The organism is Allomuricauda sp. ARW1Y1, from assembly GCF_013407935.1.
Taxonomy (GTDB): Bacteria; Bacteroidota; Bacteroidia; order Flavobacteriales; family Flavobacteriaceae; genus Flagellimonas.
In genome coordinates, this window is record NZ_JACBZU010000006.1 from 1 (window position 1) to 57,671 (window position 57,671).

At 42.8% G+C, this 57,671-nt stretch carries 50 protein-coding genes (1 of these 50 running past the window's edge); 28 read left to right on the forward strand and 22 right to left on the reverse strand.

The window, feature by feature from the left end; all coding sequences use genetic code 11:
* Nucleotides 1-128 precede the first annotated feature (128 nt).
* On the reverse strand, nucleotides 129-1,301 hold the full coding sequence (locus GGE08_RS14005) for a proline dehydrogenase family protein (RefSeq protein WP_179385516.1): 1,173 nt from the start codon (nucleotides 1,299-1,301) through the stop codon (nucleotides 129-131).
* A gap of 91 nt (nucleotides 1,302-1,392) precedes the next feature.
* On the opposite strand from GGE08_RS14005, the gene aroB reads away from it, so the two are divergent.
* Nucleotides 1,393-2,448: a 3-dehydroquinate synthase gene (gene aroB / locus GGE08_RS14010; RefSeq protein ID WP_179385517.1), complete on the forward strand. Its 1,056-nt coding sequence runs from the start codon at nucleotides 1,393-1,395 to the stop codon at nucleotides 2,446-2,448.
* Between the two features lie 93 nt (nucleotides 2,449-2,541).
* A complete protein-coding gene (locus tag GGE08_RS14015; RefSeq protein WP_179385518.1) occupies nucleotides 2,542-2,868 on the forward strand; it encodes a hypothetical protein in 327 nt (108 codons plus the stop codon).
* Between the two features lies 1 nt (nucleotide 2,869).
* Here the strand turns inward: GGE08_RS14015 and GGE08_RS14020 are convergent, their stop codons facing one another.
* The 3 genes from GGE08_RS14020 to GGE08_RS14030 all read right to left on the reverse strand — a co-directional run bounded on the left by GGE08_RS14020 (nucleotide 2,870) and on the right by GGE08_RS14030 (nucleotide 5,082).
* Nucleotides 2,870-3,385, reverse strand: coding sequence for a DinB family protein (locus tag GGE08_RS14020; protein ID WP_179385519.1), 516 nt, complete (start codon nucleotides 3,383-3,385; stop codon nucleotides 2,870-2,872).
* Between the two features lie 14 nt (nucleotides 3,386-3,399).
* Nucleotides 3,400-3,879, reverse strand: a complete 480-nt coding sequence (locus GGE08_RS14025) for an Lrp/AsnC family transcriptional regulator (protein ID WP_127141951.1) — start codon at nucleotides 3,877-3,879, stop codon at nucleotides 3,400-3,402.
* Between the two features lie 93 nt (nucleotides 3,880-3,972).
* The gene (locus tag GGE08_RS14030) at nucleotides 3,973-5,082 is read right to left on the reverse strand and encodes a M14 metallopeptidase family protein (protein ID WP_179385520.1); all 1,110 of its coding nucleotides are present in this window, start codon (nucleotides 5,080-5,082) and stop codon (nucleotides 3,973-3,975) included.
* A gap of 285 nt (nucleotides 5,083-5,367) precedes the next feature.
* Here GGE08_RS14030 and GGE08_RS14035 point away from each other — a divergent pair, with 285 nt between their 5' ends.
* Together GGE08_RS14035 and GGE08_RS14040 are read left to right on the forward strand one after the other, a co-directional pair.
* Complete coding sequence (locus tag GGE08_RS14035) at nucleotides 5,368-5,778, forward strand: helix-turn-helix transcriptional regulator (RefSeq protein WP_179385521.1); 411 nt, start codon at nucleotides 5,368-5,370, stop codon at nucleotides 5,776-5,778.
* Between the two features lie 32 nt (nucleotides 5,779-5,810).
* A complete protein-coding gene (locus GGE08_RS14040) occupies nucleotides 5,811-6,191 on the forward strand; it encodes a DNA topoisomerase IV (protein ID WP_179385522.1) in 381 nt (126 codons plus the stop codon).
* A gap of 36 nt (nucleotides 6,192-6,227) precedes the next feature.
* On the opposite strand, the gene GGE08_RS14045 is transcribed toward GGE08_RS14040, so the two are convergent.
* From GGE08_RS14045 to GGE08_RS14075, 7 genes are all read right to left on the reverse strand, one after another.
* Nucleotides 6,228-7,184, reverse strand: a complete 957-nt coding sequence (locus GGE08_RS14045) for a sterol desaturase family protein (RefSeq protein ID WP_179385523.1) — start codon at nucleotides 7,182-7,184, stop codon at nucleotides 6,228-6,230.
* A gap of 70 nt (nucleotides 7,185-7,254) precedes the next feature.
* The gene (locus GGE08_RS14050) at nucleotides 7,255-9,882 is read right to left on the reverse strand and encodes a DNA gyrase/topoisomerase IV subunit A (protein WP_179385524.1); all 2,628 of its coding nucleotides are present in this window, start codon (nucleotides 9,880-9,882) and stop codon (nucleotides 7,255-7,257) included.
* A 15-nt stretch (nucleotides 9,883-9,897) separates the two neighbouring features.
* Nucleotides 9,898-11,766 (reverse strand): DNA topoisomerase IV subunit B, encoded by a 1,869-nt coding sequence (locus GGE08_RS14055; protein ID WP_179385525.1) that lies wholly within the window; start codon nucleotides 11,764-11,766, stop codon nucleotides 9,898-9,900.
* A 99-nt stretch (nucleotides 11,767-11,865) separates the two neighbouring features.
* Nucleotides 11,866-13,422: a fibronectin type III domain-containing protein gene (locus GGE08_RS14060; protein ID WP_179385526.1), complete on the reverse strand. Its 1,557-nt coding sequence runs from the start codon at nucleotides 13,420-13,422 to the stop codon at nucleotides 11,866-11,868.
* An 80-nt stretch (nucleotides 13,423-13,502) separates the two neighbouring features.
* Complete coding sequence (locus GGE08_RS14065; protein ID WP_179385527.1) at nucleotides 13,503-14,420, reverse strand: DMT family transporter; 918 nt, start codon at nucleotides 14,418-14,420, stop codon at nucleotides 13,503-13,505.
* 68 nt (nucleotides 14,421-14,488) lie between these two features.
* Nucleotides 14,489-15,583, reverse strand: coding sequence for a redox-regulated ATPase YchF (ychF, locus tag GGE08_RS14070; RefSeq protein ID WP_179385528.1), 1,095 nt, complete (start codon nucleotides 15,581-15,583; stop codon nucleotides 14,489-14,491).
* Nucleotides 15,584-15,817: 234 nt separating this feature from the next.
* Entirely contained in the window at nucleotides 15,818-16,171 is a 354-nt protein-coding gene (locus GGE08_RS14075; protein WP_127141959.1) for a 4Fe-4S dicluster domain-containing protein, read from the reverse strand.
* Nucleotides 16,172-16,256: 85 nt separating this feature from the next.
* On the opposite strand from GGE08_RS14075, the gene GGE08_RS14080 reads away from it, so the two are divergent.
* The 9 genes from GGE08_RS14080 to GGE08_RS14120 all read left to right on the forward strand — a co-directional run bounded on the left by GGE08_RS14080 (nucleotide 16,257) and on the right by GGE08_RS14120 (nucleotide 24,626).
* Complete coding sequence (locus GGE08_RS14080) at nucleotides 16,257-17,303, forward strand: acyl-CoA reductase (protein WP_179385529.1); 1,047 nt, start codon at nucleotides 16,257-16,259, stop codon at nucleotides 17,301-17,303.
* A 71-nt stretch (nucleotides 17,304-17,374) separates the two neighbouring features.
* Nucleotides 17,375-18,439, forward strand: coding sequence for a 3-phosphoserine/phosphohydroxythreonine transaminase (gene serC, locus GGE08_RS14085; protein WP_179385530.1), 1,065 nt, complete (start codon nucleotides 17,375-17,377; stop codon nucleotides 18,437-18,439).
* Between the two features lie 8 nt (nucleotides 18,440-18,447).
* Nucleotides 18,448-19,398, forward strand: a complete 951-nt coding sequence (locus tag GGE08_RS14090; protein ID WP_179385531.1) for a D-2-hydroxyacid dehydrogenase — start codon at nucleotides 18,448-18,450, stop codon at nucleotides 19,396-19,398.
* 75 nt (nucleotides 19,399-19,473) lie between these two features.
* Entirely contained in the window at nucleotides 19,474-20,115 is a 642-nt protein-coding gene (locus GGE08_RS14095) for a DUF937 domain-containing protein (protein WP_179385532.1), read from the forward strand.
* 70 nt (nucleotides 20,116-20,185) lie between these two features.
* Nucleotides 20,186-20,644: a DUF6146 family protein gene (locus tag GGE08_RS14100; protein WP_179385533.1), complete on the forward strand. Its 459-nt coding sequence runs from the start codon at nucleotides 20,186-20,188 to the stop codon at nucleotides 20,642-20,644.
* Nucleotides 20,645-20,673: 29 nt separating this feature from the next.
* Nucleotides 20,674-21,192 carry a DUF6787 family protein gene (locus tag GGE08_RS14105; RefSeq protein WP_257024043.1) on the forward strand — a complete coding sequence of 173 codons (519 nt, stop codon included), beginning with the start codon at nucleotides 20,674-20,676 and terminating at the stop codon, nucleotides 21,190-21,192.
* 60 nt (nucleotides 21,193-21,252) lie between these two features.
* Nucleotides 21,253-21,585: a hypothetical protein gene (locus GGE08_RS14110; RefSeq protein WP_179385534.1), complete on the forward strand. Its 333-nt coding sequence runs from the start codon at nucleotides 21,253-21,255 to the stop codon at nucleotides 21,583-21,585.
* A gap of 79 nt (nucleotides 21,586-21,664) precedes the next feature.
* A complete protein-coding gene (locus tag GGE08_RS14115) occupies nucleotides 21,665-24,055 on the forward strand; it encodes a TonB-dependent receptor domain-containing protein (protein ID WP_179385535.1) in 2,391 nt (796 codons plus the stop codon).
* A gap of 16 nt (nucleotides 24,056-24,071) precedes the next feature.
* Nucleotides 24,072-24,626: a type 1 periplasmic binding fold superfamily protein gene (locus GGE08_RS14120; RefSeq protein ID WP_179385536.1), complete on the forward strand. Its 555-nt coding sequence runs from the start codon at nucleotides 24,072-24,074 to the stop codon at nucleotides 24,624-24,626.
* Nucleotides 24,627-24,664: 38 nt separating this feature from the next.
* Here GGE08_RS14120 and GGE08_RS14125 read toward each other — a convergent pair whose 3' ends face one another.
* The 3 genes from GGE08_RS14125 to msrA are packed head-to-tail and all read right to left on the reverse strand — an operon-like array spanning nucleotide 24,665 to nucleotide 26,145.
* Complete coding sequence (locus GGE08_RS14125) at nucleotides 24,665-24,955, reverse strand: hypothetical protein (RefSeq protein WP_179385537.1); 291 nt, start codon at nucleotides 24,953-24,955, stop codon at nucleotides 24,665-24,667.
* A gap of 40 nt (nucleotides 24,956-24,995) precedes the next feature.
* On the reverse strand, nucleotides 24,996-25,595 hold the full coding sequence (gene folE, locus GGE08_RS14130) for a GTP cyclohydrolase I FolE (RefSeq protein WP_179385538.1): 600 nt from the start codon (nucleotides 25,593-25,595) through the stop codon (nucleotides 24,996-24,998).
* Nucleotides 25,582-26,145 (reverse strand): peptide-methionine (S)-S-oxide reductase MsrA, encoded by a 564-nt coding sequence (gene msrA, locus GGE08_RS14135; protein ID WP_179385539.1) that lies wholly within the window; start codon nucleotides 26,143-26,145, stop codon nucleotides 25,582-25,584. Before msrA ends, folE begins: the two co-directional genes overlap by 14 nt.
* A gap of 268 nt (nucleotides 26,146-26,413) precedes the next feature.
* Here msrA and GGE08_RS14140 point away from each other — a divergent pair, with 268 nt between their 5' ends.
* Nucleotides 26,414-27,082 (forward strand): ABC transporter ATP-binding protein, encoded by a 669-nt coding sequence (locus tag GGE08_RS14140; RefSeq protein ID WP_179385540.1) that lies wholly within the window; start codon nucleotides 26,414-26,416, stop codon nucleotides 27,080-27,082.
* Between the two features lies 1 nt (nucleotide 27,083).
* A complete protein-coding gene (locus GGE08_RS14145) occupies nucleotides 27,084-27,848 on the forward strand; it encodes a TIGR02757 family protein (RefSeq protein ID WP_179385541.1) in 765 nt (254 codons plus the stop codon).
* Nucleotides 27,849-27,933: 85 nt separating this feature from the next.
* On the opposite strand, the gene GGE08_RS14150 is transcribed toward GGE08_RS14145, so the two are convergent.
* The 4 genes from GGE08_RS14150 to GGE08_RS14165 all read right to left on the reverse strand — a co-directional run bounded on the left by GGE08_RS14150 (nucleotide 27,934) and on the right by GGE08_RS14165 (nucleotide 33,646).
* Nucleotides 27,934-28,749 carry a hypothetical protein gene (locus tag GGE08_RS14150; protein ID WP_179385542.1) on the reverse strand — a complete coding sequence of 272 codons (816 nt, stop codon included), beginning with the start codon at nucleotides 28,747-28,749 and terminating at the stop codon, nucleotides 27,934-27,936.
* Between the two features lie 143 nt (nucleotides 28,750-28,892).
* Complete coding sequence (locus GGE08_RS14155) at nucleotides 28,893-30,035, reverse strand: Gfo/Idh/MocA family protein (RefSeq protein ID WP_179385543.1); 1,143 nt, start codon at nucleotides 30,033-30,035, stop codon at nucleotides 28,893-28,895.
* Nucleotides 30,036-30,140: 105 nt separating this feature from the next.
* A complete protein-coding gene (locus tag GGE08_RS14160) occupies nucleotides 30,141-31,973 on the reverse strand; it encodes a cytochrome-c peroxidase (protein WP_179385544.1) in 1,833 nt (610 codons plus the stop codon).
* 77 nt (nucleotides 31,974-32,050) lie between these two features.
* Entirely contained in the window at nucleotides 32,051-33,646 is a 1,596-nt protein-coding gene (locus tag GGE08_RS14165; RefSeq protein ID WP_179385545.1) for a phosphatase, read from the reverse strand.
* Nucleotides 33,647-33,898: 252 nt separating this feature from the next.
* On the opposite strand from GGE08_RS14165, the gene GGE08_RS14170 reads away from it, so the two are divergent.
* The 7 genes from GGE08_RS14170 to GGE08_RS14200 all read left to right on the forward strand — a co-directional run bounded on the left by GGE08_RS14170 (nucleotide 33,899) and on the right by GGE08_RS14200 (nucleotide 41,956).
* A complete protein-coding gene (locus GGE08_RS14170) occupies nucleotides 33,899-35,383 on the forward strand; it encodes a S10 family peptidase (RefSeq protein ID WP_179385546.1) in 1,485 nt (494 codons plus the stop codon).
* A 467-nt stretch (nucleotides 35,384-35,850) separates the two neighbouring features.
* Nucleotides 35,851-36,519, forward strand: a complete 669-nt coding sequence (locus tag GGE08_RS14175; RefSeq protein WP_179385656.1) for an SGNH/GDSL hydrolase family protein — start codon at nucleotides 35,851-35,853, stop codon at nucleotides 36,517-36,519.
* Nucleotides 36,520-36,568: 49 nt separating this feature from the next.
* Complete coding sequence (locus GGE08_RS14180; protein ID WP_179385547.1) at nucleotides 36,569-37,576, forward strand: glycosyltransferase family 2 protein; 1,008 nt, start codon at nucleotides 36,569-36,571, stop codon at nucleotides 37,574-37,576.
* 215 nt (nucleotides 37,577-37,791) lie between these two features.
* Nucleotides 37,792-39,714, forward strand: coding sequence for a BatA domain-containing protein (locus GGE08_RS14185; protein WP_257024044.1), 1,923 nt, complete (start codon nucleotides 37,792-37,794; stop codon nucleotides 39,712-39,714).
* Nucleotides 39,711-40,964 carry a dihydroorotase gene (locus tag GGE08_RS14190; RefSeq protein ID WP_179385549.1) on the forward strand — a complete coding sequence of 418 codons (1,254 nt, stop codon included), beginning with the start codon at nucleotides 39,711-39,713 and terminating at the stop codon, nucleotides 40,962-40,964. The genes GGE08_RS14185 and GGE08_RS14190 overlap by 4 nt, the downstream gene beginning before the upstream one ends.
* Entirely contained in the window at nucleotides 40,964-41,287 is a 324-nt protein-coding gene (locus GGE08_RS14195; protein ID WP_179385550.1) for a hypothetical protein, read from the forward strand. Before GGE08_RS14190 ends, GGE08_RS14195 begins: the two co-directional genes overlap by 1 nt.
* A gap of 9 nt (nucleotides 41,288-41,296) precedes the next feature.
* Nucleotides 41,297-41,956: an alpha/beta hydrolase gene (locus GGE08_RS14200; RefSeq protein ID WP_179385551.1), complete on the forward strand. Its 660-nt coding sequence runs from the start codon at nucleotides 41,297-41,299 to the stop codon at nucleotides 41,954-41,956.
* 49 nt (nucleotides 41,957-42,005) lie between these two features.
* Here the strand turns inward: GGE08_RS14200 and GGE08_RS14205 are convergent, their stop codons facing one another.
* Together GGE08_RS14205 and GGE08_RS14210 are read right to left on the reverse strand one after the other, a co-directional pair.
* Nucleotides 42,006-42,503 (reverse strand): hydrolase, encoded by a 498-nt coding sequence (locus GGE08_RS14205; protein WP_179385552.1) that lies wholly within the window; start codon nucleotides 42,501-42,503, stop codon nucleotides 42,006-42,008.
* Between the two features lie 4 nt (nucleotides 42,504-42,507).
* On the reverse strand, nucleotides 42,508-43,272 hold the full coding sequence (locus GGE08_RS14210) for an MBL fold metallo-hydrolase (protein WP_179385657.1): 765 nt from the start codon (nucleotides 43,270-43,272) through the stop codon (nucleotides 42,508-42,510).
* Between the two features lie 90 nt (nucleotides 43,273-43,362).
* On the opposite strand from GGE08_RS14210, the gene GGE08_RS14215 reads away from it, so the two are divergent.
* On the forward strand, nucleotides 43,363-44,814 hold the full coding sequence (locus GGE08_RS14215; RefSeq protein WP_179385553.1) for a TonB-dependent receptor: 1,452 nt from the start codon (nucleotides 43,363-43,365) through the stop codon (nucleotides 44,812-44,814).
* 164 nt (nucleotides 44,815-44,978) lie between these two features.
* Here GGE08_RS14215 and bcp read toward each other — a convergent pair whose 3' ends face one another.
* A complete protein-coding gene (gene bcp, locus GGE08_RS14220; RefSeq protein WP_179385554.1) occupies nucleotides 44,979-45,431 on the reverse strand; it encodes a thioredoxin-dependent thiol peroxidase in 453 nt (150 codons plus the stop codon).
* Nucleotides 45,432-45,486: 55 nt separating this feature from the next.
* Between bcp and nth the strand changes: the two genes are divergently transcribed.
* A complete protein-coding gene (gene nth / locus GGE08_RS14225) occupies nucleotides 45,487-46,149 on the forward strand; it encodes an endonuclease III (RefSeq protein WP_179385555.1) in 663 nt (220 codons plus the stop codon).
* A 253-nt stretch (nucleotides 46,150-46,402) separates the two neighbouring features.
* Here nth and GGE08_RS14230 read toward each other — a convergent pair whose 3' ends face one another.
* On the reverse strand, nucleotides 46,403-46,987 hold the full coding sequence (locus GGE08_RS14230; RefSeq protein WP_014034330.1) for an RNA polymerase sigma factor: 585 nt from the start codon (nucleotides 46,985-46,987) through the stop codon (nucleotides 46,403-46,405).
* Between the two features lie 253 nt (nucleotides 46,988-47,240).
* Here GGE08_RS14230 and uvrA point away from each other — a divergent pair, with 253 nt between their 5' ends.
* The 4 genes from uvrA to GGE08_RS14250 form a co-directional block, all read left to right on the forward strand.
* Complete coding sequence (gene uvrA, locus GGE08_RS14235; protein WP_179385556.1) at nucleotides 47,241-50,018, forward strand: excinuclease ABC subunit UvrA; 2,778 nt, start codon at nucleotides 47,241-47,243, stop codon at nucleotides 50,016-50,018.
* A 343-nt stretch (nucleotides 50,019-50,361) separates the two neighbouring features.
* Nucleotides 50,362-54,861: a gliding motility-associated C-terminal domain-containing protein gene (locus tag GGE08_RS14240; RefSeq protein WP_179385557.1), complete on the forward strand. Its 4,500-nt coding sequence runs from the start codon at nucleotides 50,362-50,364 to the stop codon at nucleotides 54,859-54,861.
* A gap of 44 nt (nucleotides 54,862-54,905) precedes the next feature.
* Nucleotides 54,906-55,862 carry a type IX secretion system membrane protein PorP/SprF gene (locus GGE08_RS14245; protein ID WP_179385558.1) on the forward strand — a complete coding sequence of 319 codons (957 nt, stop codon included), beginning with the start codon at nucleotides 54,906-54,908 and terminating at the stop codon, nucleotides 55,860-55,862.
* Between the two features lie 10 nt (nucleotides 55,863-55,872).
* On the forward strand, nucleotides 55,873-57,671 hold the 5' portion of the coding sequence (locus tag GGE08_RS14250) for an OmpA family protein (RefSeq protein ID WP_179385559.1). The gene runs 118 nt beyond the window's last position; the window shows 1,799 of its 1,917 coding nt (coding positions 1-1,799); the start codon lies at nucleotides 55,873-55,875; the stop codon falls past the right edge of the window.

Below are 57,671 nucleotides of genomic sequence, written 5' to 3' on the forward strand. Positions count from 1 at the left end.
AGAACCGTTTCGGGGAAGAATTCTTCCCCGAAACAGACGACATTAATGATAATTTTATGAATTTAGCGATGTCCTAAAAAAGGGAAGGCTACAAAAAGCTAAGATTATCAGTCAAATTATTTACAAAACTAATCCTCTAACTTCCGCCGCTTCCGTTCCTTTTCAATCAAGGCCAGTTCCCTGGAGGTTTGTCCAGCTACAGAGGTATTTTCTTCCGCCCTGCGAATCAAATAGGGCATTACATCCCTCACGGGTCCGTAAGGCACATACTTAACGGCATTGTACCCCTGCGCAGCCAAATTGTAGGTGATATGGTCGCTCATCCCGAACAACTGTCCGAACCAAATACGGCCATCGTTGGATTCGATGCCGCGTTTTTCCATTAAATCTACCAGTTTCAAGGTACTTTTCTCGTTATGTGTGCCAGAAAAGATGGAAAAATCTTCCAAATGCTCCATCATATAATCAATGGCAGCATCAAAATTTTCATCGGTCAGGCGTTTGTTTTTACAGATGGGGCTTTCATATCCTTTTTCCTCTGCCCTATCGTTTTCTTTCTCCATGTAAGCACCGCGCACTACCTTGGCACCAATCTTAAATCCTTCTTCCTTGGCCATTTCGTGCAACTTCACGATATAGCCCATACGGTCCCAGCGGTACATTTGAAAGGTATTGTAAACAATCGCTTTTTCCTTGTTGTATTTTCGCATCATGTCGAGGACCAAATTGTCCGCGGCATCCTGCATCCAGCTTTCCTCGGCATCAATCAGCAGGGCCACATCCAGTTGGTGTGCCTTTTGGCAGACTCTGTCAAAACGGTTCACCAAACGGCCCCACTCTGCTTGTTCGTCTTCCGATAGCTCACTTCCTTGGGATACTTTTTCAAATAACTTAAAACGACCAAAACCGGTGGGTTTGAACACCGCAAAGGGCATGGCATCCTTTTCCTTTACAAAATCGAGAATCTCCAAAGTCTTTTCCATGGCAAAGTCAAACTGATTGTCCACCGACTTGCCTTCCGCGGAGTAATCCAAAATGGAGTACACCCCGTTACCATACATATTGTCAATAATGGGCAAACAGTCCTTTTCGTTGACCCCTCCGCAGAAATGGTCAAAAACGGTCGCCCTGATCAATCCCTCTACGGGCAAATGGGCCTTTATGGCAAAATTGGTCACCGCGGTACCGATACGCACCAGGGGTTCCTTTGAAATCAATTTGAATAAGAAATAGGCTCGCTCCAACTGGGAGTCCGACTTTAGCTCAAAGGCTATTGCAGTATTCTCAAAATTTGGTCGCATTAATTATCATCCATTAAAGATTCAAAGATAAGTACGCAAACTAGAACCGTATATATAAAAATAGTCTTTATTTAGTGGTGTAATTAAAATTATGGAGTCGGTTAAATCACAGTCCTACGAGGTACACATCAACGAATTGGCCAAAGCTGCTCTGAACCAGCATGTTGGTCAAAAGAAGTATTCCAAAATCTTTCTTTTGGTGGATGAGAACACCAAACTGCATTGCAAGCCTTTGTTTTTGGATATGTTCGAGCATGAGGTCGATTCCATTTTAGAGATTCCTTCGGGGGAAGAACATAAGCACATCCACACGTGTTTGAAGCTTTGGGAAGAACTTTCCCATTTGGATGGTGACCGGAAAAGCTTGCTGATCAACCTTGGTGGCGGTGTGCTTACGGATATGGGCGGTTTTGTAGCATCTACCTTTAAGCGAGGCATCGATTTCGTAAATATCCCCACTACCCTGCTCTCTATGGTCGATGCTTCCATTGGAGGAAAAACGGGCGTGGATCTGGGGTCATTAAAAAACCAGATAGGGGTCATTAACCAGCCACAAATGGTCCTTATTTTTCCAGAGTTTCTACAAACCCTTGACGAACGACAGACCAAAAGCGGCTTTGCGGAAATGCTAAAGCATGGTCTCATTCAGGATAAAGACTACTGGAACGAACTGACGAACAATGGCAACTTTACCGACCCTGCCTGTATCCAAAAATCCATTGCCATTAAAAATGAAGTGGTGCTGCAGGATCCTACGGAACAAGGTCTGCGCAAAATCCTGAATTTTGGCCATACCCTTGGGCACGCCATCGAATCCTACAGTTTGGACAATCCGAACAAACGTACTTTGCTGCACGGTGAGGCCATTGCTGCCGGGATGATTTTGGAAGGCTACCTGTCCCACGAGCTCCGTGGGCTCTCCCGATTGGACGTGGACGATATCAAAAATGGTTTTTTGGCTCATTTTAACCGTGTGGAATTCACCTCGGAGGATATCGATGCCATTCTACAATTGTTGAAGTACGACAAGAAAAATTCCCATGGCAATGTGAATTTTGTGCTGTTGCAAGCCATTGGAGACGCCGTTACCGACATTAAGGTTCCGGAGGAATTGTTCCCAAAAGCTTTTGCTTACTACAGGGAATAGCCCTTTTATATACTCTTTTTTTGCGTTCGCAACTCTTTGGTCAAATCAAATTCGAAAATTCCTAGCTTAGGATTAACGTAATAACTGACCATTATGAAACGAATTTTGATTGACTACAAAAAACTGGATCACGCCGTAGCCGCCAGATTAATCGATGCCTATCCCTATGGTTATGGCGATGACGACATCATCACCATTAAAAAACCGAATGGCGAAGTGCTGGAAGTAGTGGAAGTACGTACTGAGGATACCATCTATCTGGTAAAAATCAGCAAGAGTCTTTCCAACTTTATCGCCAATTTTGAAGAAACCATTGAAAAAGAGTTGGATAAGGAGTTGGTGGCTTCGGAATTTGAGGAGGATTCTTTCGAGGCTTACGAGCCCACTTCCGACGAGTTGGAAAGTGAGGACAGTTATTAGGCTATAAATATCTTTCCCTCAAAATGCGAACATGGTGCGCTTGGTGACCACTGGTGATAAAACCCAATGCGCGAACACTCATTTTTGAGCCGCTGGCCACTCCCACCCTTTTGAGCGCTTCCTCGTCCAAAGAAGCAAAAAGCGTGATGGAGGAATCCCGTACGGCCACATATTCATCGATCAAATCCTTTTTACTGCGATTATTGGCGTTCGAAACAGGAACATAGGCATCCTGGTCAAAGCCGGGGAATTCACTTTTATCGTTTCTGGCAATACAGAGGGCCCGATATTGAAAAATCCGTTCCGTATCCAACATATGTACCAATGCCTCTGCCAAGGTCCATTTGCCCTCGGCATAGGCATAGGTTAGTTTTTCTTCGGGGATTTCTTCCAATAAGGATAGCAGAACCTGCTTTCCGTTCCGTAATTCATCCAACAAATCAACGTCCCCCAATGCCATCACGTAGGTATGGTAAAAGGGATTGTATTCCGAAGTGGGAAGTTCCGAAAGTAACATAGGTGTAAAAAGGATTACAGCTCGTTGAAGATGGTATGCATCAACCGTCGCTTGTCGTTGATACTCTCCTCCAAGGATATCATGGTCTCGGTTCTACTGATACCATCGATATCATCAATCTTGAAGATGATGTTTTTCGCATGCGTGGTATCCCTAGCCCGGATCTTGCAGAAAATATTGAACTTGCCCGTGGTGATGTGGGCCACGGTAACGTAGGGTATTTGGCTCAATCGCTCCAAAACGAACTTGGTCTGGTGCGTTTTCTCCAAAAATATCCCGACATAAGCTATAAAGGAATAGCCCAATTTAACATAATCAAGTGTTAGGGAAGAACCTTTGATGATTCCTGACTCTTCCATTTTTTTGACGCGGACATGAACCGTACCTGCGGAAATCAGCAACTTTTTTGCGATGTCCGTAAAAGGGGTACGGGTGTTATCGATCAGCATGTCCAAAATTTGGTGATCTATTTCGTCGAGTTTAACTTTGTTCATTACATTAAATTTTGCAGCAAAATTAGTTAAAAAAGGAAATTTACGTAATAAAATTGGTTATTTTTTAAATAAAACGCAAGAACCTCGCCCAAACTACTTTAGATTCTTGAATTCACGAAGTAAATCCAGTATTTCGTGCTGTTCCGGGGAAAAGCCAAAATCCTTGGAATCAATACATTCTATGGTCTGGTGGCCATAATAGCGATTCAAATCACCTATTTCCGCTATCTCGGGGCGGAAAATAATCTTTTTGTCTTGCAGCACTTCTTTAAACCGAATCCCAACGGACTGTCCGGTTTCAAATGCACCATTCACCAAATCTGGATCTTTCACCAATACATCAAAAAACAATTTGTGGTTATTGGGAATGGAAAAATAGTCTCCCGTATTAAAAGCTTCGATGGTATCGTTCGCTATAGTATGCAAAGCTTCAATCAAGGCCACAAAAATCAGTTCACGTGTTTTCTCCCTTTCATAGTCATTGGGATAATGGCCAGATTCGAACAATACGGTGGGAATGCCGAGCATTTGGAACGTATCCCCTACGCAGTTATCGTTAAAGCCATCATCATACCTGCCAATCTGCCCGGGAATCAATGTTTGTAAACGATGGTTCATGGCGGCAATCAACTTCATGGCCACTTCCCTATTGGGCGTAATGTCCCGCTCCGGACTGCTCGCTGGGGACAAAAAGGAAACCGTAGCTGGTTTATTATTCTCACCTGCACTAAATAAGGTACGTTGGTCATGAAGATTAAAACAATAATCGGGCTGAAACCGTTCGAACAAATCCCGCAGGGCAATGCTTTCTGGTTGGGATAGATTTTTAGCATCCCTGTTCAGGTCGATTTTGTTGCTATTTTCACGGGTATAATCGTCCGCTCCATCCGGATTTAGCATTGGAACCACCATAAGGGTGCATTCCTTTAAAATGTGCTTTGCATCTTCCAAATCGGACTGTAGGTAATTCACCATATCCCAGACCGCTTTGGTAGTGGTGGATTCATTCCCGTGCATTTGCGACCACATGAGGATTTTTTTACCGCCGCCACCCATGGTAAAGGCATGTAGGGGAATCCCCCTGACCGAATCGCCTATATGGGTTAATGGAGAGGGTACTTTTTCAAAACAGCCTTGAATGGAGTCCTTATTGATATATCGGCCTTTTATGGACTGTTCTTTAAACCGTGAATAATCTAGCATGGATCGGTGGAATTAAAGTTTACAAAAGTAACCATACACATCTTTACAAGTGTAAACAATCGTAAGAATCAGATGGATACATTTGTGTCATCCATTTAAGCTCATTTAAGGGTGAGTCTATACATTTGTAAACCTTACGTTAGTTAAATTAATTATATATTTCTATATCAATATTATATATATCGTAATCTATACTTTTACTTTACATATTCGTACACTCTTTAGCGACTTTAATAGTGAATTTCGCATGAATAGATTATCTTTGAGATACATTAATTTACATTTGTGAACAAAGATATTGTCAAACGTATAGAGCAGGTTATTGAGTATTTGGAATTGTCCGTTTCAGCCTTCGCGGATGAGATTGGTGTACAGCGTTCCAGTATCTCCCATTTATTGAATGGAAGAAATAAACCTAGCTTGGATTTTATTATGAAGTTGGTGAACACCTACCCCGAAGTGGATCTCTATTGGCTATTGAAGGGAGAAGGAAATTTTCCTAAAGAGGAGTTTCTACCTGAGAAATCTAAAATTGAACCGCAGGAGGATATTTTCCAAGAAAAATTGATTTCTGACAATCCCAAACTTGAATTTCCTGCCCCTTCCCAAAAAAACATTTCAACTGGGCAACCTGATAAAATTGTGTTTTTCTACCCCGACGGAACTTTTAAAACGTATCACACAAAAAAGGATTGATGCTTTCACGTTCTTTCCGTTACTTTGTATTTATGATAAAACGTTTATTTCCTACCCTGTCGATTTTTTTGATGTTTGCCTGTGGTCAACCTCCTGAGCGTAATTGTGAAGATTTTAAAACGGGTTCTTTCTCCTTTAAAGCAACCATTAACGGTGAAGAAAAGGAGACCGTCTTCCACAGAACCTTGGAAATGGAGATTGACGAATTTGAAGGTAAAGTGGATTCTTCTTCTGTTCGTTGGATCAACGATTGTGAGTACATCTTAAAAAATCTGAACCCTAAGAATAAGGCGGAGGAAAGACCTATCCACATTAAAATACTTACCACTTCGGAATCATCCTATACGTTTGAGTACAACATTGTGGGCGAAAACAAAAAATTTAAAGGTACCGCGGAAAAAATCGAAGATTAGAACGTTGCCTTTCCCTACGATTGCTCTTAGCGCTTGCTAATTGGGTCGTTGGTATGCCAACTCAGGACTGGATTCCTTATGCTTTTCAAATAATCGTTGCTGCTGTTTTACGGTAAGTGTGCTACCGTCGTGGCTCCATCCAGGAGGTCCAAAGATATACATCAGCTTATGGGAAAGCTTTTTGGATTTTTTGACATCGTTCCAAATATCCTTGAACTCGTGGGTCAATATCACCACAGGGTTGTATGAATTCGGCGCATGAATCACTCCGTATTTTACATCGATATCATCATCGAGTTCTTTCCATGTACCGAACATCTTATCAAAAATATTCAGGAATCCTCCATGGTTTTTATCCAAATACTCTACATTCTGGGCATGGTGCACCTGGTGCATGGTGTGGGTGTTGAATATTTTTTCCAAAAACCCGAGCTTTGGAACGTAAACCGTGTGCAATTGAAACTGCCAAAGCGCTTCGATACCCAAACATACCAAAACCATTTCTGGAGGGAAACCGATAGCGGGCATCCATATATAGAAAAAGGGTTTGTACAAAATCGTAAACCAACCGTTGCGGATGGCCGTCCCTAAATTGAAATTATCTGAGGAGTGGTGCACAATATGTGCAGCCCATAAAATACGGACCTCGTGGTTGGCCCGATGGAACCAATAATACGTAAAATCGTCTGCCAGTTGGCACAGAATCCAAACATACCAAGCATAACCAAATGAGGCATAGCCCATAATATTGGTCCTTACCCCGTCAACTACTGGATTAAAAAGTTCGTAGGTTCCCTCAAATAGCAGTATGGCAAAAGCAACTTTGAACAACGGCCCCAAAATAGCGGAACCTATTCCCATAAAACCACTGGCGGCCAAATCTTTCCAATTGTAAAGCTCGTCGTGATCGTGGGTTTTGCTGTATGTTAATTCAAGTAAGATAAAGGCAATGAATACTGGCACGCCATAGACCAGGGGGTTTGTAAAGTCCATAAAGAAATTTTAAGCAATGTGTGCTTTTGACATGTGTTATTCTAAACGAGCAAATTAACTATAAAAAGGGTTAAAACAAAGTAGTTTGGTCGGAACCATCATTCTTTGTTTCAATATCAGTATCATCGTTGTCTATTTGTTCTTCGTCCACTACTTCGATATCCTCGGTCCTAGTTTCCTTCGGCTCTTCGTAAGGCAGTGGGCTTAAAACATTAATACTTTTTACTTTTTCCGGAGTCAGTTGGTTTCCAATGGCCTTTATGCCCTTAACCGCAATAAATTCCTCAACATTCACCTCCAAATTTGGTTTGGGGTCTTTGCCGCGCGGTTTTATGAACTCTACTTCCAACATGGGTCTCCAATCTGTGGATACCAGTTCCAAGTAGGATTTCGGGTCTTCGTCAATGACTACTTCCTCTTTGTTGGGATTTTCGATCAAGAATCGTTTCAAGTAAAAACGTTCTTTGTCCCCAACGTAATGCACCACAGAAATCGGTTTATCCGGATTCCATTTCTCCAGTACAATCATATCATCGCTAAATCGGGTGAGCAAATCAGGCGGAATGGTTTTAACAATCCCTTTTTGGTCGACCACCAAAAGCAGGTCATCCCCTTTAAATTCTCCCAGAAGCTCACCTCTTCCATCTACATTCAATCGGTTGACCACATCATCGAACCAAATTTTTCTAGGCTTAAGGGTGGATACGCCCTTTTCTTTGAGTTCGATGCGCTTTACGGCGTATTTGGTGACCAAATTTCCTTTTGAACTTCGGCCTTTGATCAATACATCAGAAAAGTCAAGGTCCCACTTCAATTTTTTGATGCTACCGGACTGACGTAGCATTATGGTAACCACTTCTGCCTCACCATTGGGATTGGCAGAAAAGTACAAGACTTCCGAGGAGGCCTTGTCGCCTGCAAGGTCGTATATCTTGTCTCTCGTCATGCTGGTAACGTTGAATCGCTTCACATAACTGGGCCCACCTTTCATGCTTTTGTAAATCATATTGTAGGTGGTGCGCTTGTCCTTCTTTTTGAATACGGCCACGTGAATGATGTTTTTCCCAACAAACACCTTGGAGTCCACTTTGGTGACCATCATCTCCCCTTTTTGGGTGAATACAATTATATCATCGATATCGCTGCAGTCGGTTACATATTCGTCCCTTTTCAAGGAGGTTCCTATGAAACCCTCCTCCCTGTTGACGTATAACTTGGTATTTCTGATTACCACTTTAGTGGCCTCGATATCATCAAATATTTTGATTTCGGATTTGCGCTCCCGGCCTTCGCCATATTTCTTTTTGAGTTCTTTGAAATAAGCAATCGCATACTCCACCAAATGCTCCAAGTGATGCTTTGTCTCGGCAATCCTTTCCTCCAAACTATCAATAAGTTGTTGGGCCTTTTCCAAATCAAATTTTGAAATCCGTTTGATGCGGATTTCGGTCAGCCGAACGATGTCGTCCTTAGTGACTTCCCTTTTTAAATGGGAAATATGGGGCTTCAATCCTTTATCGATGGCAGCGATAACACCTTCCCAGGTCTCTTCCTCCTCAATATCCCGATAGATCCTGTTTTCAATAAAAATACGCTCCAACGAAGCAAAGTGCCACTGCTCTTCGAGTTCGCCCAGCTGTATTTCAAGTTCTGCTTTAAGTAGTTCAACCGTATTGTCCGTTGAACGCTCCAACATTTCCTTGACCCCTATAAATAAAGGCTTGTTATCCTCTATGACACAGCCCAATGGCGATATGGAACTTTCGCAGGCCGTAAAGGCATAAAGTGCGTCAATGGTTTTATCCGGAGAGATTCCATTGGGCAAATGGACCAAAATTTCCACTTCTGCCGCAGTATTGTCCTCTATCCGTTTAATTTTGATTTTCCCCTTGTCATTAGCCTTTAAGATAGAATCAATTAAAGAGGATGTGTTGGTGCCATACGGGATTTCGTTGATGACCAAGGTGTTCTTGTCCAAGGTCGATATTTTTGCACGAACCCTAATTTTTCCGCCTCGCATGCCATCATTATAATTGGTCACATCAATAATCCCAGCGGTGGGAAAATCGGGAACCAAGGTAAATCGCTTGCCTTTCAGATGCTTGATGGATGCATCAATCAATTCATTAAAGTTGTGGGGCAATATTTTGGTGGACAGACCAACGGCAATCCCTTCTGCTCCTTGTGCGAGCAAGAGCGGAAATTTCACAGGGAGATGGACAGGTTCCTTTTTCCGGCCGTCATACGAAAGTTGCCACTCCGTAATCTTTGGGCTGTACACCACTTCAAGGGCAAATTTTGACAATCTGGCCTCGATGTATCGAGAGGCTGCGGCACCGTCGCCAGTTAAAATGTTCCCCCAGTTTCCTTGTGTGTCAATCAGCAGGTCCTTCTGCCCTAGCTGCACCATGGCATCGGCGATACTGGCATCACCGTGGGGGTGGTACTGCATGGTATGCCCCACTACGTTGGCCACTTTGTTGTAACGGCCATCGTCCAGCTCCTTGAGCGCATGCATGATCCGGCGTTGTACGGGCTTAAATCCATCTTCGATGGCAGGTACGGCGCGCTCCAAAATTACATAGGAAGCATAATCCAAAAACCAATCTTTGTACATCCCGGTGACCTTCACCAGGCTATCTTGGGACTCGTCTTGGTTTTCTAAACTTTCATCGTTCAGTTCTTCGTTCTCTTCCATTTAGAAAGGCAGCATTTATTTGGGTTGTAGTTGGTTTTCTTCAACAAGGTCAAGCTCCACTTTAAGGTTGTTGATGATAAAATCCTGTCTGTCCGGCGTATTCTTGCCCATGTAAAACTTCAGCAGGGCATCAATGCTCATGGCCTTGTCGAGCATTACAGGTTCCAGACGGATATCGTCACCAATAAAGTTTTTGAACTCGTCCGGGGAAATCTCGCCCAATCCCTTAAATCGGGTGATTTCAGGTTTTCCGGAGAGTTTCTCTATGGCTTGTCTTCTTTCCTCCTCACTGTAACAGTAAATGGTCTCTTTTTTGTTGCGCACCCGAAAAAGTGGGGTTTGGAGGATGTATAAGTGGTTTTCCTTGATCAATTCGGGGAAAAATTGCAAAAAGAAGGTAATCAACAGCAAACGGATATGCATTCCGTCCACATCGGCATCGGTGGCGATTACGATATTGTTGTACCGAAGGTCTTCCATGGAGTCCTCGATGTTCAACGCCGCTTGCAACAGATTGAATTCTTCGTTCTCGTACACGATTTTTTTGGACATTCCATAGGAATTCAAAGGCTTTCCGCGGAGACTGAACACGGCCTGGGTATTCACATCACGTGATTTGGTGATGGAACCGGATGCAGAATCACCCTCGGTAATGAAAAGGGTGGTTTCCAATCGCCTGTCCTTTTTCATGTCCTGCAAATGAATACGGCAGTCGCGTAATTTTTTATTGTGGAGACTGGCTTTTTTGGCACGTTCCCTGGCCAGTTTCCTTATGCCCGAAAGTTCCTTGCGTTCCTTTTCGGCCTGTACTATTTTTTTCTGTAGCGCTTCCGCCGTTTGCGGATTCTTATGCAGATAATTGTCCAGTTGTGTTCCGACAAAATCGTTGATAAAGGTCCTAACTGTGGGTAAATCCCCGCCCATATCGGTGGAACCCAATTTGGTTTTGGTCTGACTTTCAAAGACGGGCTCCATTACTTTGATAGAAACCGCGGAGATGATGGATTTCCTGACATCCGAAGCGTCATAATTTTTACCATAAAAATCACGGATGGTCTTAACCACAGCTTCCCTAAATGCAGATTGATGCGTTCCCCCTTGGGTGGTATGCTGACCGTTAACAAAGGAATGGTACTCCTCACTGTATTGGGTCTTGCTGTGGGTCATGGCCACTTCAATGTCATCTCCTTTCAAATGGATGATGGGATACAGGAAGTCGTCCTCATTATTATTGTCCTCCAATAAATCCTTAAGGCCATTTTCGGAATAGAACTTTTCACCATTGAAAACGATGGTGAGACCTGGATTAAGGTAGACGTAGTTTCTGAGCATGCGTTCCACATACTCGTTTCGGTATTTGTATTTTTTGAAGATGGTTTCGTCGGGTGTGAAACTCACCTTGGTTCCCTTTCGGCGTGAAGATTCTTCCAACAGCTCTTCATTGATCAGGTTTCCGGTTTCAAATTCGGCCGACTTGGATTTTCCGTCCCGGTTGGACTCAACGCGAAAATAGGTAGAAAGCGCATTTACGGCTTTGGTTCCCACTCCATTTAGTCCCACGGATTTTTTAAACGCACGGGTATCGTACTTACCACCGGTATTCATTTTGGAGACCACATCCACCACTTTGCCCAAAGGTATACCCCGGCCATAATCCCGAACATGGACGGTATTGTCCTTGATATTGATCTCGATGGTCTTTCCGGCTCCCATCACAAATTCATCGATACAGTTATCGATCACCTCTTTGAGTAGGATGTAAATACCGTCGTCCGCAGAAGAACCATCGCCCAATTTTCCAATGTACATCCCCGGGCGCATGCGAATATGCTCCTTCCAATCCAGCGAACGGATATTATCCTCAGTATATTGGGTATCTGCCATTAGTAAAGGGTTAATCCATGCAATATAAAATTTCGGAGCAAAAATAAAAGGGTGTGCGGTAGAAAGTAATCAACAATAAAAAAACTGTATTGTTGATAGCTATTGGAAACAATCGCCCTCAGCAATCTCTTGTTTTGTTGGGTTATAGGCGTTGTTTTCTATAGATGGCTCCAAGTCAATATCGTTCACAAAAAGAGCTTGCAATCCACAAAAATCAGTTAATACAGGGTTGGAGGCGATTTGGATGGAAGTACATTTTCGTAAAGAGGTCAGTCCATTGATCTTAGTTAATTTTGCATTTAAATCAATCTTTAATAGCCCTACCTCCTCAAGATTATTAAAACCATTTAGTTGGCTCATATTTTCATTGTTATCAATAGCAAGTGAGTTCACTTTGTGCAAATTTTCAAAACCACCCAGATTATAGGTCCCAAAGTTTGTTGAAAAATCTATTTCATCAGCTATTTCTAGACTATCGAAAGCATTCAAAGAATTTATACCATTTACAAACATTAAAAGCCATTTTAACTCTTTAATGACGTGGAATCCTGAGATGGAAGTCAGATTTCTATTCTCCACAAATTGAATTGCCTCGGGTGAAGTCACTAATTTTTCAAAACCTTTAAAGCTGGTCATTTCCCTATTGCGATTTACAAAAAGATATCCCTGCATTTCTTCAACCTCATGGAAAGAGTCAACTGAAAAAGAGCCACTATTAGATTTAATGGTTAAATATTCCAACTTTTTTAGCTTGGAAAATCCACCTATATAATCAACCCCTTCGTTCTGTTGAAATAAAAAACCTCTCGTTTCACTTACCTCATTAAATGTATCAACAATTTTTAAGGTTTCATTATCAAATACTTGTATATCCCCTACTGTTTTCAAGGCATCAAATCGATTTATTGAAGTAAGTTTATCATTTCGATAGATGCTTAATAAACCATCTATGTTAACCACGTTTCTTAAACCACTTAAATCATTTAAAGCACGATTGCTTTTAATATAAAGCACTCCATTGATATCGGTTATGTTTTCCAGACCATTTAAATTTTCCAAGTCATCCATGTAATTTATCCAAAGCGAACCAACTTCCTTAATGGATGAAAGTGCCTGTAGACTGGTTATTTTTGAAGACGTAATTTGATTACCTCCGCAAAACAACCTTCCAGTGATTTTTGTGTAACCGATTGCTCCAAAATCTTCCACTTCTTGTTGGGTACCCAGCACTACGTCACCTTCATATACAATTTCTTGCGGTTCGGAATTGAGTGTTGTGGCAGTCAATTGTTGACCGTAAGATGTTCCCTTGCTATTTGTAGCATAAGACCTAAAGTAATAGGTCGTATTGGGTTCTAAATTAGTTATTTGCGCAACAAAGTTTCCTGTACCAGAACCAGAAGATTTCTTGTTAGAGTTTAAGTCAGGATTCGAATTTAATCCCCAAACAATGCCTTTGTCGGCTATGTTAGCTCCACCATCATAGGATGCCGATCCACTGACGGTGACCGAAGTTTGGCCTATAGTCGTAACTTCCACTGTGGAAATAGTTGGAAGGCTAATTGGGTTTTCTGTTTGAATTTCATCCGAATCGTTGGAAGAACATGAAGCCAATAGTAAAAAAAGTAAAATAAAGGGGGTGAATAAAATTTTCATTCAAAACATATTTGAGAGCAAGAAACAAATTAATATGGTACTCTGGTAAGTTTTTTCGACGAAATTTGAAATAAAAGGACTTAACCTACGGTTGAACTATTATTTTCAGATTTTTTACTTTGAACGGAGAGGTAGGTCACCCCAAAAATCACAATGGACATTCCAGCCAATTGCCAATAGGTCAGTTTTTCATCCAAAAATACATAGGCCAACAAAATGGTGGAAACTGGACCCAAACTTCCTAAAATTGAAAAATTGGAGGCACCCAAGCGCTCAATGGCCGCGGATACCAGAAAAGAGGGAATCAACGTGGCAAAAATGGCCATGGCAACCCCGTAGGCATAGGCTTGCCAAGGATACCCCATAAGCCCCCAGTCACCCGCAAACAGATAGTGCACCAAAATGCAGAGGGTAGAGACAATCATGGCGTAGCACGTAAATCGAAGCACGCCAAATTTGGGAATCAACCAACCGCTGCCCACCAAATAAGAAGCATAGGTGATGGCGCTCAGCAGGACCAGAAAACCGCCCACCAAGACCTCATTTCCGCCTAGGTCGAGTTCGTCCCAAAAGGTAATGAGAACACCCAAATACGTAATCAAAATGGCAATGGTCTGGACCTTGGTTATTCTTTGTTTGAAGGCGAGCCAACTCAAAAACACGACAATGGTAGGATATACGAATAAGATGATGCGCTCCAGTCCCGCCTTGATGTAATTCAATCCCAAAAAATCAAAATAACTGGCCAGATAGTAGCCAACGAAGCCAAACACAAAGAGCCATGCATAATCTTTGGTTTTGATTGTTGTGTTGGTGGTCTTTCTTCGAATCAAAAAAAGAATGAAAATGTAAAACGGTAGGGAAAAAAGCATGCGAAACAGGAGCAAATCCAAGGTGTCCACTTGGTAGCCATAGGCCAACTTTACCATCACGGCCTTGGAAGAGAAGAGTACCACTCCCAAAACCCCGTACAAAACCCCTAAACCTTTACTGGACATAGCACAAAACTAGATTTTGTCCAAAAGGTAGAAAAACGGAACAATGGATGGATTACAACGCCCAAGGGCTACACATTAAACCTAAAGTGCATCACATCACCGTCTTTAACGATGTATTCCTTACCCTCTACCCTCATTCGGCCGGCTTCTTTTACTTTGGCCTCGCTACCGTATTTCACATAATCATCATAAGAAATGACCTCGGCACGGATAAAGCCTTTTTCAAAATCGGTATGAATGACCCCAGCGGCTTGCGGAGCTGTCGCCCCAACAGGTATGGTCCAAGCGCGGACTTCTTTGACACCTGCTGTAAAATAGGTCTCTAAGTCGAGCAGTTTATAGGCGCCTCGGATCAATTTGGCGGAACCTGGCTCCGAAAGTCCCAAATCCTCCAAGAACATTTGGCGCTCTTCGTACGTTTCCAATTCGGTGATATCGGCTTCCGTACCCACGGCAAGGAAGATAACTTCTGCATTTTCATCGGCTACCGCTGCCTTTACTTTCTCCACGTAGGCGTTGCCATTTGTTGCGGATTCTTCATCCACATTGCAAACGTACATCACAGGTTTGTCAGTAATCAACTGCATCGGCCTCACATATTCTTCTCGGTCATCCTCGCTTAAAGTAATGGCACGAACGGACTTTCCGGCTTCCAAACCTTCCTTAAGGGCAGTCAGGACAGCTTCCTCCTTTTGTGCTTCTTTGTTCCCTGTTTTGGCTGCGCGCTTTACCTTGTCCAATTTTTTCTCCACACTCTCCAAATCCTTCAATTGGAGTTCCATGTCGATGGTTTCCTTATCTCGAATAGGGTCTACGGACCCATCCACGTGCACCACATTATCATTGTCAAAGCACCGAAGCACGTGCAGAATCGCATCGGTTTCGCGAATATTTCCCAAAAACTGGTTGCCCAATCCTTCTCCTTTGCTCGCTCCTTTTACCAATCCGGCAATATCCACAATCTCCACGGTGGCAGGCACCACGCGTTCAGGATTAACCAATTCTTCCAATTTCTCCAATCGCTGGTCGGGAACGTTTACCACGCCAATATTAGGTTCTATGGTACAAAAAGGGAAGTTGGCACTCTGCGCCTTTGCGTTGGACAAACAGTTAAAAAGAGTCGATTTTCCTACGTTGGGCAATCCTACGATACCTGCTTTCATCTAATTACATTGTATTTTGAGGGTGCAAATATAGGGTGAAGTTTTGTGACTGCCCATCAATAATTTTGCAGGAAGAGGTAGAAAATGACAATGAACACAGCCATCATGCCCAATATGGCAATCAATGACAGTGCACAGCCCAAGTGTCTCCAAATACCGTTATATTCTTTTTCGTTTTCTTGCATAAAAAACCCCGAACTAAGGTTCGGGGCTAAATTAAATCATTTTTATTTTTTATCCATCGGGATGCATAAACTTTTGCTTGCCCAACAGTTCTTCCTCGGTTTCCACATGGTCTTCATCCGGAACGCAACAATCCACCGGACAAACCGCCGCACATTGCGGTTCTTCGTGAAAACCTTGACATTCCGTACATTTATCCGGAACTATATAGTAGATTTCATCGCTTACAGGCTCTTGGACTTCGTCGGCATTTACTTCTTTCCCGTTTGGAAGCACCACATCGCCCTTCAATGAAGTTCCTTCACTATATCTCCATTCATCTGCACCTTCGTAAATAGCGGTATTTGGGCATTCTGGCTCACACGCACCGCAATTGATGCACTCATCTGTTATAATAATTGCCATAATTTTCTTTTCCTTTTGGGCTGAATTTTATCAGCATGCTTACTTTTGACAAAAATAAACCCTACTAAATTAGTGTACAAATTTAATGGCACCAGATACAAATACCATAAAAGCTTTTGTTAAACTTGGAGAATTCCTAACGGATTTTTGTGATGTTTATTACGATAACCATCAGAACATCAATAAGGAATTGAAAGAGGTCGTTGTGGCGTCAGGTCATCAAAATGGTTGGTTTACGGAAGATAATGTGCTGTTCGCCCTGCAGCAATGGGGTAAACTGCTGACCGAGAAAAACATTTTGGATTGGATGTCGCACTACAAGTTCAATAGCGACACTCAGCCCAAAAACATCGGTATCGTGATGGCTGGAAATATACCTTTGGTCGGTTTTCATGACTTTTTGTGCGTCCTGCTTTCGGGCCACAACGTTTTGGCCAAACAATCTTCCAATGATAAGCTCCTCCTACCCTATCTTGTTCGTTTTTTGATAGCACAAGAGCCATCACTTTCCACTAAAATCAACTTCGTTGACAATAAACTCAAGGATTTTGATGCAGTGATTGCCACAGGAAGCAATAACACCAGTCGCTATTTTGAGTACTATTTTGGAAAAAAACCGAACATCATTCGAAAAAACAGAAATTCGGTGGCTATTTTGTCTGGAAACGAGAGCCCTGAGGAATTGAATGCCTTAGGAGAGGATATTTTTCGGTATTATGGTCTGGGTTGCCGCAATGTATCCAAAATTTTTGTGCCCAAAGACTACGATTTTGATGTGCTGTTCCAAGCACTGTACCCGTACAAGGATATCATCAACCAGCATAAATATGCCAACAATTACGATTACAACAAGGCTGTATATCTCATGAGCGAATTCAATATTTTGGACAACGGCTTTTTAATTCTGAAAGAGGATGAGGCCTTGGCATCCCCTATTTCGGCGTTGTTTTACTCTTATTTTGAGGAAGAATCCGAATTGTTGGCACAATTGGAAGAAATGGATGAACACATCCAATGTGTGGTTTCCAAAGGTATTCAAGGACACCATATCGGTTTTGGCGAGACCCAAAAGCCCAGTTTAAAGGACTATGCGGACGGAATCGACACCATGGAGTTCCTACTTCAACTTTAATGAAATCCTAAGCTTGGAAATCGTTCCTATATCCAACAATTTTTAAGACCTTTACTCCTTAAACCAAGGAAATGAAAAAGCATAATTTTAGCGCAGGTCCCTGCATTCTGCCCGCAGAGGTCATGCAAAAGGCATCTGAAGCCGTTTTGGAACTCGACGGTATCGGACTTTCACTCATAGAAATCTCACACCGCAGCAAAGAATTTGTCGCCATCATGGAAAATGCCCGTTCGTTGGCTTTGGAACTACTCGGCCTTGAAGGGAAAGGATATCAAGCCCTGTTTCTCCAAGGTGGGGCAAGCATGCAGTTTTTAATGGCCGCCTATAATCTTTTGGATACCAAAGCCGGTTATGTGAATACTGGAACTTGGAGCCAAAAAGCAATCAAGGAAGCTCGTCTGTTCGGCGAAGTTATAGAGGTGGCTTCTTCACAGGAGGATAATTTTAAGTATATCCCAAAGGGATATAATATCCCCACCGATCTTGATTATTTGCATTTGACCTCCAACAACACCATTTATGGAACACAGATCAAGGACTTCCCTAAAACCAATGTGCCTTTGGTGTGCGATATGAGCTCCGATATCTTTTCCAGACAATTGGATTTCTCCCATTTTGATTTGATTTATGCCGGCGCACAAAAAAACATGGGGCCCGCCGGAACCACACTAGTTGTGGTGAAAGAAGATATTTTGGGCAAAGTGTCCCGTAAAATCCCGTCCATGATGGATTATTCCGTGCATGTGTCCAAAGAAAGCATGTTCAACACCCCTCCCGTTTTTGCGGTGTATGTTTCCATGCTCACCATGCAATGGCTAAAGGATTTGGGCGGTATTGCCGCTATTGAAGAAATCAACGAACGTAAGGCCAATCTTATCTATTCCGAAATTGAGCTCAATCCCGTATTCTATGGAATTGCTGCCAAGGAAGACCGTTCCATCATGAACGCCACCTTTAATATTACCGATGATGAACTCAAGGATGTATTCGATGATATGTGCAAGGAAGCAGGAATAAGTGGAATCAATGGACACCGCTCCGTTGGAGGTTACAGAGCCTCCATGTACAATGCCTTGCCCATGGAAAGTGTTGGTGTTTTGGTAGACATTATGAGCGAATTGGAAAAGAAAGGATAATCTCGATGGTGAAAATTTTAGCAAACGACGGAATGGCCCAAGAGGGAATCGACCTTTTGGAAAAAGAAGGGTTTGAAGTAAAAACAACGCATGTGGCCCATGAACAGCTGGCCAATTATATCAACAAAAATAAAATTACCGGTCTTTTGGTGCGCAGTGCTACCAAGGTCGATAAAAAAATTATCGATGAGTGTCCAGACCTAAAGCTAATTGGACGTGGTGGCGTTGGTTTGGACAATATTGATGTGGCCCATGCCGAATCCAAAGGAATAATCGTTTTCAACACCCCAGAGGCCTCTTCCGAATCGGTTGCAGAACTAGTATTTGCTCATTTGCTCAACGGAGTCCGCTTTTTGCACGATGCCAACAGACATATGCCCCTGGAAGGCGACAGCCAGTTTAAACAACTGAAAAAAAGCTATGCGGCAGGTGTTGAGCTAAGAGGAAAAACCTTAGGGGTTATTGGTTTTGGCAGAATTGGTCAGGCCACGGCACGCATGGCCTTGGCCCTTGGCATGGAGGTGCTTTTTACGGACCATACCACCAAGAAAGCTACCGTATCCATTCCTTTTTTTGATGGAAGGTCCATTGATTTCGAATTGCAAAGCAAAGATGTAAAAGAAGTGCTTTCCCAATCCGACTTTGTGAGTCTGCACGTGCCTTCGCAAGAAAACTATGTAATCGGAAAAAAGGAGTTGGGATTAATGAAACCGGGGGCTGGAATCATCAATACCTCACGTGGCGGGGTATTGGACGAAGTAGCACTGGTAGAAGCTCTGGATAACGGCCATTTGGCCTTTGCTGGATTGGATGTCTTTGAATCCGAGCCCAAACCCGAGATACAGATTTTGATGAATCCGAAAATATCACTGAGCCCTCATATTGGTGGATCCACCATAGAGGCCCAACAACGCATTGGTTTGGAATTGGCTCAAAAGGTCGTCAATTCATTAAAATAAAAGGTTTGTGCGTAGAAATATCCGACCAAACCCCACTTTTTTGTACATTGCTACCCTAACCTTAACACTAACACAATGTCAGGATTATTGGAATTGATCAACAGCCCCGTGGGCAAACAATTGGTCAGTGGTGTTGCCGGACAAACAGGGCAACCCGAAAATAAAACAGCCGAAGTATTGAGCATGGCAATGCCGCTTTTAATGGGAGCCATTAAAAGGAATGCAGCTACACCAGGCGGTGCGCAAGGACTTATGGATGCGCTTTCTTCCAAACACGACGGCGGAATTTTGGATGATCTGGGAGGTCTCTTTGGAGGCGGTGTAGACCAACACGTGATGGATGATGGTGCTGGGATTTTGGGCCACGTCCTCGGTTCCAAACAACCGCAAGTGGAAAATGCACTGAGCAGTAAATCAGGGCTTGACGCTGGAGCCATTTCACAGATCTTAAAAATTGCTGCCCCTATTCTATTGGGTTATTTGGGAAAACAGACCCGTCAGCAAAACGTCAGCAGCCCCGAAGGCTTAAATGGATTGCTTGGTGGATTGATGGGAGGCAACAAAGCGGCCGCTAAACAACAATCGCTTATTGAAACCTTTTTGGACAGTGATGGCGATGGTAGCGTTATCGATGACCTTGCCGGAATGGTATTGAACGGTGGAAACCAGAAAAAAAGCGGACTCGGTGGCGTATTAGGCGGACTTTTTGGAAAGTAAGCCCTAAGCTTAACGATATTTAACAAGGCCATTTGAAAGTTCAAGTGGCTTTTTTTGTATTTTAAGGGGTATGAAAAAGAATGCTCCCATTGCACTATTTGGCATTTTAATGCTCTGTATCAGCTTCGTATCCTGTGGTTCTCAGAAAATGGCGTTAGACGTTTCGGAAGAAGAAAAGGCCATGTTCAACTCCGCGGATGAAGAACCTGTAGAAATTTCTGATGATAAGACGGAATACGAGATTATCATTATAGAACCCGGTTTTTATACTTGGTTGAATTCCATAGCCAGACCAGAAGGTTACTATTCACAAACCTTCTTGGAAACTCGAAATGCTGTTATGGTGATGAACTGGAACAATAGGGTTGTACAGCCCCAATTATGGAATCCCAATCTGTATGAGTTGCCCATCGATTATGACCCTAGCATCGACTATGGTTACGAGGTGAATTATAAGCTTTATAACTATTTCATCTACTTTCAACGGAAATACAACCAGCGATTGGGGCCCTTTATCCCAAGAATATAAATCCGTACTTTTGAGCTCAATTTATTGAGATGATGCAAAAACTAAAGCAGCGTTGGGAAATCCAAAGAGCCTGGCAAGTGCTATTTCCCATTTTGGGCGCCCTTTTAGTCATACTTACCGCTTACCTGATTGCCCGAAGCCTCTTGCACGCGTTTGGGCTAAACAACACCGTATATGAATGGTTCTTTACCATCGGGATTACACTGATAGGGTATTTTACGGCCGTAAAGTTTTTCTTGTGGTGCTTTAAAAAATTGGAAAACAAGTGGAAGGTGACCTATAAATGGGAAATGATCGCCATCTTTATCGTTTTTGCAATCACAGGGAGTATTTCCGGCAAACTGGCAGGCCCACTGGTCCATTGGCTCGGTTTGGATGGTGAAAACGTACATTCTGCGATTTATTGGACCTTTCGAATACTATTGATTTTTCCTATCTATCAGATTTTGTTGGTTTGTATAGGCTGGTTGTTTGGACAGTATCAATTTTTTTGGAATTTTGAAAAAAAGATGTTGAAACGCATGGGATTGGGCTTTATCCTCCCATAGTTTATAGTTTTTTTAACATATAAAGAGGATTCACCTTGTTTACTTTTGTGCTGTATTGTTATGAAACCTCATAAACACATTTTTATCATTGGTTCCCTTTTGATGGCATTGGCTGTTCTGGCCCCTTCGCTCATCAAACTAGGACATAGCTTATATGAGCACCATAATGAAAAGAAATGTGTGGAATATGGCACCAATCATATCCATGATGGGCATTTGGATTGTGATTTTCATGACTTTACACTTGCCAACAAAGTCCTGTTTTCTTCCACATTCGACTATACACCCGTAGCTACGCCAAATATAACGTATGTAACGGCTTACTACGCGTATATGTTCAAGCCTATTAAAGCATCATTTCAAAGCTTAAGGGCGCCACCGGTGGTAGCTTAGACCATCGTCGTTGTTCAATTCTCATAGGAGAAAATTCAATCTACTTAATTACATTCCATTGGTATTTAGCTGCAAAGCAATGGCTATCATTGCGTTTATTTCGTTTTTCCCGGTTTTTGGTATTTCCCAACAGTGTGATGATACACTGTCTGGACAGGTCATGGATTATCATCAAAAAACACCTTTGGAGGGTGCATCACTTTTAATCCTTGAAACCAAGACTGAGGTGACAACGGCTGCCAATGGTGCGTTTACATTTTCCAATCTCTGTTCGGGTACCTACACACTAGAGGTGTCACATCCTGAATGTTCGACCATTTTGATGAACGTTAGGGTCGACGGGGATACGAAAATCGAAGTGAAATTGGAGCATCACTTGGAAGAATTGGACGAAGTCAAAGTGGTGGGAAACATTATTCGCGACAAGACCAATTCCGCCCAGGAGGAAACACTTAACCTAGATATGTTGGAAAACTATAGTGCCGGCAATTTGGGGGATGCCTTAAAGGAATTGGGCGGGGTTTCGTCCTTGAACACAGGCGCCAATATTGTAAAACCGGCCATCCATGGGTTAAATGGCAGTCGTGTTTTGGTGTTGAACGATGGTGTTCGGATGCAGGATATGGAATGGGGAGCAGAACACGCTCCTACCCTTGACATCAATTCCGCAGGCTCGGTTTCCGTCATCAAAGGTGCCTCAGCCCTTCAGTATGGCGGTGATGCCATAGGCGGTGTCATTGTAGCGGAGCAAGCCCGAATTCCCCTGCGCGACAGTATTTATGGAAAAACCATACTCAGTGGTGTGTCCAACGGAAGGGGCGGAAATATCGTGTCCGAGTTGACGAAGTCTTACGCGAACGGATGGTTCATCAAAGGGCAGGGTTCCTATAAACGTTTGGGAGACCACGAAGCGCCCGACTATGTGCTGTCCAATACGGGTGTCCAAGAAATTGCAGCTTCCCTCCAATTGGGGAAACATCTGTTTTCTTGGGGATGGGATGCCCGGTATTCCTATTTTAATACGGAAATTGCCATTTTAAGGGCCTCGCATATTGGAAACGTGGACGATTTGATACGAAGTATCAATAGTGGGGAACCTACCATCATAAGACCTTTTACCTATGACCTTCAAAACCCTCGACAAAAAGTGACCCATCATTTGGGAAAGCTTAAGTTTTACAAACGCTTTGAGGGTCTTGGAAAGTTGAACGTACAGTACGATTTTCAAAGTAACCGAAGGTTTGAGTATGACATCCGAAGAGGTGAAAGGGACAATATTCCATCCATTGATTTGGAACTGACCACACATACGCTGTCCACGGATTTCAAATGGGATACTAAGGACGACATCAACATTCTTGTAGGTCTTATGGGCAGGTATCAAGATAATTTTGCGAATCCAGATACCGGAGTGCGCCGATTGATTCCCGATTATGAAAAAGTTGACTTTGGCAGCTTTTTGATAGGTGAATATCGCGTTACCAACCAATTATTGTTGGATGCTGGAATCCGATACGATTACAACAAGATAGATGCTCAAAAGTTTTATCGCACCTCCCGTTGGGAAGAACGTGGATACGATGAGGAATTTCAAGACTTGGTCGTTGAGGATTTAGGCACTCAGTTATTGGTGAATCCAGTTTTGGATTACCATAATTTTTCAACGACGGTTGGCGGAAAATACCTGACCACAAATGGCCTGCAGTTAAAATTGAACTATGCCTTGGCACAGCGGGCACCCAATCCATCCGAACTTTTTAGTGATGGGTTGCACCACTCCGCTGCCAGGATAGAGCTAGGGGATTTGCGTATCGAAAACGAAACGTCGCACAAGATTACCACTACCTTGGAAAAGGATTTTTCAACTTGGGGTATTCTATTGGAGCCTTATGCCAACTGGGTTCAAAACTTTATTGTTTTAGAACCGACAGGGGTTGAATTTACGGTTCGTGGCTCATTTCCAGTTTGGGAATACCGCCAAACCAGTGCTCGACTTTTGGGTGTTGACTTTTCGGCGTATTCCAATTGGACCGACCATTGGATCACGGAACATAAGTTCTCCTTGGTGAAGGGACAGGATACGGATACCGAAACCGCTTTGATCAATATTCCTGCAGCCAATTGGAGAAATTCAATCACCTTTTCCATGCCTGAATGGAATGGTTTTGAAGCCTCGCTGGAAAGTCAATATGTATTTCGTCAAAACGAGACACCGGACAACATAACGGTGTTTTCTCCCCAACAACAAGAAGATGTGGTTTTGGAAATCAATACGGCTCCAGAGGCTTATCACCTATTGGGATTCCGATCAAAAATGGAATTTCCGTTTTCCAATAAAACCAAGTTGACCACCACTTTGGCCATAAGCAATCTTTTAAACACAAATTATAGGGACTACCTAAACCGTCAGCGATTCTTCGCCGACGATTTGGGTCGAAACTTTACATTACAACTAAAGCTCAATTATTAATTTAATTAAACTTAAAATGAAAACAATCAAATCACTTTTATTATTCGCTTTTATCGGACTAACATTTGTAGCCTGCTCTGATGACGATAATGCACCGGAGCAAATCAACGAAGAAGAGACCATAACTACCATGACGGTTTCTTTGGTTGCTCCGGGCGGTGGAACTACAATCACCCTTCAATCTCAAGATTTGGACGGTGACGGACCCAATGCCCCTGTGGTCACTGTTTCAGGAAACTTGGCTGCCAACACCTCTTACAGTGGGTCAGTAGTATTTTTGGACGAGACCGATTCTCCGGCCGAAGACATTACGGAAGAAGTAGAGGAAGAGGATGATGAACACCAAGTGTTTTATATCCCTACCGGAAATATCACGGATATCACTTATGATGATGTGGACGGCGACGGAAATCCTTTGGGATTGGCGTTTACTTTGGAAACCGGCGATGCTGGAAATGCAACCTTGGCCGTAACCTTAGTGCATGAGCCCAAAAAACCCAACGATGGAACATTGGCCGATGCTGGAGGCGAAACAGATTTTACTGAAACGTTCCAAATTACAATCGAGTAATAACCGAAAAATAATTGGTTTAAAAATGGAGTGCCAAATTACGTTTTGGCACTCTTTTTTTTGCTCAATAGATAGGTGTATATCCAAGTCAGCGTAAACGTGGGGATAATATCCATACCGGGAACCAGCTCTTCGGCGAAAGTAATCAAACCGGCAGCCTGCCCTACCCGGCCCTTGTACAATCGGGTCATAAGCCACCCGGCAACAGGTGCCCAAATGACATCGGAAAACTCGCCTATCCCAGGGATTACAAAAGATAGCATACCAATGGCATCGAACAGCAACCCTAAAAACAAGTTGCGGTACTTATGATTTTTTTCTTCTGACATACGGGAAAAATAGCAATTCCCGCTTAATTGGAAAAGTAGTTTAGGACAAATCGGAGCTTACCAGCTTCAAAAATTCGTTACGGGTCTCAATTTTTTCGAATTGGCCACGGAATCCGGATGTTGTGGTAACCGAATTTTGTTTTTGCACACCGCGCATCATCATGCACATATGCGAAGCCTCAATGACCACTGCCACACCTTTAGGTTTTAGGGTAGTGTTGATACATTCCAGGATATCGTGTGTTAAACGTTCCTGCACTTGAAGCCTTCGGGCGAACACATCCACAATGCGGGGAATTTTACTCAAGCCTACAATATGACCGTTGGGAATATAAGCTATATGGGCCTTGCCGAAAAAGGGAAGCATATGATGCTCGCAGAGGGAATACAATTCAATATCCTTAATAATCACCATGTCGTCATAATCCTCTGCAAACATGGCGCCTTTGAGAATTTCTTGTGGGTCTTGTTTGTAACCTTGGGTCAAAAAAAGCATAGCTTTTGCGGCACGCTCAGGGGTTTTTAGCAGTCCTTCCCGGGTGACATCCTCTCCAATGTCTTCAACAATTTTGGTAAAATGTTCCTTCACCTCGTTGGTGATTTCAATATTGTATTCCTCGAGGTTCCTATACGGTGCCATGCTTTAGCTTTTTTGAAAAATGGTTGTTCAGTTTTTTGATCTTTGGATCAATTATAAATTGGCAATAAGGTTGCTGCCGATTTTCGTTGTAATAATTATGATGCTCTTCCTCGGCCAAATAAAAAGGTTTTGCTTCGGATATGGCCGTCACAATGGGTGAAGAAAATATATTTTCCTTTTCCAGTAATTGGATAAAATCTTCTGCCAATTGTTTTTGTTCCGGGGATGTGTAAAAAATTTCACTACGATATTGGGTGCCCACATCATTGCCCTGCCTGTTCAACGTAGTTGGGTCGTGCGTAGCAAAAAAAACTTCCAAAAGTTCAGGATAAGATATTTTTTCTGGGTTAAAGGTAATTTTTACCCCTTCGGCATGACCAGTCCGACCCGTGCAGATTTCCCTGTAGGCCGGGTTCTTGATAGTCCCACCCGTGTAGCCGGAGACTACTTCCTCGACTCCATTCAATCGTTGAAAAACAGCTTCTGTGCACCAAAAACATCCACCTGCAAAAATTGCGGTCTCCAATTCGTTGTTATTTTGTTTATTCATTTTGATTCAAAGTTAAACAATATTTGTCGTGGAAAACACATTCTAACAAATATTTATGGAATGATTGGTCGAAATAATACCTAAACCCTTTACTTAAAATGGTTTATAAATAAGATGAAGGTTTTATAAAAGGTCGTTCTGGGAACTATTTCTTAAGAAATCCTATTGCTCCATTCAAAAAACCTTACAAGTGATACATTCATATGCTGAAAATACCGTCTTTGTGATACGACAGTAATCCTTATCTTCGACCATCCAAGATGAACATATGATAAAGGCCACAAATATTCAAAAAAGTTACGGAGATCTCAAGGTATTGCAAGGGGTAAATCTGGACATACAAAAAGGAGAGGTAGTTTCGATAGTCGGAGCCTCCGGCGCAGGGAAAACCACGTTGTTGCAAATTTTGGGCACCTTGGACACACCGACGAATAAGGGAGAAAGTACGTTATTGATCAACGATACCGACGTGAACCAACTCAATGATAAGGCTTTGGCGCAATTTCGGAATGAGCACATTGGTTTTATCTTTCAATTTCACCAGTTATTGCCCGAATTTACTGCACTAGAAAATGTCTGCATTCCAGCCTTTATTAAAAAAACACCAAAAGCAGAGGCGGAACAGCGCGCGAAGGAATTACTGGATTTTTTAGGATTGAAAGATCGTTATCACCATAAGCCCAATGCCCTATCGGGTGGCGAGCAACAGCGCGTGGCCGTAGCCCGTTCCTTGATGAACAATCCCTCCGTGGTTTTGGCCGATGAGCCTAGCGGAAATCTGGATTCAGAAAGTGCGGACAATCTGCACCAGCTATTCTTTAAACTGCGTGATGAGTTTGGGCAAACCTTTGTACTGGTGACCCATAATATGGAATTAGCCGATATGGCCGACCGAAAGCTCACTATGGTGGATGGTTTGATTGTTTCCAAGGATTGATATGACCAAAGCGGAGCTCAAGGAATTTTTGGATGCCAAAGTGGAGGAATATAACCATCCTCGATTTTTAGAGGATGACCCTTTGCAGGTTCCCCACAGGTTTACCCAAAAAAAAGATATAGAGATCAGTGCTTTTTTAACGGCGACGATTGCTTGGGGCAACCGCAAAAGCATCATCAATAATGCTACAAGATTGATGGAATTGATGGGCCATACGCCCCACGATTTTATCATGAACCATTCCGGAAAGGATTTGGAGCACCTCTCCCCTTTTGTCCATCGTACGTTCAATAGCGTTGACCTTGGTTACTTTGTAACCAGTTTGCGCAATATCTATTCAAATCATGGTGGATTGGAAACCGTTTTTACCCGCCACCAGACCAAAAATTCCATGCAACCGGCCATTTCAAAATTCAAGGAGGTGTTTTTTGAACTGCCCCATGAACAACGAACCCAAAAACATGTCTCCGACCCAAATAAAGGCTCTGCCGCCAAACGCCTCAATATGTTTTTGCGCTGGATGGTGCGGAACAACAGCACTGGTGTAGATTTTGGGTTATGGAAGGATATTGAACCGGCTAAACTCTCCTGTCCTTTGGATGTGCATTCGGGCAATGTAGCACGCAAACTAAAACTGCTCAAACGCAAACAGAACGATGCCAAAGCCTTGTTGGAACTGGACAAGAATCTCAGAAAGCTCGATGCGAACGACCCCGTAAAATATGATTTTGCGTTATTCGGATTGGGGGTTTTTGAGAAATTCTAATCCTAAGCATCAAGATACTTAAGGGCTGATGCCTTAAAACTAAAAAAGCCTGCCGACTCCCCAGCAGGCTTCTATATCTGATGTTTTATTTGGTGAAAGGGTATGTGGTACCCAAAATCGTAATGGTAGAGTTCGTGTAGTTCAGTTCGATATCTTTGATATCGCCCAATTCAACGCTCAAAACCCCAGATTTTACGCCACGTGGCACTAGAACAAAGTGCAAGGGTTCAATAGTGCTCAACGAATAATCCAATCCGGACGAGCTGATTCCCATTTGCAGTCCATCCAGCAAATATTCATCATCCCAAATGTTCAAAGGTGTTTGACTGCCCGAAATCCATGTTCGCTTTGAATCTTCTTCATATTGAATGACATCCCCCGTTTTAGTGGTGATCTTTCCATCGGCAATTTCCACACTGTATTCCAAGTATCCATCTGCATTTGCGCCCAAATTTTCAACCACATGGGTACCTTCAACCTTGTAATCGTTATGGTAATAGGAATCAAAAGTAGCTGTGTGTTTACTTCCTGGCGCTCCATACCAATTTGTGGAAACGATGCTCACCACTCCTTTGCGAAGAACACCGTCTTGGCCTAAGGTGCCATCCTTGAAATCGACGGTAATTGTTTTAGGAAAATTAACAAAATCAGCAGGGGAAACGGTTATCTCCACTTGTGATGTCGTATTTGGCGTTGTTTTCGCTGCTGAACTTCCAGCACTGTTCTCGGCATCCAAAATGGCGTCTCCATTACTATTGCCCACATCCTGGAATATTTTGTTGACCAAGACATACTCCGTAAGGGTGTTAACAGCTGCGTCCGGTGTAGTGTCCGGTGTGGTATCTTCCTTGTCACATCCCATGACAAGAAGAACCAACGTAGGTATGATAAGTTTTTTCATAATGTGTAAGATTTGTGATTACAAAAAAACAAAATTCAACCGATCACTATGTTAAAATTCCTTTCTTTTTTTGTTTTAAGTACTGGTTTTTAGCGAATTAAACCTAATTCTTCAATGATAAAAGAGCGTATCCCATGAAAATATCAATTTGACTCAAACCCAAAACCAGGCTCAAAATCCAAGGCAATTGTTGCTCCGTCATCGGCAATGGACCGGTAAATGGCCTCCACGATCATCATATCGCGTTTTCCCATTTCACCAGGGGCTTTATTGGACTCTCCAAACAACACATGGCGTGCAAAATCGTCCATTTGCAATTTTTGTTGACTCTCATAAGGAAATTTAATGACATCTCCCCTCGAAGTTTCACCACTCAGCGGACCGTAGTTATTGGCCGGCTGTAGTCGAAACCATCCTGAAGAACCTGAAACATACATGGCGTTTGCATTAAAATTATGGGATGTGGAAATATTGCCCACAGCTCCGCTCGGGAACTTGAACTGTGCCGTTATGGTTTCGTCGGTATCCTTAAAATAATCGGGACGGGTACTAAATTCCTGTGCAGCTACCGATATGGGATTCTCTCCCGTACCATAAATAGTACTCTGAATGGCATAAACACCCATATTCACCAACGCACCCCCACCGGAAAGTGAACGGTCCAAGCGCCACTGGTCTGGATTGCCAGTTGAGCGGTAGGCAGCATCGGCCGACACAAACAACACATCGCCAAAGGTCTTTTCACGAACAAATTCCTTAACCTGTTGGGTATACGGTTCGGAATGCAGGCGATAGCCCATACCTAGTTTTACGCCCGCGTCCTTGCAGGCATCAATGATTGCATCACATTCGGCAACGCTAATTCCCATAGGCTTTTCGCAAATTACGTGCTTACCGGCCTGGGCCGCCCGAATACTGAATTCAGCATGCATACTATTGGGGAGCACTACGTACACTACATCAATATCCTCGTTGTTGGCGATATCATCAAAATTCTGATAATTGTAGATATTCCTTTTCGGGATTCCATACTTTTCGGCCCAGATTTTTTCTTTGGCCGGAGTTCCCGTTACAATTCCTGCCAAATAGCAATGTTGTGTATCTTGTAAGGCAGGTGCCAGTTGATAGGTGCTATAACTTCCCAATCCAACCAGCGCAATGCCCAATTTCTCCTTTTCCTGATTGACGCCCATGGCGCAGGCAAATGGAGCGGTTGATAGCAAAGCGGCTCCGCCGATTCCTTTTGCGGTGAGGCTGTTAAAGTTTCTTCGTGTTATGTTTTTCATGTTCAACCGATTTAAGAAGGTTCTTAAATGTACACATTGAAAAGCACTTTGCATCCAGAATTAGGCCTTGTGTTGGGCAAATCACAAATTTGAAGTACAATTCGACTATTTTTCGTTCAGAAACCGTGCATCTGTTAGAGACTGCATAAATGCTACCAATGCCTTTTGTTCCTTGTCGGTCAAGTGCAACGAATCTGGTGGCAATGTTTGATAAGGCACCTCCAGTCCCATTCCCTGACCTCCACCAACATTATAAAATTGGACTACTTCTTCCAAGCTCTCGTATACGCCATTGTGCATGTAGGGACCTGTCAATGCCACGTTTCTCACCGTCGAAGTTTTAAAGAAGTTCCTTTTTTCCTCTACCTCATAAGGATGGAATTGTCCCGGGTCGTCATCCAAAATAGGGTGGTCAAAATCAGCATTTTTTGGTACGCCCAAATTCTCGAATTCGGTTTCCATATATTTTGGGGGCACCGTACCATTGAAGGCTGGAGGAAAATGACAAGTGGCACAGGCTGCTTTTCCCATAAAGAGATTGAATCCCAATTTCTCTTCGGAAGTGAGGGTATTTTCCGATCCTTGCATGTTCTTGTCAAATCTGGAATCGAAAGGGGCCAAACTTCGGATGTAGGTGGCGATGGCGTGCCTCACATTTTGGTTGGTTACCTCACCATCGTACAACTCGTCAAAAGATGAAGCGTACACATCGTCCTCCTTGATTCTTTGCTCCACTGTATTCAAATCTAAATGGAATTCATTTTCATTGTTGACCACGTTCACGATCTGATCTTCCAATCCATCTGCCCTTCCATCATAAAAAAGGCTGCGCTGATACACCGCGTAGGTAAGGGTGGGCGTATTGCGTTGGAGTTCGATGCCGTCTATCCCCAAGCCCTTTTTGTGTCCATCTGTAAATGCTTTGCTTTCCAAATGACAGGTAGCGCAGCTCATGGCTCCCGTACTGGAAAGGGAGGGGTCGTTAAAGAGTTTTTTTCCAAGGGCAATTCGCTCATCGGTAATGGCTGGGGAACCTTGGATGGTAAATTGGTCCATATTAAAAAAGTCCCTGCTGAAAAGGTTGTTGGCCGTGGAGTTTAGCGAACGGGAAGTATTTAACGCTATTCCCCAATCGGTTGCGGTTTGGTTAACAAGTTCCAATTGTTTGTTGGTATGATTTTTAATGAAGCCATACCTGTCAAAATCATCAAAAGTGCTCGCTTTTAAACTATTAATGGTTGCTTCAATTTCCATGGTCCATTGATGGTATAAATCTGGACTCTTAAATGCTTCCTGATAAATGGAAATCACCTTTGCAATGGTTTCGTAGTTATAGATGGCTTCGTTCAGGGAGTTCGACAACATGGGGGAATCAAATCCCGTAATGCCTTTGGTTGCAACGTTGACAATGGCATCCCGTATCATTTTTAGGTGATGTCTGTCTCGTTGGGTATAAATGATGTGGTTTCTGCGGATATAGGGAATACGCACCTGAAGATAATCGAGCACCAATTGTAGCTCTTGCATGGGCACCTCCACTTCGGCAAACAACAATTCTTCCAATACCTGAAAACTCCTTGGGCTCAATTTTTTTATGTCCGTATAATCATCTATCTCAATTTTGAGGAGGTTTGGGGCGTTCATGGAGAGGTAGTTCTGATAATCATAGGCAATCATCATAGGCTCCGCCCTTTTGTACCATTCCCTGCTCTTTAAAAAACATGCCCTATTGTGCGCCAAGGAAGCCGAAGTATCCAATTTTTGCATGTAGTATGCGGCACTGTCCAGTGTTACAAAATAGTGGTTCCTGATTTCTTCGTTGAACATGGATTCAGCATTGGCACTGGTCTGTTTTTTGGGTGGGTTTTGCTGTTTGCAAGAGACGAAACTCAAAAAAAGAACACATATACCCGTGAAAAAATAGGTGGGGAATCTCATTATCCAATAGTTTTAAAAATGAAGAAAAAGGCTCCCTTTTGACAGGGAACCCTTTAAAAATTTCTATTACGGTCGTCTTACCTAGGCAATCCAGTAATTTTGAACAAGAAGGAACCTTCCAAAGAAGCTGCTCCTTCATCAATGGCCGTCGGGTCCACGAACTTGGCACCATCGGCGCGGAAAGTGGCCGGATTGCTGCTGTCGTATGACCATCCGTGTACCTGTGCACCACAAATAAAGGTGGGTTCGGCAGCCCCAATGATGTCGGTAACATCGATCATACCAGTAATTTCCCAGTAGTCATCTATGTTACCAATGCCCAATTGGGCAGCGGCAGCTTGGTTACACTCCATCACTTCTGTGAAATTTCCGCTCATGATATCATATTGCCATAGTTTGGCATACCCTTGAATATCGGAGTTCAAAGAAGCATAGCCATTCGGGTCTTCTTGCACGTAAACGTAATTTTCGGTAACTACTATGTTGTCGGGAGAGTGCATCCCATCTCCTTTTCCACCCTCCAAGTCACCATCTATCACTACGGTAAGTTTGGCATCTCCAGTTGGGTTATCGGGATTGAGTTCCAATTTATATACCCTTCCAAATGATGTTCCTCTGCTGGCCAAATCTGGGTTGTTGGAACGGATTCGCCCTGTTGCGTTAAAGAAAACCGTTCTGTTGTTTTCTGCTGAGCCTCTTCTCCAATCGATATCCTCTATACGCTGAAATCCGATGGCAACGGAATCAATTGCCTCTTGGTTCAGTTCTTCCAAGGTTCTTTCGGTCATTTCTACCCATTCCACATCATACTCGATGTCTTGGGCCATACCCATTTCAAATTTTTGTCCGCCTTCACCTATGCCAGTCTCTGCAGTGTTCTTTCCTCTAAGCACATACAGCTTTCCGCTGTTAAGGTCGCCCAAACCTCCAACATACATTCCGAAGTGTGCAGATGGGTATTCGTTTTGGCTATCATCATCGCCCATAAAAACTACAGTTTGACCGGGGTAAGCGTTTTTACCAATGGCAACGGCATTTTCGGTCGACCATTCTCCCAAGGCTGGCAAACGCTCAGCTTCTACCCTATCATCGGGAGATCGGAACGGGTTGATTTTGTATACTCCTTTGGCATTTCCGCCCCATTCACCCCCAGAAAGGTAAAGCGGTCCAAATCCATGCTCTTCCATCGTAATCGAAGAACCGGAACATTGAGCGGTGAATGCAGTAGCTGTAGCATTCACGATGTAATCTCCTTCCATTGGGCGTAGGTCGGAATTGACCCTAATCCTAGCAATGGAATAATCGGCCTCCAAATTATTGACCAAGGCGAAGGTACCATCTTCATAAGGATAAAGGGCGGCACCATCGGTGTAGGCTCCAAAAACAAATGTGGAATCAGATGGCAGAATATCGGCCGAAGTCATGATCATCTCCAACTGGGCGGTACCTGCAAAAGCACCTTTAAATTCAAATACGTTATTGGGAACCACGGAGCTGGTCAAAGGTGTAAGGTCTTCAAGGGTTAAGTCCTCTCCGTCCTCTCCATCCACCCCATCTTGGCCGTCAATGCCATCGGTGCCATCAATACCGTCTCTTCCATCCTCACCTTCACAACTGGTGAGTCCAAAAGAAACCAAGGACATAATAACTAGTCCTAAAAATAATCTGTTCATTTTCATAAGTGTTCAGTTTTAATGTTATTAATGTTGTTGGGGTAAAACTAAACACCCTTGTTTAGGATAGGATTATCTGAAAATATACATTGTTTTAAGTTACTTTTAACATAAGGTTACTATGTAAACTTAAGTGGAATTCAATGTTTCAGCTTGATGAATTTAACGTTAACCGTTTTTTTGGTTTTACAAGGATGGTCTTATAACCCAAATTCCCTATTTTTATAAACAAGACTAATTCAACCAATTCATATGAAAAAATGCTTACTATTAGGCCTTGTGCTTTGCACATCAATGGCCTTTGCGCAAGAACGAAAAATTCCTGTCGACACTACGATTACCACACAACATTCCGTAACCATTAATGGTGCGCGAATCAATTACACAGCCACCACGGGTACCCAACCTGTTTGGGACGAAATGGGAAAACCCATCGCTGCATTGCATTACACGTATTATACGAAAAACGATGTCCGGGATAGGGCGTCACGTCCTTTGTTGATTTCCTTTAATGGTGGTCCCGGTTCCGGCTCGGTTTGGATGCACTTGGCCTACACCGGTCCACGTATCCTTAAAATCGATGATGAAGGTTATCCCGTGCAGCCCTACGGAGTTAAAGAGAACCCTTATTCCGTTTTGGATGTTACCGATATTGTTTACGTAAATCCGGCAAATACAGGATATTCACGAACCATTCCCGAAACAGGGAAAGAGGTGGACCGCGAAAAATTCTTCGGAATCAATGCGGACACCAAATACTTGGCCGAATGGCTTAATACCTTCGTTACACGAAATAACAGATGGCGTTCCCCTAAATATATCGTGGGCGAAAGCTATGGAGGTACACGTGTCATGGGACTTTCGTTGGCACTGCAGAACCAACAGTGGATGTACTTAAATGGTGTGATCATGGTGTCTCCTGCAGATTACAAAGTGTTCCGTGACAATGACCCTGTTTCCAGTGCCTTGAACCTGCCTTATTTTGCAGCTGCAGCATGGCATCACAAGGCACTGCCATCCGATTTACAAAGCAAAGACCTGCTCGAAGTACTGCCAGAGGTAGAAGAATTTACCATCAACGAATTGTTGCCTGCCATCGCCAAAGGTGGCTTTATTCCAGATTCGGAACGTAAGGCCATCGCCGATAAAATGGCCAGATATTCTGGATTAAGTTCAAAAGATATCATTGATCACAACTTGGATGTGCCCACACAATTTTTCTGGAAGGCTTTGATGCGGGATAAAGGTGGTTACACCGTGGGACGTCTGGATAGCCGCTATTTGGGTATCGACAAAACACTGGCGGGGACAAGTCCGGATTACTCGCCAGAGTTGACGTCTTGGTTGCATAGCTTCACTCCTGCCATCAACTATTATTTACAGGAAGAGTTGGGATTCAAAACGGATATCAAATACAATATGTTCGGTCCTGTTCGGCCTTGGGATGATAGCAATGACAATGTTCGGGACAATTTGCGCCAAGCAATGGCCCAGAACCCTTATTTGAACGTTTTAGTGCAGTCTGGGTATTATGATGGTGCCTGTACCTACTTTGCCGCCAAATACACCATGTCCCAGGTAGACCCAAGCGGTAGAATGAAGGACCGCTTTGAGTTTAAAGGGTATCGCTCCGGACATATGATGTATTTGAGAAAAGAGGATTTAAAAACGGCCAATGAAGATATTAGGGCGTTTATTTTGCGTACCCAAGCCAACGGAAAGAGCGCGAAATATTAATTCAAAACATAATAAAGTATTTAAAAGCGGTGTGATATTTTAAGTCACACCGCTTTTTTATTGAAAAATAATCAACAAACTTGATTTTATTGTAACAATTTCCCATAAAAGACTACTTATAAGGTAAATATTCTAATTATGGGGGGAGAAGGAAGTATGATGCATGCGATTAAAAGCCTAAAGGCTAACAGAAACATGCTAAAAAAAAGAAAGTTAAAATCTAAAAGTGATGTTTATGGCACCAAAAGCGTCACAGAGTTACATTTTAAAAAGGCTAGTCGACGTGATATAGTACGAATTCGTAAAAAGATGTTCATTCAAAGGGAAAAGGAAAAAAGAGCTATGTTTTACGCCGTACTGGCTACAGTCGTGCTATTTTTCATTTTATTTATGCTTTTGATACGATGATTATTCTCTATTTTTAACAAAACCCAACACCTGTGAAAAAACATACGCTATTCTGTATCATGTTATCATTCTTAGGACTGTCGAGCGCTTCAAAAATCAATGCCCAAGATTGGCCCAATTTGGAAAAGTATCAAACCGCAAATACCGAACTTGCCGCTCCTACGGATGGGGAAAACCGTGTGGTTTTTATGGGCAATTCCATTACCGAAATGTGGAAGGATGCCAACCCTGATTTTTTTGAAGAAAATCCGTATGTGAATCGTGGCATTGGTGGTCAAACTACTCCACAGATGTTGCTGCGTTTCCGTCAGGATGTTATTGATCTACACCCGAAAGCAGTAGTAATTTTGGCAGGCACCAACGATATTGCGGGCAATACTGGGCCGATGACCTTGGAGCAAATCCACGACAATATCCTATCCATGGTAGAATTGGCAAAGGCCAACGGTATCAAGCCCATTGTTTGTTCCGTACTTCCTGCTTTTGACTATCCATGGAGGCCGGGTTTACAGCCCAACATCAAAATACCCAAGCTCAACAGCATGCTCAAAGCCATGGCAGGATCTCAAGGAGTTATGTATTTGGATTATTTTTCGAAAATGGCGGACGACAGAAATGGACTGCCTTCAGCATTGACTACGGATGAAGTCCATGTGACCAAGGAAGGTTACTCGATTATGGAGCGTATGGTGAAAAATGCCATTGAACAAACCCTAGGTCAACCTTAATAGACTTTCCTTTATTGCACTACGAAATGGAATTTAGTTAGCTTTGAACATGCAAAATGGCAAAGTCAGCATCATAATTCCCTTTAAAAACACGTCAAATTTTCTTCCTGAATGTTTGGATTCCATCCGTAACCAAACTTATAGGGATTTAGAAGTGCTGGCTGTCAACGACCATTCCACTGATGAAAGTTTTGATATCCTTAGCTCCTATGCACAACAGGATGAGCGAATCAAACTATATCAAAACAAGGGAAACGGTATCATTCCCGCGCTACAAACAGGCTATGCCCAGTGCCAAGGTGATTTTATAACCCGTATGGATTCTGATGACATCATGAAACCCCATCGTTTGGAAGTCATGGTAAATTCATTGCAAAAACACGGAGCTGGACACGTTGCTGTGGGGCAAGTCAACTATTTTTCGGATAGGGGCATCAGCAATGGATACGAACGTTATGAAACATGGCTGAACACGTTGACCGCTACGGGGACCAATTTTGATGAACTCTACAAGGAATGCGTGATTCCCTCCCCTTGTTGGATGACATATCGGGAGGACTTTGAGCAATGTCAGGGTTTTGAGCCCAACCGCTACCCCGAAGATTACGACCTTACGTTTCGTTTTTATGAACAGGGATTCGCCATCATTCCCTGTGACCAAGTGCTACATCTATGGCGCGATTACGATACGCGCACCTCGCGTACCCATGAACACTACGCCCAGAATTACTTTTTGGACATCAAACTGCACTACTTTTTAAAGCTCAATTATGATCCAAAACGACCTTTAGTGGTCTGGGGAGCCGGATTCAAAGGGAAAAAGATTGCCAAAGGCCTTAAAAAAAGAAATCTGGAATTTGTTTGGTTATGCGATAACCCCAAGAAAATCGGCAAGAAAATCTATGGTAAGCGCTTGGTCCATTTTGAGGCCTTGCAGGGACTCAACAACCCGCAGAGCATCATCACCGTGGCTAACGAACTGGCCCAAAAAGAGATTCGAAGCTATTTTTCTGACTTGCAACAATCCCCGATGCTGGATTATTTCTTTTTTTGTTGATTCAACCCTTCTTCAAAATAGATTTCTCCACTGCCTGCCTGCCAGGGGCGGGCGCTGGAAATGACAATCGATAATATTCGTGAAATTCGTGTCAGAAAGAAATTCTTTGCTGCGCTCAAAATGACAGTAAATTTTTAATTGTTAATCGGTCATTGGTTAGCGAAGTTTGAATTCGGAATGTTTTAATGCCTATCTTTGACCAAGCAATGATGGGAATGCAGTTTAAACATCCAGAAATTCTTTGGGCACTTTTTCTTCTAATCATACCCATTTTAATCCATTTATTCCAATTACGTCGCTTTACCAAAACACCTTTTACCAATGTAGCCATGCTGCAAAAGGTAGTTTCGGAATCAAGAAAGAGCAATACCCTTAAAAAATGGTTGCTACTGTTCACCCGTCTATTGTTGTTGGCGGCTATCATTTTGGCGTTTGCACAACCATTCTCTTCTTCGAATACCGCACTTCAGGAAAAGGAAACCGTGGTGTACTTGGATGATTCCTTTAGTATGCAGGCCAAGAACAACGGTATCTCCCTTTTGGAAAAAGCAGTTCAGGATATTGTAAAAAATATAGACGGGGAGCGTACGTTCAGCCTTTTCACCAACGAAAGAACTTTTGCCAATGTGAAACTGTCGGATGTGCAAAATTCCTTGTTGTCCCTTCCCTACTCCTACAAACAACTGAACTTGGAAGAGATTGGCCTAAAGGCCAAAAGTCTATTTTCATCCAATAACGGGACCGTTAAAAACCTGATAGTACTTTCCGATTTTCAAGAAAGAATTTCCGAAGGGAACATCCAATTGGATACGACCATCAGGACCCACTTTGTACCGATGGAGCCCAAGGAGGTGGGCAATATTTCCATTGATTCCGTTTTTGTGCAGGAGGGACTGAACGACCAAAATACGTTAAAGGTTTTCTTAAGTGGGGGTACAACGGATAATCCCTTGCCCATTTCACTTTTTAATGACAATGAATTGATTGCCAAAACTGCGGCAAAATTCAATTCGGATGGCTCTGCCGAAGTAGAATTCACCATTCCTGCCAACCAAAGGCTGAACGGACGGCTGAGCATTATGGACAATGCCTTGGGGTATGACAATCGTTTTTATTTCAACATCAACGATAAGAAAAAGGTAAAGGTTTTGGCCATTAGTGAATCGGATAGCGACTATTTGGACCGTTTGTTCCGTGATGAGGAGTTCGAGTTTCAAAAATATGGATTGGCCCAATTGGATTACAGTGTACTGGATGAACAAAATGTGGTAGTGCTGGATAACTTGACTTCCATTCCCAATAGTCTTCAAAATGTTTTGCGCACCTTTAAAAATGAAGGTGGTTCGCTGATCATTGTGCCGGCAAGCACTGCCGATGTCGCATCCTATAATTCGCTTCTGTCCGCTTGGTCAGGTACACAATTGACCCAGAAAGTGGTTTCGGAAACACGATTAACGCAGATTACCTTTGACCATCCGCTGTATCGCAATGTTTTTGAGCAACGGGTCACCAATTTCCAATACCCTTTCGTTAAGGCCTATTATAACGTACAGACCAGTCTACCTATAGCCTTGGCTATGGACGGAGGAAATCCATTTTTGCTCGGTGATGATGGTTTTTATGTCTTTACTGTTCCGTTGGAATTGGAGAACTCCAACTTCATCAACTCACCGCTGATTGTACCGACCTTTTACAACATGGCCCAATCGAGTTTACAGCAATCCAGACCCTATCAAACCATTGGAGAGACTTCGGTAGTTGATGTCCCAGCAGAGATGGGCAACGACGAAATCTTGAAGGTTTCTAAGGAGGGGTATGAGTTTATTCCATTGCAGCAAAGCTTTCCAAACCGGGTGCGGTTAACGTTTGACCAAAATCCCACCGAAGATGGGATTTATGGAATCGTACAAAATCAACAACTACTACAAAATATAAGTTTCAACTATCCACGAACGGAGGGCCAGCTCAAATACTTGGACCTAGGCTCATTGGAAAATGTGAACACCATGGACTCCATCCCCGAGCTGTTCGAATACCTAAAAGCGGAAAACGACATTGCCGCTTATTGGAAATGGTTTGTTATTTTAGCGTTGCTTCTGGCGCTCATAGAGGTACTCATTCAAAAATTTGTTACATGAACATTCTGCTGAAGTCTGCAAAAATTGTATGCCCAGAGAATAGGGAACTTCACTCGAAAAAACGTGATATCCTTATCAAAAAAGGGATTATCGAAAAAATTGGCGCCTCAGTGGAAGCCCCTGCGAATGTAAAAACAGTGGAGAAAGCCAATCTTCATGTTTCTTTGGGATGGTTCGATAGCAGCGTCTGCTTCGGTGAGCCGGGCTACGAGGAGCGGGAGACCATTGCAAACGGACTTTTAACGGCAGGTAAAAGCGGATTTACCGATGTGGTGCTCAATCCCAATACCTATCCTGTGCCGGATACCAGTTCCGATGTGGTGTTCCTAAAGGAACGTGGCCTTGGAAAAGCCACTAAACTACATCCCATGGGCACACTCACCAAGAATGCGGACGGTATCGATTTGGCAGAGTTATACGATATGAAAAATGCGGGAGCCGTAGCCTTTTATGACTTCAAAAGGCAGATTTCCAATCCCAATTTACTCAAGATTGCCTTGTTGTACGCCCAAAACTTCGATGGTTTGGTCTATTCCTTTCCACAAGATGGGAACATTAAAGGAAAAGGAGTGGCCCACGAAGGAGAAGTTTCCACAAAACTAGGACTAAAGGGTATTCCTGCTTTGACCGAAGAGTTACAGATTGCACGGGATTTGTTTATCCTGGAGTATGCTGGGGGCAAACTTCATATTCCCACCATATCCACAGCGGGTTCGGTAAAACTTATCGCAGAAGCCAAGAAAAAAGGATTGGACGTGAGCTGCAGTGTGGCCATCCATAACCTGTTCTATTCCGATGAGACCTTGGTCGGATTCGATACCAATTTTAAAGTTTCACCGCCTTTACGAACAAAATCGGATAGCAAGGCATTGATCAAAGGTTTAAAAAATGGCACCATTGATTTTGTGACTTCCGATCATGTCCCCATGGATGTTGAACACAAGCGCGTGGAGTTTGACAATGCCAAAAATGGAAGTTTGGGGCTGGAATCGGCCTTCGGTGCCCTAAATACACTATTTAATTTGGATGAAACCGTAAAGTTGCTCACTAACGGCCGCTCCCGATATCAGATAGAAAGCCCAAAATTGGAAGAAGGTGCCAAAGCATGCCTTACCCTGTTCAATCCAGAAGGCGAATATGTGTTCGAGGCAAAAGATATCCGCTCTACTTCCAAAAATAGTATGTTTGTGGGCGCTTCCTTAAAGGGAAAAGTATACGGAATCATCCATAACGATTTAACTACTTTGTAATGAGCGATTCAACCCCAGGAAAAACCACTGCAATTGTGGCCTATATCACCATTATTGGCTGTTTGATTGCCATTACCATGAACATTGAACCAAAAAATAGCTTCGCGCGTTTTCATATTCGGCAAGCCTTTGGAATTCATATCCTGTTTCACGCCTTGGCCATTCTACTCACGTACTCGGGCATCGTTTATTTATCCTTTTTTGTCTATGCCTTTTATCTTTTGATTTGGATTTTTGGATTCTTACAGGTATTGAATGAAAAGACAAAACCGTTGCCATTTATCGGCCCATTCTTTCAAAAATGGTTTACCTTCATATCCTAAATCAATAGCATGTCCCCAAAATCACTATCGCTTACGCATTTGGTGCGTCCATCATCCAAGGTTTCCGGTAACATACCTGCCATTTTTATGTTTCATGGTTACGGCAGCAACGAAGAAGATCTATTTTCATTTGCATCCGAGTTACCTGGTGAGTTAATGGTGATTTCCGTAAAGGCGCCATACGACCTTGAACCTTTTGGATATGCATGGTATGCCATTAATTTTGATGCGGAACAAGGAAAATGGAGCGATGATGATCAAGCCAAGGAATCGAGGGAAAAAATCGTTGCTTTTATTGATGAGGCCATTAAAGCGTATGACCTTGATGCGGAAAACATTACCCTTTTAGGCTTTAGTCAGGGAACCATTTTGAGCTATGCGGTGGCCTTATCCTACCCTGAAAAAGTGAAAAATGTTGTGGCTCTCAGTGGCTACATCAATGAACGGATTCTAGTGGATGATTATACCCAGAAGGACCATAGTAAGCTCCATTGTTATGTTTCCCATGGACAAGTGGACCAAGTTATTCCTTTAGAATGGGCGGAAAAAGCCCCAGAATTCCTAAAAAAGCTAAACATCGACACCACCTACCATGAATTCCCGGTAGGCCATGGCGTTTCCCAGCAAAACTTTTTCTCCTTTAAAAAGTGGCTGCAGGAACGAATTTAAGTTTTTGGCCAATTTGGACGTTGAGCGCAGTGGAAAAAGGATTCAAGATCTAATATTCCTGAGGCGCATACAGTAAATGCTGGGCCAAGGTAAAGTCTACACTTAGGTCGTCCTTTAGCTCATATTTTATAATAAGGTCGCCCCAATATTTACCATCGGAAAAGTCAGCCAAAATCCATTTATGGTTCAGCACTTTAATTTTGTTGATTTTGAAGTCACTTTCCATCCCTTCGTAAGGAATCAGCGGATTATCCCCTTTTTGCTCATTGGTTTCCAGCAACTTATCCTGAATGTACAGTGATGGATTTTCCAAATTCAGATGGTCGTAGTACGCCAGGGCGTCATCATTGTTTTCCAAGGTAAAGTATTGCATGTCCAGCACTTTGAGGTGCATGGTCTGAAGGGAATCTTCCAATGTTGTCACTTCATTTTTGAGCTGCTCAACATCGGAGCTCAGGGCCTTTTGCATATTATTTCCTGTGACGTATTGAAAAAGAGCTAACAGGGCAGCAAAAACAAATAGGTATAGAAAAATTCTACTCTTCATGGATTTAAATCTTAATTTGTAGGTTATCGTAGGCCAAATGTATGTTTTCGGGCAGACTTTTTTCTACCTCGTCATGAAATCCCAACAAATGGCTAATATGCGTAAAATAGGTTTTGTCGGCGCCAACTTCCTTTGCGAAAGCAATGGCCTCATCCAGACTAAAATGGGAATGGTGCGGGTCTACACGCAGTGCGTTCACCACCAATACCTTGGCCCCTTTCATTTTTTTCACTTCCTCCTCTTCTACCTTTTTTACATCGGTCATGTATACGAACTCACCAAAACGGAAGCCAAACACTTTCAAACGGTTGTGGTACGCTTCAATGGGAATCACATTTAGTCCACCCAAAGGGATGTTTTTATCCTTTTCAATCGGATAGACCTGCACTGCGGGTGCCCCAGGATATCTATCCTCATCGGCAAAAATATAATCAAAACGGCGTTTTAGGGAATCGATTACCCGTTGATGGGCATAAATGGGAATATCGCCCTGTCTAAAGAAAAAGGGGCGAATATCATCGATACCAGCGGTATGGTCTGCATGTTCGTGGGTAAACAGTATGCCGTCCAACTTATCAATGGGATTGGTGAGCATCTGCTGCCTAAAATCAGGTCCGCAATCGACCACAAAATTGTAATTCTTCCACGAAACGAGCACGGAAACGCGCAAACGTTTGTCTTTTGGATTTGTACTTAGGCATACGGGATGTTTGCTTCCGATGATGGGAATTCCCTGTGAAGTTCCTGTACCCAAAAAAGTAACGGTCATCTTATCGTCCATTAAAACCAAAATTATAACTTATTTATTTAATAGATTGCACGAAGAGTGTAACTTTGCCGTACACATAAAATATAGGATATGCCTAGCGTACCAAGCAACGAAAATGCTTTTGAAAATATACCGTCCATAAAGGCAAAAACCCTACGCATCAACTTGAACAGGGACATTTATGGAACTTTTGCCGAGATTGGTGCGGGACAAGAAACGGCCAGGCACTTTTTTAGGGCCGGTGGAGCTTCGGGAACCATTGCAAAGGCGATGAGCGCCTATGACAAATCGTTCAGTGATGCCATTTATGGTGTGGAAGAAGATGGACGATATGTGACCCAATCGCGGTTAAAAAAGATGCTGGAATATGAGATGCAGTTAATCGAGGAACGCATCAGCCGTGAAAACAACCCCAACTATTTGTTCTTTAGTTACGCCAACACGGTGGCCACCATCGATTTTTCCAAACGTTACAAAGGACATGGATGGGTTGGTCTGAGGTTTCAGCTGGACCCCGACCAAAAGGAATATGACGAAATCATACTGCACATCCGATTTAAACAGAACGAAGCTAGGTTACAGCAAGAAACACTAGGTATTCTTGGGGTAAACTTGATTTATGGGGCCTTTTTTAAATTCCACAAGCCCAAAAAACTTCTAAAATATCTCTACGATCATATTGACCATGATACCTTGGAAATTGATATGATCAACTTTACAGGTCCCAACTTTGCTGATGTCGATAACCGTTTGATGAGCCTACAGCTTATCAAGAACGATATGACGGATGCCGTAATGTTCGGTCCTGATGGGAACAACCTGTTACCTGCGGCGGTGCTGTACAAGAAAAATATCTTGGCCCTTCGTGGTAGTTTCAGGCCAGTGACCAAGGTGAATATGGACATGTTCCAGAAATCCTACGATATTTTTGTTCGGGAACAGACGGTGGAAATGGAAAACGCCATTGTGGTCTTTGAGATTACCCTGTCCAACCTAAAAGCCTCTGGTGAGATTGACGAGCAGGACTTTATGGACCGTGCGGAGCTGCTCTGCTCCCTTGGTCATACGGTGTTGATATCCAAGTTCCAGGAGTACTATAAATTGGTAGAATACTTTAATAATTACACCAAAGCCAAGATTGGTTTGACGATGGGAGTGAACAACTTGGTTGATGTTTTTGACGAAAAATATTACCGACACTTGAGCGGTGGTATCTTGGAAGCCTTTGGTAAATTGTTCTTCAAGGATTTGAAGGTATACCTATACCCTATGAAGGATCCCGAAACTGGTCAAATTCTTACCAGCAACAACGTTAAGGTCCATCCCCGAATGAAGGAATTGTACAAATTCTTTAAGTACAATGGTAAAGTGATGGATATTATCGATTACGACCCGGAGGTCCTCCATATTTTTTCGAGGGATGTCCTCAAAAAAATCATCAACAAGGATGAAGGATGGGAAAAAGAACTTCCTGAAGGGATTGCCGAAATCATTAAGGAAAAGGACCTGTTTACCCGAAAGGTTCTGGAAGAGAAGGAATAAAGTAAAAAAGGCGCTGATGGTAGCGCCTTTTTTATTTTAAATTGTCAGGTCTAACCTAGTCAAAACCCATTAATCATCAATGTGTCTTAAGTTCTCGACTGTGCTCGAACTGACAGATAAACAGCTTTTTAGATAGTATTTTTAATTTGATACATTTTTAAAGCCTATGCCAAAATCTGTGCTGCGTGGTCTTTGGTCTTTACTTTCTCGATCACGTTTTCCACAACCCCATTACCATCCACAATAAAAGTGGTTCGGTGGATACCATCGTACTCCTTTCCCATAAACTTTTTTGGTCCCCAAACCCCAAAGGCATTGATCACCGTATGATCTTCATCCGCCAATAAAGGAAAGGGGAAATCGTACTTCTCCTTAAAATTCGATTGTTTTTTCTCCGAATCGGCACTCACACCCAATAATTCGTAACCCTGAGCTTGCAGTTCCTTGTAATTGTCGCGTAGATTGCAGGCTTCTGCGGTACAACCAGGGGTATTTGCCTTGGGATAGAAAAATACGACCAGCTTTTTTCCCTTGTAATCGCTTAGATTAATTGTGTTACCGTCTTGGTCTTTTGCAGAAAAATCAGGTACTTTATCTCCTACTTTTAACATATTCATTTGCGTTGCTATTAAGTTTAATGTTTAATACTTTCGCTATCAAAGTTAAACAAATATGACCAAACAAGAAAAGGTTGATTTTGCCATCAAAACCTTGGACGAACTCTACCCCACCATACCTATTCCATTGGACCATAAAGACCCCTATACCTTGTTGATTGCCGTTTTATTGTCCGCCCAAAGTACCGATGTAAGGGTAAACCAGATTACTCCACTCTTGTTTGCAAAGGCGGACAACCCATTTGATATGGTGAAACTCTCGGAGGAGGAAATTCGTGAAATCATCAAACCTGTAGGTTTATCCCCGATGAAATCGAAAGGGATTTATGGCCTTTCCAAAATATTGATCGAAAAATACAATGGTGAGGTCCCTCGTGATATTGCTTTATTGGAGGAACTGCCCGCGGTGGGACACAAAACAGCAAGTGTGGTGGTATCGCAAGCTTTTGGCATTCCTGCTTTTCCCGTGGATACCCACATCCACCGTCTCATGTACCGATGGGGCTTTAGCAATGGAAAAAATGTGGTACAGACGGAGCGTGATGCCAAACGACTTTTCCCTGAAGAAATCTGGAATCGCTTGCACCTACAAATCATTTGGTATGGAAGGGAGTATTCGCCTGCTAGGGGCTGGGACTTGGAAAAGGACATTATTACCAAGACCATTGGTCGGAAATCGGTAATCAACGAATATCATAAAAACAAAAAGAGCCGCTAATTGCGGCTCTTTTCGTCAGTTTGATCCTTAAATTAATTCAATGTTACTTCAAACTGGTGCGTTTTGTAGTCAACTACATGAATCGATTTTGAAAAGCTAAGTAAGAAATCAACAGTTTTCTGACTCGCTTTTACCGTTTTTACGGATTTTTGTTCTTCAGAGTAAATGTTTTCCATATTCTAGCGTAAGTAATTGTTTCCATTATATAACGACGCTAGAATTGAATTATTGCAGGCTTCGACGTATTGCTCGATTAATTCGTTAAAACGATATTCTTCCTTTCTACGATTTTTCTCAAATTGATGAGCGCGTAACGCATTCTACCCAAGGCTGTATTGATGCTAACGTTGGTATTTTCGGATATCTCCTTAAAGCTCATATCCTTGTAAATACGCATGATGAGCACTTCTCGTTGATCGTCCGGAAGTTCATCGATCAACAAGGTCAGGTCGCTTTCGATTTGATCTTTGATGATCTGCTTCTCGGCATTCAATTTTTCATCGTGGATTACGGAAAAGATGTTGAAATCATCACTCCCCTCGAATTTGGGCATCCGCTTGTTCTTACGGAAGTGATCGATAACCAAATTGTGTGCGATGCGCATCACCCAGGGCAGAAATTTGCCTTCTTCGCTATATCGTCCTTTTTTCAAGGTTTTGATGACCTTGATAAAAGTGTCTTGGAAGATGTCCTCTGCAACATCCCTATCCAAAACTTTGCTGTAAATAAAGCTGGTGATTCGTTGGTTGTGCCTGTTGATCAGTATTTCAAGAGCCTTCTCGTCTCCGTCAATATAATTCTTTACTAAAATCGAGTCTTTAATCTGTAGCTGTTCCATACAAATTACTTTTTTTGGGTTAAAATCACAGCCCTTCCTTTACCAAGAAAGACTTTAGTTATTCAGTTTTTAATCTTTAAAAAAGTAATTATTCTGTATAGGCCTATCAGGATTTTAATTACACTTCAAATATAGATCAATAGATAGGCGATCTAAAAATCTATGTTGTGAGTTGACGATTTTTATATGTTAACTGGTGCAATATACGTATTAAGTGCAGTGTATCGTATCTTTGAAACCCTAATTTTAACAAATGGCAGTCAATATAAACGTCGATCCCAAACAAAATATTATCATAAAAGGTGCCAAACTGCACAACCTTAAAGATATTGATGTTGTTATTCCTCGTAATAAATTGGTGGTAATCACTGGTTTATCCGGTTCGGGAAAGTCCAGCCTTGCTTTTGACACGCTTTATGCCGAAGGACAGCGCAGGTACGTGGAAAGCCTATCCTCCTACGCACGCCAATTTTTGGGGAAGTTGGACAAACCCAAGGTTGACTATATTAAAGGTATAGCCCCTGCCATTGCCATAGAACAAAAAGTAAATTCCACCAACCCAAGATCTACGGTTGGCACCACAACAGAGATTTATGATTATCTGAAACTGTTGTATGCCCGTATCGGGAAGACCATCTCCCCCATTTCTGGCAAAGAGGTGAAAAAGCATACGGTCACCGATGTCATCAATCACATTAAAGGATTGAACGAAAGGGACAAATTGCTGCTGTTGGCTCCCATAACCATTTCAGAAGATAGGGAAACCCTCAAGTCCCTTGAACTTTTTTCCAAACAAGGTTATGCCAGAATCAAATACCGGGGAGAGGTCATTCGAATTGACGAAGCACCCAAGGACATTGGCAGAACTTTTCATTTGGTCGTGGACCGTATCATTGTGAAAGATGATGAAGATTTCTACAATCGATTGGCCAATGCGGTGGACAATGCCTTTTTTGAAGGTAAGGGCGAATGTGCCATAGAGAACCTTCAAACGGGAGAAACCAAAACCTTCAGTAATCAGTTTGAGTTGGATGGGATGAAGTTTTTGGAGCCCAATGTCCACTTGTTCAGTTTTAACAATCCCTACGGGGCCTGCCCCAAATGTGAGGGCTATGGTGATGTAATTGGTATTGATGAAGATTTGGTGATTCCCAACACCGCCTTATCCGTCTACGAGAATGCGGTTTTCCCTTGGCGTGGGGATAGTATGGGCTGGTACCGCGACCAATTGGTGAACGCAGCCTATAAATTTGATTTTCCTATCCACAAGCCATGGTTTCAGCTAACGGAGGAACAAAAACAATTGGTTTGGGACGGGAACGACCATTTTATAGGAATCCATAAGTTTTTTGAGCAACTGGAGGAAAAGAGCTATAAAATCCAGAACCGGGTGATGCTATCGCGCTACCGCGGAAAAACAAGGTGTTCCGTTTGTAAAGGAAAACGGCTCCGAAAAGAAGCCGACTACGTGAAAGTGGGCGGAAAATCCATTTCGGAACTTATCGAACTGCCCATCAAACAATTAATGCCTTTTTTTGAAGAACTTCAGTTATCGGAACACGACACGGCCGTTGCCAGCAGATTGCTGAAGGAAATCACTACCCGTTTGGATTTTTTGGATAAAGTAGGCTTAAGCTATCTGACCCTCAACCGAAAATCGAATACGTTATCCGGTGGGGAAAGTCAGCGTATCAATTTGGCCACCTCCTTAGGGAGCAGCTTGGTCGGTTCCATGTATATTTTGGACGAACCCAGTATTGGGCTCCATCCCAAGGATACCGAAAATTTGATAGGCGTGCTAAAATCACTGCGTGATTTGGGGAATACCGTCATTGTGGTAGAGCACGACGAGGACATTATGCAGGCTGCTGACGAAATTATTGATATTGGCCCCGAAGCTGGGACTTTGGGCGGAAAAGTAGTCGCTACGGGCAATTGGGAACGTATCCTTACCTCAGATTCTTTAACGGCGCAATATTTGAATGGACAGATGGAGATTCCTGTTCCGACAGAGCGCAGAACCTCAAAACATTACATTCAAATAAAAGGAGCACGGGAAAACAACCTTAAAAATATCGATGTAACCTTTCCATTAAATATGTTGACGGTGGTTACGGGTGTATCGGGAAGTGGTAAAAGTACCTTGGTGAAAAAGATAGTTTATCCATCCATATTAAAAGAAATTGGAGGATATGGCGAAAAGGCGGGGCAATTTACGGCCATGGAAGGCAAGTACAGCCATATCAAACATGTAGAGTTTGTAGACCAAAACCCCATCGGGCGTTCATCGCGCTCCAACCCTGTTACCTATATTAAGGCATACGATGATATCCGTAGTCTCTTTGCTGCACAAAAGTTGAGCAAACTTAGGGGATATCAGGCCAAACATTTTTCGTTCAACGTAGATGGTGGTCGATGTGAAAAGTGCAAGGGCGAAGGGGAAATCACCGTAGAGATGCAATTTATGGCCGATGTACATTTAGAGTGTGATGCCTGTGGTGGCAAACGCTTCAAAAAGGACATTTTGGAAGTCCAGTTTGAAGGCAAAAATATAGATGACATCCTGAATTTGACCATCGATGAGGCCATTGCCCACTTTTCAAACCATCAACAGGATAAAATCGTTACCAAATTGAAGCCCTTGCAAGATGTAGGTTTGGGTTATGTAGCCTTGGGGCAGTCCTCCTCTACCCTTTCCGGAGGTGAAGCGCAGCGTATCAAACTGGCTTCTTTTCTGGTAAAGGGCCATACGAAGGAAAAAGCACTTTTCATCTTTGATGAGCCCACTACGGGACTTCATTTTCACGATATCAAGAAACTGCTCAAATCCTTTGATGAGCTTATAGAAAAGGGACATTCCATCATCGTTATCGAACACAATATGGAATTGGTTAAATGTGCCGATTACATTATCGATCTAGGGCCGGAAGGTGGTGCCATGGGTGGCCATTTGGTAGTTGAAGGCACACCAGAAGAAATTGTGGCCAACACGGATTCTTATACTGCCGCCTATCTAAAGGAGAAGCTCTAATCTTAATGGGTTGGTATCCAATCGTGTTGTACGGATAACTTGTAATCCGCAATTTTCTTATTTGCTTTTTAATGAAGCTGCTACAGATGTTATATAGCTTCACTTTTTGTACCTATATTCTTACAGATTAGATGCTGTAAAACGCATCCGTCAGATCGGAAGGGGTATTCGTTGATCCAAAAGGGGCATCCGTCAATTGGTGCCCTCAAAAAACCATGGTTTTCATTCTTTTGTGCCGGAAATTGAAATACTTACACCCTTAGTAATCGGACGGGTTGAAAGTTTGAAAATTTCCAACTGCTAAATCAAATCATTTTGTTCTGCATGCTCAAAAGTTCTACCCATGAAAAACCATGATTCAAAAAACCTACTTGTATCAATAATCAAACGTAACACCATTGTTGCGGTAACCTTAGTGTTTGTGTTCGTTGCAAGCGGCATGACAGTGGCTAGCCGCCATAATGCCAACGAAGATCTTTACGTGCCTTCAATTCTACTTATTAAAACAGGTGTTGCTCGCGATGCCACCGGAGCTGATAATGGTTGCGCCATTATTGAGTACACTTTTACGGTAATTAATACCAGTACCAATGGGGAGATACTCACTGGAGTTCAGCTTACCGACCCTTTATTGGGAGGACTTGTAGCAGGTCCAGCAGAAGGTGATGTCAATGTTATTGGCGAAATGGATCCTGGGGAAACCTGGATCTATCGGGCCAACTACATCATTCAACCAGCCGATATTGTGAATGGGTCTGTTACAAACCAGGCCAACGTGGTTGCTGATGTTTTGGGACAGCCAGGGGTAACGGTATCTGATCTTTCGGATGACGATGGCATAAATGATAGTGATGAAACGGTAACGGACCTTAGCTTCTGCCAAGGCAATATTGGACTTATAAAAACAGGTGTAGCCATTGAAGACATCGATGCTGGCCCTGGATGTAATTTTGTCCTCTACACATTTTTGGTGAGCAATGAGGGTGGCCAAGTATTGGAAAATGTGGAACTGATCGATCCACTTATTGGGGTTGACCCTATAGCAGGCCCCATCGCCGGAGATACGAATGGGAATACCTTATTGGATACCGATGAAGTCTGGCAGTACTCCGTCCTGTACGACATTACGCCAGCAGATATAAACAATGGCCAGGTGGTAAACCAAGCCGAAGTCACGGCCGATGTACAGGGTTTTGGTACATCTGTTTCCGATTTATCGGATAATGACAGCTATGCTGAAGATGAAGCAACCGTAATCGAACTAACTCAGTGTCAGGGCGACATTGCATTAATCAAAACGGGACTGGCCATTGAAGATATTGATGCAGGAGCAGGTTGTAACTACGTGCTCTATTCTTTTACGGTAACCAATGTAGGAGAGCAACCACTTCAAAATGTTGCCATAGCTGACCCTTTATTAAATGGGGACACACCTACCTATCTTTCAGGCGACGATAACGATAATGATTTGTTGGATATAGATGAAAGCTGGTCCTATTTTGCCATCTACGATATTACGGCATCCGATGTTTTAAATGGTCAAGTTGTTAACCAAGCCGAGGTAACAGCCCATGTGGAAGGCGAACCTCTAAACACCGTATCTGATTTATCTGATGATGATAGCATTTTGGAAGACGATCCAACAATCATAAGTCTTGACGATTGTCAAGCAAATTTTGGTATTGCTTTAATCAAAACTGGTTTTGCGGTAAACGATGTTGATGCTGGCGCAGGGTGCAACTTTGTGCTGTACACTTTTTCAGTTACCAATATCAGTGGTGAAACCCTAGAAAATATTACCATTACAGATCCCTTATTAGAAGGTATTCCCATAGACTTGGTTGCTGGTGACGACAATGATAATAGCCAAATGGAATCTGATGAAGTCTGGCTATTTACCAGTGCATATCCAATCCAACCATCGGATATTGCCAACGGTTCGGTCATAAATCAAGCCGAAGTTAGTGCAACCGTATTAAACGAACCAGATATCATTCTTACTGACCTTTCTGATGACGATAGCTTGTTGGAAGATGACCCTACCGTAGTTGACTTGACCCAGTGCCAAGTACCAAACATAGGACTCATTAAAGAAGGTGTGGTTATTGACGTCAATGAAGATGGTTGTTTAGAAAGTATTTTATACACCTTTACAGTTACCAATTCCGGAAACGCAGACCTTGACGAGATTACCTTGGAAGACCCCTTGTTCGGTGGTAATATTCCTGGGCCAGTAGATGGTTCGGATGTCAATAATGATGGTATCCTTTCTGTAAATGAATCTTGGACCTATGAAGCCTTGTACGCCATCACCCAACAGGATATTGACAACGCGGCAGTAGTAAATCAAGCTACCGTAATAGGGTATACTGCAGCAGATGCCATGGTGCAAGACCTTTCAGACGATGACAACCTCTTTGAGGACGAACCTACAAGAACCCCGGTTCCTGACGACGCTTGCACGGACGGTGCAGCGATTGGACTGATCAAGCAGGGTGTATTGGTAGATAACAATGGCGACGGTTGTATAGAAAGTATTCTCTACACCTTCACCGTAACCAATACAGGAGGAATAGATTTGGACGAGGTAAACTTGGAAGATCCATTGTTCGGAGGTCCGATACCAGGACCATTGGCGGGAACTGACACAAATGATGATGGTATTCTTTCAGTTGGCGAAACCTGGACCTACGAAGCCCTATACGGCATCACCCAAGAAGATATTGACAATGCGGCCGTAATTAATCAAGCTACTGTAATTGCAAAGCCGGTAGGCTTCGATAGCCAAGTTTTTGACCTGTCCGATGACGATACTCTTATAGAAAATGAGCCCACTAGGACACCTGTCCCCGATGATGCCTGTACCGACGGGACAGCAAGCATAGGATTGATCAAAGAAGGGGTTTTGATAGATGCCACTGGTGATGGTTGTATAGATAGCATTCTCTACACCTTTACTGTTACCAACAACGGAGCTTTCGACCTTGACGAAGTAAACTTGGAAGATCCACTGTTCGGAGGTCCGATACCAGGACCAGTAGATGGTACGGATGTTAATAGCGACAATATCCTTTCTGTCGGCGAAACTTGGACCTACGAAGCCATACATGCCATTACACAAAATGACATTGATAATGGGGCTGTCGTCAATCAGGCCACCGTCACAGCAGAACGAATCAATTTTGACCTTCAGGTGTTTGATTTGTCCGATGATGACAATTTACTGGAGAACGAGCCTACCAGAACCCCTGTGCCTGAAGATGCCTGTACCGATGCTGTGGCCAGTATCGCCATGATAAAGGAAGGTGTTTTGATCGATATTAATGGTGACGGTTGTTTGGAAAGTATTCTCTACACTTTTACCATTACCAACAACGGTGCATTCGACCTTGACGAAGTAAGCTTGGAAGATCCCTTGTTCGGAGGTTCGATACCAGGACCAGTAGATGGTACAGATGAGAACAACGACAGTATCCTATCCATAGGAGAGACATGGACCTATGAAGCCCTATATGCCATCACACAAAATGATATCGATAATGGGGCTGTGATAAATCAAGCCACAGTAACAGCAGAACGAATCAATTTTGAACTTGAAGTATCCGACTTTTCAGATGATGATAATTTGTTGGAAGATGACCCTACGAGGACTCCTGTGCCTGAAGATGCCTGTAACGAAGGAAGTGCCAGCATTGGTCTCATCAAGGAAGGAGCTTTGGCCGATATCAATGAAGATGACTGTGTGGAAAGTATATTGTACACCTTTACCGTTACCAATAATGGTGGTGCAGATTTAGATACTGTGGTATTGGCAGACCCTCTGATCGAAGGTGAAATAAGTGGCCCAGTTAATGATACCGATATCAATAATGATGGTATACTTTCCGTGGGAGAAACGTGGACTTACCAAGCTTTGTACGCTATTACCCAACAGGATATTGACAATGGAGCTGTTCTCAATCAAGCAATAGTAACTGCCGAGCCATTGGGCTTTGACTTTGAAGTGTTTGATTTTTCCGACGATGATAGCTTTTTGGAAAATGAACCTACAGAAATTGCTGTTCCCAACGATGCTTGCACTGATGGTAGTACAGGAGGAGATGGTGGTGATGGTGACGGCCTTAATGGCATTGGCCTTATAAAGCAAGCCACGTTGTTGGATAGCAATAACGACAACTGTGTTGACACCATCGGATTCACCTTCACCGTTTTAAACGGTAGTATTGGGAATATAGAAAATGTGGTACTCACCGATGCGTTATTGGGCGGCGTTATTTCCGGCCCTATAGAAAACAGCGATGAAAATGAAGATGGTATACTGTCATCCGGAGAAACTTGGACCTACGAATTCTCCTATAGTCTAACGCAAACAGATATTGATGCAGGTGTATTTATTAACCAAGCTACAGTGGTCGGTAATCTTGTCGGTTTTGATTTCCAACTTCAGGACCTATCCGACAATAATAGCTATACCGAGGATGATCCAACAGAAATTACCATTCCAAACAATGCGTGTTCAGATGGTGGAGCTATAGGGTTCCAGATCTTCAATGGTATTACACCCAACGGAGATGGATTTAATGATTTCTTCAGAATCTTAGGCATCGAAAACTACCCAAACAACAACTTGAAGATTTTCAACAGATGGGGTGTCAAGGTGTATGAAACCGACGGTTATGGACAAGGAAATAACCTGTTCTACGGAATTTCTGAGGGAAGGGCCACTTTGCAACAGGATAGGGAACTCCCAAGCGGAACCTATTTCTATATCCTAACCTTTACAGGCACAGAAAATCCAGGTGAAGAAAGTTATACAGGATATCTCTATATCAACCACAATTAAGACCAAAACAAAATCACAATAAAGAACCAAGAATAGTAATGAGGATGACGAATCTTAAAATAAATAGGAACCATTGCTTAGTGGCATTGACGTTTCTCTCAGCCATAATAACCTCCTATGGTCAGCAGGACCCCCAATTTACCCAGTACATGTATAATACACAAGTAATCAATCCTGCCTACGCAGGATCTAGGGAAGTACTGAGTTTTGGCTTCTTGGGTAGGACACAATGGGTTGGATTGGATGGTTCCCCTGAAACGGGAACCTTCACGGTAAACTCCCCAATAGGCTTGTATGATAATATGGGGCTAGGCCTTTCCATAGTCTATGACAAAATTGGTCCCGCAATGGAGTCAAACATAACTGTAGATTACTCCTATTCAATCAATCTGTCATATAATTATAAATTGGCTTTTGGTTTAAAAGCGGGTATGGACGTTTTGGATATCGATTATACAAGGCTTACATTATCCGAACAGTCTGACCCCTTTTTTCAGTCGAATGTGGACAATAGGCTTAGGCCCCAGGTTGGTGCAGGGCTTTACTTAAATTCCGATAGGTTCTATGCAGGATTGTCAGTACCCAATTTTTTGAACACTACACATTTTGATGAAAGTTCCCTACAAAATGCCAACACCAATGATATTGCCATAGAACGTTTGCACTACTTTTTCATTACAGGTTATGTATTCGACCTAAATGAAAACTTGAAATTTAAACCAGCAACATTGGTAAAATATGTAAGTGGCTCTCCACTGCAATGGGACCTCTCCGCCAACTTCTTGATCAATGAAAAGCTAACACTTGGAGCATCCTATCGCTGGAGCGCAGCCGTAAGTGCCCTGGCTGGATTTCAAATAACACCTGGATTCTTTGCAGGATTTGGTTATGACTATCAATCGACCAACATCGAACAGTATAGCAATGGATCTTACGAAGTGTTCCTTCGCTTTGATATTTTCAATAAAGCCGATCGTGTAATAACCCCAAGATTCTTCTAAAAATAGAACCATGAACTCAAAGAATATTATTTATATCCTTTTTGCCATTTGTACCCTACAAGTAGGTTTGGCTCAGGAAAGCAAGATTAAGAAGGCCAACGAGGATTTCTTCAATTTTGATTACATAGATGCACGAAAAATATATCTAAGTGTTGTGGAAGATGGTTATTCTTCCGCTCAGGTCTACAAAAAATTAGGAGACACATATTATTTCAACAGTGAATACGCCGATGCGGCTACATGGTACTTGAAATTGGTGGACACCTACCCCAACGAAGTGGAATCGGAATACTATTACCGTGCCGCCCAAAGTTTAAAATCCATCGGGAAATTGGAAGAATCCAAATCCCTCATGGAAAAATATATGGAAACCTCGGGAGCTACCTACCCCAATTGGGATACCTATCAATATTTGGCGAGTACGCAAAATAACCAGTATCAAGTAAAAAATATCACCGATGGGATGAATGGGTCGGATTTTGGTCCCTCTTACTATGGTGACAAAATTGTGTTTGCTTCTTCTTCCATCGATACGGAAGGAAGCAAAATACACGATTGGAACGGCCTTCCCTATCTAGACCTGTTCGAAGCTGAAATTGATGAAAATGGTCAGCTGAAAAACATTCAAAAATTGGAGGGCGATATCAATTCCCCGTATCACGAATCGTCAGCAGTCTTCACCAAAGATGGCAAAACCATCTATTTTACCCGAAACAACTATATCAATGGTAAAAAGAAGCGTGGAAAGGAACGTTTAGTGACCCTTAAAATCTACAGGGCGAGTTTGCAAGAAGATGGTACATGGGGCAATGTTGTAGAACTTCCTTTTAACGAGGATTCCTACTCTACTGCACATCCAGCGCTTAACCCTGAAGAAAACCGACTATATTTTTCTTCCAACAGAAATGGAAGTTTAGGGGCCTCCGATATTTGGTATGTGGATATTTTGGGCAATGGCAACTATGGACAACCCGTAAATCTTGGTTCAAAAATAAATACCAAACAGCGGGAATCGTTCCCATTTATCTGTAAAACTGGAGATTTATATTTTGCCAGTGATGGCCATACCGGACTGGGCGGTTTGGATATTTTTGTCGTCTCCTTGAACGAAACAGGCCCCTACCCTACAGTGACCAACCTTAAAAAACCCATCAACAGTAATTTGGATGATTTTGGATATGTAATGGATGAAACCGGTAAAATGGGTTACATTTCCTCTAACCGATTTGGTGGACAAGGAAGTAGTTCCGATGATATCCTCGCATTTACTGCGGATTGTAAGGTGACCATTCAAGGGATGGTAACGGACGCTAAGACCGGCGCACCCTTACAAGGCGCCCAAGTGCTATTGCTAGATAACAATAGCGATGTGGTCGCACAAAAAATTGTTGATGTCAACGGACGTTACGACTTTGGCCCCTTGGCGGATTGCAATGATCAATATGCCGTTCGGGCATCATTTACAGAAAAAGAATATGAACCGTCCGAAACAGTGGTGCAAACCAAAAGCGGTACGGACAGTATGGAGGTCAACTTACAGCTTACACCTCCTGACTGCCCTGTGGACGATTTGGGATGTCGACTATCCTTACAGCCTATCTATTTTGATTTTGATAAGCACAACATCCGACCTGATGCAGAAGTGGAGCTGGCTAAAATCTTGAACGCAATGGAAGAGTATCCACAATTAAATATTCATATTGAATCCCATACTGATTCCAGAGGAAACGATGACTACAATATGCAATTGTCCGAAAGAAGGGCTAAATCTACACTGGAATGGTTGGTAAGCAAGGGAATTGATAGAAA

What these genes read in the sequence shown, in the direction of transcription:
- ychF (WP_179385528.1), bottom strand. Translation starts at nt 15,583, where the DNA reads ATGAAAGCAGGTATCGTAGGATTGCCCAACGTAGGAAAATCGACTCTT.
- GGE08_RS14055 (WP_179385525.1), bottom strand. Translation starts at nt 11,766, where the DNA reads ATGGCAGATACCCAATATACTGAGGATAATATCCGTTCGCTGGATTGG.
- bcp (WP_179385554.1), bottom strand. Translation starts at nt 45,431, where the DNA reads ATGAATATGTTAAAAGTAGGAGATAAAGTACCTGATTTTTCTGCAAAA.
- GGE08_RS14210 (WP_179385657.1), bottom strand. Translation starts at nt 43,272, where the DNA reads ATGACCGTTACTTTTTTGGGTACAGGAACTTCACAGGGAATTCCCATC.
- GGE08_RS14115 (WP_179385535.1), top strand. Translation starts at nt 21,665, where the DNA reads ATGGCTATCATTGCGTTTATTTCGTTTTTCCCGGTTTTTGGTATTTCC.
- GGE08_RS14230 (WP_014034330.1), bottom strand. Translation starts at nt 46,987, where the DNA reads ATGGAACAGCTACAGATTAAAGACTCGATTTTAGTAAAGAATTATATT.
- GGE08_RS14005 (WP_179385516.1), bottom strand. Translation starts at nt 1,301, where the DNA reads ATGCGACCAAATTTTGAGAATACTGCAATAGCCTTTGAGCTAAAGTCG.
- GGE08_RS14015 (WP_179385518.1), top strand. Translation starts at nt 2,542, where the DNA reads ATGAAACGAATTTTGATTGACTACAAAAAACTGGATCACGCCGTAGCC.
- GGE08_RS14165 (WP_179385545.1), bottom strand. Translation starts at nt 33,646, where the DNA reads ATGAACAGATTATTTTTAGGACTAGTTATTATGTCCTTGGTTTCTTTT.
- GGE08_RS14175 (WP_179385656.1), top strand. Translation starts at nt 35,851, where the DNA reads ATGTTATCATTCTTAGGACTGTCGAGCGCTTCAAAAATCAATGCCCAA.
- GGE08_RS14100 (WP_179385533.1), top strand. Translation starts at nt 20,186, where the DNA reads ATGAAAAAGAATGCTCCCATTGCACTATTTGGCATTTTAATGCTCTGT.
- GGE08_RS14205 (WP_179385552.1), bottom strand. Translation starts at nt 42,503, where the DNA reads ATGAAGAGTAGAATTTTTCTATACCTATTTGTTTTTGCTGCCCTGTTA.
- GGE08_RS14095 (WP_179385532.1), top strand. Translation starts at nt 19,474, where the DNA reads ATGTCAGGATTATTGGAATTGATCAACAGCCCCGTGGGCAAACAATTG.
- GGE08_RS14125 (WP_179385537.1), bottom strand. Translation starts at nt 24,955, where the DNA reads ATGTCAGAAGAAAAAAATCATAAGTACCGCAACTTGTTTTTAGGGTTG.
- GGE08_RS14145 (WP_179385541.1), top strand. Translation starts at nt 27,084, where the DNA reads ATGACCAAAGCGGAGCTCAAGGAATTTTTGGATGCCAAAGTGGAGGAA.
- GGE08_RS14215 (WP_179385553.1), top strand. Translation starts at nt 43,363, where the DNA reads ATGCCTAGCGTACCAAGCAACGAAAATGCTTTTGAAAATATACCGTCC.
- GGE08_RS14020 (WP_179385519.1), bottom strand. Translation starts at nt 3,385, where the DNA reads ATGTTACTTTCGGAACTTCCCACTTCGGAATACAATCCCTTTTACCAT.
- folE (WP_179385538.1), bottom strand. Translation starts at nt 25,595, where the DNA reads ATGGCACCGTATAGGAACCTCGAGGAATACAATATTGAAATCACCAAC.
- GGE08_RS14075 (WP_127141959.1), bottom strand. Translation starts at nt 16,171, where the DNA reads ATGGCAATTATTATAACAGATGAGTGCATCAATTGCGGTGCGTGTGAG.
- GGE08_RS14065 (WP_179385527.1), bottom strand. Translation starts at nt 14,420, where the DNA reads ATGTCCAGTAAAGGTTTAGGGGTTTTGTACGGGGTTTTGGGAGTGGTA.
- GGE08_RS14245 (WP_179385558.1), top strand. Translation starts at nt 54,906, where the DNA reads ATGACGAATCTTAAAATAAATAGGAACCATTGCTTAGTGGCATTGACG.
- GGE08_RS14080 (WP_179385529.1), top strand. Translation starts at nt 16,257, where the DNA reads ATGGCACCAGATACAAATACCATAAAAGCTTTTGTTAAACTTGGAGAA.
- GGE08_RS14045 (WP_179385523.1), bottom strand. Translation starts at nt 7,184, where the DNA reads ATGGACTTTACAAACCCCCTGGTCTATGGCGTGCCAGTATTCATTGCC.
- aroB (WP_179385517.1), top strand. Translation starts at nt 1,393, where the DNA reads ATGGAGTCGGTTAAATCACAGTCCTACGAGGTACACATCAACGAATTG.
- GGE08_RS14120 (WP_179385536.1), top strand. Translation starts at nt 24,072, where the DNA reads ATGAAAACAATCAAATCACTTTTATTATTCGCTTTTATCGGACTAACA.
- GGE08_RS14025 (WP_127141951.1), bottom strand. Translation starts at nt 3,879, where the DNA reads ATGAACAAAGTTAAACTCGACGAAATAGATCACCAAATTTTGGACATG.
- GGE08_RS14160 (WP_179385544.1), bottom strand. Translation starts at nt 31,973, where the DNA reads ATGAGATTCCCCACCTATTTTTTCACGGGTATATGTGTTCTTTTTTTG.
- GGE08_RS14195 (WP_179385550.1), top strand. Translation starts at nt 40,964, where the DNA reads ATGAGCGATTCAACCCCAGGAAAAACCACTGCAATTGTGGCCTATATC.
- GGE08_RS14150 (WP_179385542.1), bottom strand. Translation starts at nt 28,749, where the DNA reads ATGAAAAAACTTATCATACCTACGTTGGTTCTTCTTGTCATGGGATGT.
- GGE08_RS14110 (WP_179385534.1), top strand. Translation starts at nt 21,253, where the DNA reads ATGAAACCTCATAAACACATTTTTATCATTGGTTCCCTTTTGATGGCA.
- GGE08_RS14030 (WP_179385520.1), bottom strand. Translation starts at nt 5,082, where the DNA reads ATGCTAGATTATTCACGGTTTAAAGAACAGTCCATAAAAGGCCGATAT.
- GGE08_RS14200 (WP_179385551.1), top strand. Translation starts at nt 41,297, where the DNA reads ATGTCCCCAAAATCACTATCGCTTACGCATTTGGTGCGTCCATCATCC.
- GGE08_RS14105 (WP_257024043.1), top strand. Translation starts at nt 20,674, where the DNA reads ATGATGCAAAAACTAAAGCAGCGTTGGGAAATCCAAAGAGCCTGGCAA.
- GGE08_RS14190 (WP_179385549.1), top strand. Translation starts at nt 39,711, where the DNA reads ATGAACATTCTGCTGAAGTCTGCAAAAATTGTATGCCCAGAGAATAGG.
- GGE08_RS14180 (WP_179385547.1), top strand. Translation starts at nt 36,569, where the DNA reads ATGCAAAATGGCAAAGTCAGCATCATAATTCCCTTTAAAAACACGTCA.
- GGE08_RS14040 (WP_179385522.1), top strand. Translation starts at nt 5,811, where the DNA reads ATGATAAAACGTTTATTTCCTACCCTGTCGATTTTTTTGATGTTTGCC.
- GGE08_RS14050 (WP_179385524.1), bottom strand. Translation starts at nt 9,882, where the DNA reads ATGGAAGAGAACGAAGAACTGAACGATGAAAGTTTAGAAAACCAAGAC.
- GGE08_RS14240 (WP_179385557.1), top strand. Translation starts at nt 50,362, where the DNA reads ATGAAAAACCATGATTCAAAAAACCTACTTGTATCAATAATCAAACGT.
- serC (WP_179385530.1), top strand. Translation starts at nt 17,375, where the DNA reads ATGAAAAAGCATAATTTTAGCGCAGGTCCCTGCATTCTGCCCGCAGAG.
- GGE08_RS14155 (WP_179385543.1), bottom strand. Translation starts at nt 30,035, where the DNA reads ATGAAAAACATAACACGAAGAAACTTTAACAGCCTCACCGCAAAAGGA.
- GGE08_RS14185 (WP_257024044.1), top strand. Translation starts at nt 37,792, where the DNA reads ATGCAGTTTAAACATCCAGAAATTCTTTGGGCACTTTTTCTTCTAATC.
- msrA (WP_179385539.1), bottom strand. Translation starts at nt 26,145, where the DNA reads ATGAATAAACAAAATAACAACGAATTGGAGACCGCAATTTTTGCAGGT.
- nth (WP_179385555.1), top strand. Translation starts at nt 45,487, where the DNA reads ATGACCAAACAAGAAAAGGTTGATTTTGCCATCAAAACCTTGGACGAA.
- GGE08_RS14140 (WP_179385540.1), top strand. Translation starts at nt 26,414, where the DNA reads ATGATAAAGGCCACAAATATTCAAAAAAGTTACGGAGATCTCAAGGTA.
- GGE08_RS14060 (WP_179385526.1), bottom strand. Translation starts at nt 13,422, where the DNA reads ATGAAAATTTTATTCACCCCCTTTATTTTACTTTTTTTACTATTGGCT.
- GGE08_RS14170 (WP_179385546.1), top strand. Translation starts at nt 33,899, where the DNA reads ATGAAAAAATGCTTACTATTAGGCCTTGTGCTTTGCACATCAATGGCC.
- uvrA (WP_179385556.1), top strand. Translation starts at nt 47,241, where the DNA reads ATGGCAGTCAATATAAACGTCGATCCCAAACAAAATATTATCATAAAA.